The following is a 57,671-nucleotide window of genomic DNA, read 5'->3' as shown; positions in this document are numbered from 1 at the left end:
TTTTTTTTGGAGGGAATTACTACCTCTATTCCTCTGTTGGTTAAAGGCTCAATTACCCTCTCTTGAGCATCATAAGCGTAATTCAGCCCAAACTGCTTCCGCTTCTACTATCGGTAATAAAACATCTGCTCCATCATTCGTCAGAAGCCTGACCTGGAGTTAAAAAAAGTGTGTGGGATTACCCAAGGCATCTACTACACTATGTATTTTCGTACTCAATCCCCCAATGCTTAGGCCAATGTCTTCCTGTTCTGCACTACTGTCTTTCGCTCCGGCACTATGTTGATGAGCACGAACAATAGTGGCATCAATTCCGGGCATACTCATTATCTGCATCTTCAGCCTTAGCTTGAAATACTCTTTCCCATACCCCTGAGTGCCTCCAACGACTAAAACGGGTATGGACAACGCGGAAGTCCCCGAATCTTTCTGGTAAGTCTCTGGTTCGGAATTCCGGCTCTATATCTGTATAAAACAGCTTCCACAAAGAGGCGGTTGTCCAATGCTTTCCTTCCGACAGTTCCTTCACGCCCTGGTAATAAATTTTGAATCCTTTCCCATTGATCCTATGCGCAAGGCATAACGTCTAGTCATTTAGAGCAGTCCTATGGATGTTATTTTTCATAAGCATACTATACATTTAGTGTCAACCTATTTAATTGATGACACGCCCTAGTATTTTGGGATGATTATGGCAGAAAAATCTTGGGACAATTTTTACGACTACCTCCTCTATAATTTCCATTTCTCCTGTCTCCTACCCCTAGCAAAAGACTTTTGAGCGCAAACCCTAATTAAATAATTACATAATTCAGGTTTAAAGCCTCCCCTTTAAAGGGGAAAAAATAAATTTTTTCCTTTTATTCAATCCTCTTACTTTTAGGGAGAGATAATTATCAATTATCAATTATTGAATTCTCCCCTACTCCCCACTCCCCTACTCTCCCGCTCAAGAAAATGTAGCAAACATTTATCTATCAAATTGGTATTAGAGGTCTCAAAAACTGATTAAGTTTGTCGCTTACTCTTCAATACCATTTTTAGTCCACCACTAGGAGAAGTACTAGAAGCTCGTCTATCGAATTTGACCCATTGATTTCGTCCCTGGACTTTGACCTGTTGATTATTAACTAGAGCGAGTTGATAATTCTCGAGGACGGTTGCCAGTATCAACTTCATCTCCAAGAGCGCTAAATTATCCCCAATACAACGACGGGAACCACCCCCAAAAGGTATAAACTCATAGGGGGTATATTGCCTTTCTAAAAATCTTTCGGGTTTAAATTTCCTCGAGTCTGGGTATAAATCTTCACGGTGATGAGTTAAATATATAGAAGCATACACCCCTGTACCCGGTTCTAATTGATAACCCATGAGTTCTACTGGCTCTTTTACTTCCCGTGTGACGTTAATAAATGCAACTGGACAAATCCGCAAACTTTCATTGCACGCAGCAGTGAGATATGGTAGCTTAAAAATAGTCATTGCCTCTGGACACCCATCCAGGGTATCCAATTCATGGAGCAACTTTTCGCGGACTTCAGGATGCAGGTGAATCCAGTATAAAGCCCAACATACAGCATTTCTTGTTGAGTCATATCCAGCAAAAATTAGGGTAAGTAACTCATCACGTAATTGTCGATCACTCATGCCTTGACCTTCTTCATCTTTTGCTGACAGGAGTAAGCCCAATATATCAGTACGGCCTGGATTGTCTTGTTCACGGAGATTGCGGATTTCAGTGTAGAGCAATTCGTCAATTTGATCTATTAAGCGACGAATGTATCCCCAGGGACTCCAAGCACCCAAATCCTTTCTCAAGGAAGGGAACAAAATCACACTGGAAATTAACGGAGAGGTGAAGGAATTAAATAAATCAGTAATCAGTTGTTTAAGTTTCTGAAAAGATTTTCCCTCGTTGAGACCAAAGACAATATTTAAGTTTATATCTAGAGTAATTTCCCCGACAACACTACAGGCAGAAAAAGTTGTACCAGGGGTTAACTGACTAAATACTTGCTCTGTCAGATCGCAGATAATTTGTCCATAAGCTCCTATCCTCTTTTCCTGAAAACAAGGCATTAATAATTTCCGTTCTCGTCTGTGAGCATCACCTTCCAGACATACTACCGATCGATCTCCTAATAGAAATTGCAGTTGTACAAAAGGCTTACCCTCAAATCCTTTGCCCTCTCCAGTAAATAGTTGTTTTAATGCCTCTGGATGGCTAACTAACAATAGCCGCTTGAAATCATCGGAGATTGGTGTATAAAAAATATCACCATAGAGTTCGCGATTACTTTCCAGATAGCCGATGGGGTCAGTAAAATACTGAAATTTCTGTAACCAATGGGGAGCCTTGGGAATATCAGGTAGTTTCATCATGTTGAATGGAGGTTACTTGAGTTTTGTCTATTTTATTTTAATACTAATACTAAAGGTCTCAAAAATTCGTTAAGTTTGTCGCATGGCCTTCAATACCATTTTTACCGAAGAATTAAATAATTCAGGTTTAAAGCCTCCTCTTTTAAGGGGAAAAATAAATTTTTTCCTTTTATTCAATCCTCTTCCTTTTAGGGAGAAGTAATTATCAATTATCCATTATCCATTATTGAACCCACCGCTAGGAGAGAGGAGACCAAAACTTCGGATATGGGGTTTGACCGATTGATTATCAACTAGAACTAGTTCATAATTGGCAAGGAAATAGCAGCAGCAATGAGAGGATTAGATTTATCGAAGCATTTCATCGTCTTTTCCCCAATGCTGAGATTGCCTTACTCCTTACAGTTTTTGTCCTGTACTTAGGTTGAAGAGAGGTTATGGAAAATTGGGAAGATACTCCAGGGGAGAAACGCTTAGTTACTTACGTGGTCAATAAGTGCTCATCTTTGTCCAAACCAATGGGGTGAAAAGTTTTCTGAACACAGCTTTTCTACCCCATCAATAATTGATTATCGGTTTAATCAATACTTAGCCAATCCTGAAAGACACCTTGGTAATTTGGATGTTCTTCTGCTAGGAGTTTGTTTTTCAAGTCAGAGATACGGTATTTTGCCGCCGTGCAATAAATGTCCGCCATATCTTGTGGATTAGGTTGAAGAGTTGCTTCAAGGGATGCTGCCTTAGACAGGACAAGAGATATTGTCATTAATTCACTGGCCATCTGTGTTGTGAGGATCATCTTCTCTTCTTTTGGATATAAATCTCCCGGATTAGGATATTTTTTGACCAAATTTTGACAAATATTTGCCAAGGAAACACTTTCTTCAACTAGAAAATGCCAGTGTGCTTTATTTCTATCTGATAAGCTATCAAGAATGGCATCTTGACTCTCACTTACTGGATTGACATTCAAATCATTATTTTTTTGGTAAAAAATCGGAAAAATAATCATTTGTGCAAACAAACAATCTAACAAAAGTCAGATCCACACTGAGTCCGCAAAGCCCTTGCGTCTCTCAAACAACACTCAACAGGAATGGCTGTAACTCCACGCGCTTTCTTACTTTGAGCAGTCTCATATCCTTCTGTTGCCATCAGAGACATGGTTCGATCTAGAATACGCCAACAGGTATTAGCACATATATTTCTGGCAACAACTTGCTCTAACTTAGGTTCCAAATCATTCCTTTGATCCTCTGTTAGCACTGACCACTCGGCAACAGTTTGCATGGCAAAAACTTCTGCTAAAGACAATGCCACTATATTTTGGAGTGCCTCATATTTCTCTAGAGGTAAGTCAATACTCGAACGTCTCTTGAGATAATCACGCATCCATTTAGTACAAAGCTCACCAATAGCTACACTGGGAGCGACTTGCATATATATACGCCCCAACATTAGGGTTAGGTGACTAGAGAGTGTTAAACCTTCCAATGGCGGTTCAACTAATACTTGCTCTTTGGGCACGCGGACATTATTAAGTTGAATCTCTACAGAGGGAAATCCTTTTAAACCCATGTACTCGTGCTTTGCTGTCACTTGAAAACCTGGGGATGAAGTTTCGATAAAAAACAGACGAGTAATTTCTTGTTCCTGTTCGCAAACCCTTGCAGAAACAATAAGAATATCAGCTATAGACGCATTAGAAATATACAGTTTCTTTCCGTTGAGTATATAGGCTGTACTATCTTCAGTCAGAGTGGCTGTTGTAAAACGTTTTGGATGGGACGCCCCTACTGGTTCAGCATCGGCATTACCGGAAATCGATCGCTTCTTAGTGTGTTTGAGTACAAAATCACGAAGAGACCCCTCGGGTATATATTTCAGATAACCTCCAATACCAATTGAGGTTTGAACTGCCATAGCGAGGGCAACCGTAGTTGAGTATTCTGCTGCTTGTTTAATCAGACGGAAAGTATTGAAACTAGATAATCCGAGTCCACTATAATCAACTGGGTCTCGCAGGTTCATAAACCCTCCATCCCGGAGTTCGTCGAATAAACCATCCGGCAAGCTTTGGGTTGTATCTACTTGAGTACGATCGACTTTATCTTTGAGTAAAGCTTCGAGTTTAGCCGTGATTTCGGTGCCAATAATTTCATCTTCTTTTTCTTGAGCTGGGAAAGGGAAAACCAAGTCTCCTCGTACTGTACCTGTTAATAAGTTTCCTAAGAAACTTGTTTTATTAGCTGAATTGAGTAATAAACTTGTAAGTGATTTCATCAAATTCTCCTTGAGTGAATATTGAGTAAAAACTTTTAGTAGTTTATCAAGAAAGTGTGGGAATGATAATATGAATATTGTCTCTAACATAGTTGAAACGACTATGGAACCTCTCTGTGATTGTGTGCATTGCCCATAAGCAAGGAAAAAACAGTTAATGTTGCCAACGATATTATACCAGTAGATAGTGTGGCCAGTGATTTTACACCTAAATCTACAATCTACACCAACTACATCTATATGACTTCTCAGTAATTTGAGATTCTCTTTCTACTTTAAAGCTCAAAACCAACGGCTTGCTTTTCGACTAATAGTTACAGACGACAGATTGACATTATCTGGCAAGATTTCATAAGTTTTAACCCATCCAATTTGAATCCAAGTAGCATAGAATAGATGATTGGAGATTATACCAGATTATGAGCAACAGTTACTAGCCCTCTCTATACCTCGAAAGCCAATAACATTAGATTGGCACTCTGGACATTTCATGCTTTTCTCTTTCATTTTCTCTCTCTCAACCTATCATTCATCCTACAAATATGCAACGCCTTCTATACCTATGTCTTTTGCGTAAGTCCTGCTTACAGCGCTTTTGCTGATTGATGAACCACATCGTCATAACGAAAACCCTGTAGGGGCACCATTCGTCAGCTATGCGTCAGCAAACGGCCGCTAACGCCCCTACTGTGGTCTACCCACATGAAAACTGCTGTAAGCTTTTGAGGTTAGGGATTATTTTTTTGTGAGAAGTTCGGGTACAATTTTTATATCTGGAGTTTAGATTAAATAGTTGAAAATAAAATCAAGCAAAGGAGGGAAAAAAACTTAGACTATACAACAGATATGAAAAACAAATATTGAGATTAATTAAGCTGATTACGCCTTTTTTGTGTTTTTTTTTTGCTTTCAAATTTACCTTTTCCTTTTTTCGCTATTGGGTATCCTTTTCTTTTGCTACGAACTTGACCTTTTTTACAGCCAGAAGATTTTCCACATTGCCTGTTGCCTCTTTTCTGGAGATGTCTATTGCTTGACTTGAATCAGAGACTGCTGTTCATGGCCCATTAGTAACTATAGCTATCAATATAAAATCAAAGATGTTAAGAAAAACTGATTCCGATTTTTCGGCAACTCAATTAGAAAATAGCATTGCAATTATTGGTATTGCTTGTCGTTTTCCAGAAGCTAATAACTACAACCAATTCTGGGAAAACCTTGAACAAGGAGTCAATAGTATCACCGAAATTCCTCAACAGAGGTGGGAAGTAGAAAAGTATTATTCTCCCAATTCAGAAGTCCCCCTGACAACTATTAGTAAATGGGGAGGACTGATGGAATCAGTAGATCAATTTGATGCTCAGTTCTTCGGCATCTCCCCAAGAGAGGCACAAAGGATGGACCCTCAACAAAGAATTATGCTAGAGTTGAGTTGGTCTTGTCTAGAGGATGCTGGCTATTCACCATTGGAACTGTCTGGAAGCCAAGTTGGAGTATTTATAGGTTCTTGTAACTATGACTACACTCAACTACAACACCAGGATGAAAACCTGATTGAAGGACATACGGCAACAGGAACCTACACCTGTATAATTCCCAATCGAATATCTTACTTCTTCAATTTTCATGGTCCAAGTGTTCCCATAGATACAGCTTGTTCTAGTTCGTTGGTAGCACTTCATCAAGCAGTTAATGCCATCCAAGGAAAAGAATGTGAGATGGCATTAGTCGGTGGAGTTAGTGTATTGTGTTCCCCCACCAGTTATATCTCCTTCAGTCAACTAGGAATGTTATCTCCTAATGGTCAATGTAAAACATTTGACAGTGAAGCAGATGGTTATGTCAGGGGAGAAGGAGCAGGGCTGATCTTACTAAAACCTCTAGCGCAAGCAATAAAGGATAAGAATTATATTTATGGTGTAATCAAAGGTAGTGCGGTTAATCATGGCGGGAAGGCACGAACTCTAACTTCTCCCAATATTTATGCCCAAGCTAAAGCAATTGGAGCCGCCTATACAAAAGCGGGTGTTCCCCCAAATACTGTATCTTATATCGAAACCCATGGTACAGGTACACCATTGGGAGACCCAATTGAAATTAATGGTCTCAAACGAAGCTTTAGACAACTGCATCAACAGTATGAGTTACCTTTACCAGAAAAACCCTATTGTGGTCTAGGAGCAGTTAAGACCAATATTGGACATTTAGAAGCTGCGGCTGGAATTGCTGGGGTTATCAAAGTTCTTTTGGCAATGAGGCATCGGAAATTGCCCAAAATGGTTAACTTTGAACAATTAAATCCCCGCATTAAGCTAGAGAATAGTCCATTTTACATCGTTCGTGAAACCCAAGATTGGCAACAATTAAAGACAGAATTAGGAGAGACAATTCCCAGACGTGCTGGAGTGAGTGCTTTTGGTTTTGGTGGGGTTAATGCTCATGTTGTTTTGGAAGAGGCTCCAGTAAAATTCAAAATTCAAAAGTCAAAAGTCAAAAGTCAAGATGTTCTAGAATGTCCAGTTCATCTGCTAACACTGTCAGCGAAAACAGAAAGGGTTCTTGGTGAGTTAGTCAGGAGTTATCAAGATTATCTAACTACTCATCCAGCATTAGGGTTAGCTGATATCTGCTATACAGCTAATACCGGAAGAACTCACTTCAACCACAGACTAGCAGTTGTCGCCTCTAACCAGCAAGAATTAGTTGAAAAACTCCAACAGCACCAACAGAGAGAAGAAGTAGCTGGAATTTACTCAGGAAAACACGACCATAACACTACAGCAGCTAAAATTGCCTTCCTATTTACAGGCCAAGGTTCCCAATATGTGAACATGGGAAGGGAGTTGTATCAACAAGCACCAATTTTCCGTGAAGCGATTAACCAATGTGAGGAGCTTCTCAAGACTGTAGAAACCTTCCAGAAAAGCTCATTAGGAGAAGTACTCTATCCAGCAGACGGCTCATCAGGTTCCTCCCTACTAAGCCAAACAGCCTATACCCAACCCTGCCTATTTGCCATCGAATATGCCTTATGCCAACTCTGGCAATCCTGGGGCATTAAACCAGATGTAGTTATGGGTCATAGTGTGGGCGAATATGTAGCTGCTACTGTAGCAGGAGTATTCAGTTTAGAAGATGGCTTGAAACTCATTGCTGCCAGAGGAAGGTTAATGCAAGGATTACCTGCTGGTGGTGAGATGGTTTCCGTCATGGCCTCAGAGTTAAAAGTCCAAGAAACATTGAAGGAGATGTCCCTGGAAGAAAAAGTAGCCATAGCAGCCATCAATGGTCCCCAAAGTATAGTAATTTCTGGTGAGTCTAAAGCAGTAAGAGCGATCGCAACACACCTCGAATCTACGGGAATCAAAACTAAACAACTACAAGTATCTCATGGGTTCCATTCCCATTTGATGGAACCGATGTTGGCAGAGTTTGAAACTGTAGCACAAGAAATCAACTACCATAAGCCTAAGATACCACTGATATCCAATGTCACTGGCCAACTGGTAGATGCTGAGATTACCTCGGCCACATATTGGGTCAATCATGTGCGCCAACCCGTGCGGTTTGCCCAGAGTATGATCGCTCTGCATCAGGAAGGATGTGAGTTATTCCTGGAACTTGGACCCAAGCCAATATTACTCGGCATGGGGTCTCAATGTTTACCAGAAGAGGTAGGAATTTGGTTGCCATCATTGCGTCCTGGAGTAGAAGAATGGCAGCAGATGCTCTCAAGTTTAGGACAGTTATATGTACAGGGGGCTAAAATTAATTGGCTTGGATTTGACCGAGATTATACTCGTCAGAAAGTAGCCTTGCCGACATATCCCTTCCAACGAGAACGGTATTGGCTAGAAACCAAAGAAAACGGACACTCCCAGCAGAGTCCTCAGATATCAGAACATAGTAATACGGCGATCGTTAATCTGCTCAGTCAAGGAGAAACGCGAACCCTAGCACAACAACTGGAAAAATCTGCTAGCTTTTCACCAGAACAGCTTAAACTTTTACCCGAAATATTGGAAGTACTAGCTAAACAACATCAACAACAATTAGCAACCGCAACAATTAAAGATTGGTTCTATCAACTACAGTGGCAATCTTTACCTCAAACTCAGGCTCAAACCAGCATCAAACTGAGTCATTGGTTGATTTTTGCAGATAATACCGGATTGGCAGAAAAATTAGCCCCAAAATTGCAAGAGCAAGGACATGAATGCAGCCTAGTTTATCGATCAGATAGCTATCAAAAACGAGCAGTAGGAACATATCAACTCAATCCTTCTGCTTCTGAAGAATTTGAAGAACTCCATAAGGCTATTGAGGAAGCCAATCAATTGCCGTTGTCAACAGTAATTCATTTGTGGAGTTTAGATGCTCCAACTACAGAATGTTTAAGCCTTCAGAGTCTAGAAGAAACTCAAGAATGGGGATGTGGCAGCATTTTGTATCTACTACAGACTTTGCTCAAAACTACCAATATTCCCCAACTATGGCTAGTCACCAGAGGCACTCAGGCAGTCATATCTCACTCAGAGAAACTAACAGTAGCTACCTCACCCTTATGGGGATTCGGTCGAGTAATATCTTTAGAACATCCACAACTGTGGGGAGGACTGGTAGATTTAGATCCACAAACACCAGAAAATGAAGTAGAAGCGCTACTGCAGCTACTAGTAACCAAGCCAGAAGAAGACCATCTAGCCTTACGGGGAGAACAAACCTATGTAGCTCGTTTAGTTCTAGTTCGGCAATCTCCCCAAGCATCTTTTGAACCCCTATCATTAGCATCTGATGCCACTTACTTGATTACTGGAGGGATGGGAGCTTTAGGGTTACATACAGCTCAATGGCTAGTAGAAAAAGGAGCTAGAAATCTGGTCTTAACTGGGCGACGTGCTCCAACAGAAGCAGCTCAAGAAAGCATACAGAAATTAGAACAAGCAGGAGTTCAAGTCAAAGTTTTATTAGGAGATATTGCTGTTGAACAAGCTGTAACCAAAATTATCGAACAAATCCAGACATCTTTACCTCCACTCAAAGGCATTATTCATGCAGCCGGAGTGCTTGATGACGCTACTCTGGAACAGATGAGTTGGTCGCATTTTACTGAGGTGATGGCATCAAAGGTAAGAGGAACTTGGAATTTACATCAGCTTACTCAAAATATACCCTTAGATTTCTTTGTTTGTTTCTCTTCAATGGCTGCCTTAATTGGTTTATCAGGTCAAGGAAACTATGCCGCAGCCAATGCCTTTATGGATGCCTTAGTTCGCTATCGTCAAAGCCTGGGATTATCAGGATTAAGTATCAACTGGGGAGCTTGGAAATCTGGAGGCATGGCAACTCGTTTAGCAGTTGAGCATCAGAATCGAATTCGTACCAGTGGAATAAGTAATATTACTCCAAAACAAGGAATGTATGCCTTAGAGCAACTATTAAGAAATCAAGCTCTAACTGGACAAGTGGGTTTTGTATCTGTAGACTGGTCGCTATTGGCCAAAAAGTGGAGTAATTTCAATAAAAGTTCATTACTGCGGGAACTATTGCCACAGGAAAAAAAACAGCAACAAAATGTGCTCCAACAGAAGCTAAACCAAGAAATTTTAGAACAATTAGAGAAGGCATTACCAGGTGAACGTCAGGAAATTTTAACGGAATACATTCGGGATCAAGTCGCTCGGGTCTTAGGTTTAAGTTCATCTCAATTACCGGAAGTGAATTTTGGCTTGATGGAAATGGGAATGGACTCTCTGACGACCGTAGAATTAAAGAATCGACTGCAAGCTCAACTAGAGATTACCTTGCCGACGACAGTAGCTATTGAATATCCCACCATTGCAAAACTATCTCAATATATATTTGAGGAAGTAATGGAATGGCAATCAATAGAGAATTCCTCTCGGAATCTATCTGATGTAGAAGATGTTTTAGAAGAGGAATCTGAAGCCTTGGCAGAAGCTAAGTTGGAGATGATGGATCTTGCCAGAAACGAAGCTATTGCCATTATTGGCATCGGCTGTAGATTTCCTGGAAATGTCAATACACCAGAAAAATTTTGGCAACTGTTAGCTAATGGCGAAGATGCTGTTATAGAAATCCCACCCCAACGCTGGGATATAGATTATTTCTATCATCCTGACCCTGATACTCCAGGGAAAATGTATATCCGCCATGCTTCATTAGTTGAGGAAGTAGACCAGTTTGATACGGAGTTTTTTGGCATTTCTCCCAGAGAAGCAAATAGCCTCGATCCACAGCAACGTTTTCTTTTGGAAGTGACTTGGGAAGCTCTCGAACGAGCTGGAATTAACCCCCAAAAACTAGAAAACACTCAGACAGGAGTATTTCTGGGCATGGGTCAAAACGATTATGCTAATTTGAGCCTCAATCATCTCGAAAATATCAGCTCTTATGATGGTACAGGAAATCCCTTTTGCTTTGCCCCTGGTCGGCTATCTTACTTTTTAGGATTACAAGGTCCCTCTCTAGTCATAGATACAGCTTGTTCAGCCTCTCTGGTAGCTGTACATCAGGCTTGTCAGAGTCTGCGTCAGCATGAGTCCAATCTGGCTTTAGCTGGAGGGGTACAGCTTATTCTCTCTCCTCAAATTACTACCGCACTATCAAAATTGAAAGCTCTATCACCGGATGGCAAGTGTAAGACTTTTGATGCTGCGGCTGATGGTTATGGCAGAGGAGAAGGATGTGGTATGGTGGTACTCAAACGTCTGTCTGATGCGGTTAAAGATGGTGACCGAATCTGGGCAGTAATTCGTGGTTCAGCGGTTAATCATGATGGACCGAGTAGCGGATTGACAGTACCTAATAAACTGGCTCAAGAAAAGCTGATTCAGCAAGCGCTCAAAGCAGCGAAAGTAGAACCATCCCAGGTGAGTTATGTGGAGGCTCATGGTACAGGAACTTCTTTAGGCGATCCGATGGAAGTGCGAGCTTTAGCCAGTGTGTTTGAACAGGGACGTAACCAGGAAAATCCCTTGAGGATTGGTTCAGTGAAGACTAATATAGGACATCTAGAAGCAGCAGCGGGAATTGCTGGTTTGATTAAGGTAGTTTTGCAACTGCAACATCAAAAATTTGCACCTCATCTAAACTTTGTCAATCCTAACCCTTATATTGATTGGGAAAATCTCTCTCTAGAAGTTCCTACTCAACTGATACCTTGGTCTTCATCTGATAGTAAACGAGTCGGAGGAGTGAGTTCCTTTGCTATTAGTGGCACGAATGCTCATGTGGTGCTTGAAGAAGCGCCAGTAAAATTCAAAAGTCAAAATTCAAAAGTCAAAATTAAAGATGTTCCAGAACGTCCGGTTCATCTCTTAACTCTCTCAGCAAAAACAGAAATAGCGCTGGCGGAGTTAGTAAGTAGTTATCTCCATTATTTGGAAAATTATCCAGAATTGAAGCTAGAAGATGTTTGTTACACTGCTAATACAGGAAGAGCTGATTTCAAACACCGACTAGCGGTTATTGCTTCTGAGAGCCAGGAATTAGCAGAAAAACTACTTTCTGTGAAAACTGGGGAGGAAGTCATTGGACTCTTATCTGGACAGACTAGCCAAAATCCACCGAAAATAGCATTCCTGTTTACCGGCCAAGGTTCCCAGTATGTGAATATGGGAAGGGAACTGTATGAAACCCAGCCGACTTTTCGTAAAACTTTAGAGCAATGCGACCAAATCTTACAGTCTTATCTGGAATACCCACTCTTAAAAGTTCTATATCCTCAAGATGAACAACTATCAAGCTCTTCTCTATTCGATCAAACAGCTTATACCCAACCCGCTCTGTTTGCCATAAAATATGCTTTGTTCAAGTTATGGGAATCTTGGGGGATTAAACCCAATGTGGTGATGGGTCACAGTGTAGGAGAATATGTGGCAGCAACCGTAGCCGGAGTATTCTCTTTAGAAGATGGTCTGAAACTAATTGCATCTAGGGGCAAATTAATGCAACAATTGCCCTCTGGTGGCGAGATGGTTTCACTAATGGCATCAGAGTCTAAAGTCCGCGAGCTGATTGCACCCTATGCAGAAAAAGTAGCAATCGCTGCAGTTAATGGACCATCAAGTGTGGTAATTTCTGGTGAAGGTGAAGCGATCGCTGCTATTGTCAGTGCTGTAGAGTCAGATGGAGTCAAAACTAAACAACTACAAGTCTCCCACGCCTTCCATTCACCCTTGATGGAACCGATGTTGGCAGAATTTGAAGTACTAGCCAAGCAAATTACCTACTATCAACCAAAAATACAACTGATTTCCAATGTTACCGGCACAAAAGCAGACAATAGTATCGCCACAGCCAACTATTGGGTCAATCATATACGGCAACCTGTAAAGTTTGCTGCGAGTATGGAAACTCTCCACCAACAAGGTTCGGAAGTATTCCTGGAAATAGGGCCAAAACCAATATTATTAGGGATGGGTCGTCAATGTCTACCAGAAGATATCGGTGTATGGTTACCATCGTTACGTCCCGGTAAAATCCTCCTCCCGTCCCCCTTTCCAAGGGGGAAGCCAGAGGATGCTTCGCTTTTTAAGGATGGGAAGCCAAAGGATGCTTCGCTTTTGAGGGGTGAATGGCAACAAATGCTCTCTAGTTTAGGACAGTTGTATGTACAGGGAGCGCAAGTAGATTGGTCAGGATTTTACCAAGATTATAGCCATGAGAAAGTTATCTTACCAACTTATCCCTTCCAACGACAGCGGTATTGGGTAGAAACAGCTAGAGATTGGCATAGAAAAGCAACCTCTACAACTAAACTTCATCCTCTGATCGATCAAAAGTTTCAATCCCCCTTAGCCAAAGAAATCTTTTTTGAGTCTCACTTTAGCACCCAAAATCTTCCATTTTTATCAGATCACTGTATATATGAGCAAGTTGTAGTTCCTGGTGCAAGTCACATCTCCTTATTGTTAGCAGCAGCATCTTTCACCCTACCTACAAACGAATATCAACTAGAGAATATTCTTTTCCCCCAAGCTCTAGCAATTCCAGAGCAAGGAACAAAAACAGTGCAGGTAGCTTTGACTCCACAGGATAATTCCTATGCATTTCAAGTGATTAGCTGTGAAAACTCTTTAGATTTACCGACTCATGAACTGTCAAATAATGGTAATCAAGGCAGTTCTTGCTCTGTTCATGCTACCGGGAAATTAGTGACTGTCAAGGCTGAACCATCACTAATACCTCTAGAAGAGATTCAAGCTCGATGTCCTAAACAAATAGAGAATACAGAAGTTTATGAGCATCTCTGGAATAGACAAATTCAATTAGGAGAGAGTTTCCGCTGGATTGATAAAATTTGGTTGGGAGAGGGAGAAGTTCTCTGTCAAATGAGAGTACCTAAAACCATTCTGGATGTAACCAAGTATCAACTACATCCGGCTTTAATTGATTCATGTTTTCAATCAATAATTGCACTTGATTTAAGTCAATTTGATGACAATAATGAAACGTTTGTGCCGTTCAGTGTAGAGAAATTTATTTTCTATAATCGTCCTCAGTCTGGGTTACTTTGGTGTTCTACCCGTGTCTTGCAAGATAAACAAGCAGAAGAACAATTAAAAGCTGATATACAATTATTTGACCAAGATGGACAGCTAGTTGCTCAAGTCACTGGTTTTGAATGTAGAAAAGCTAATCCAGAAACCTTGCTAATGACTCTGGGTTCTGATTTAAGTCATTGGTTTTATCAAATCAACTGGCAAGCCCTACCCCTACCCTCAACCGCCCGATCTAATCAAAATGAAACAGGGAATTGGTTAATATTTGCCCTCACTAATGAATGGGTAGAGCTGATGAGTCAGCAGTTAAGCAAAAAGGGATATAACTGTATTTGGGTATCTCCAGGTTCAGAATACCAAAAATTAGGTGATCGACATTATCAAATCAATCCTACTATTGTCCAACAGTTCCGACAACTGCTGCAAGACAATACTGACATCAAAGGTATTTTGCATTTATGGGGGGTTAATGAAACTTCCGTTCCTATTGGTATCCAAGAGTTACAAACAGCCCAAGAACTAGGTTGTGCAGCGGTACTCCATTTAGTACAAGCCCTAACTCAAGCTGGATTAACTCATGTCGTGCCGATGTGGTTAGTTACCCAAGGAACTCAGAGTGTATTCGATGAAGCAGACGTGGTGCAACCACAGCAAGGCTCTATTTGGGGACTAGGACGAGTTATTCGTCTGGAACAACCAGAAATCAGTTGTTTCCGAGTTGATTTAGATCCCAACTCCCCGATTACTGAAGCCATTCCCAGCTTAGTAGATGAACTGTTGTCTAATAATGATGAAGACCAGATTGCCATTCGTCAGGGAATCCGTTATGTCGCCCGATTAGTCCGACAACCAAAGCAGAAAGTCACCTCACAACAACTCTCGATTCAATCAGAAGCCTGTTATCTGATTACTGGTGGTTTGGGAGCATTAGGGTTAGAGGTAGCCCAATGGTTAGTTGCTCAAGGTGCTAAACATCTGATTTTAATAGGACGTAGTTCTCCTAATCAAATGGCGAGGGAAACCATTGAGAAATTAGAACAAGCTGGCAGCCAAGTCTCTGTTTTGTCAGGAGATATATCCGAACAACCAGATGCCGTGAGGATTATCAACCACATTCAGGACTCATTGCCACCACTCAAAGGGGTAATTCATGCAGCCGGGGTGTTGGATGATGGCTTAGTGCAAAATCTAAGTTGGCAGAAGTTTACGAAAGTTATGGCACCAAAAGTAGCAGGAACTTGGCATTTGCATCAACGCACTAAAGATTTACCTCTAGATTTCTTTGTCTGTTTCTCCTCTATGGCTTCGATATTGGGGAATTCTGGTCAAGGGAACTATGCTGCTGCCAATGCTTTTATGGATGCATTAGCTTATTATCGTCAAGGTCAAGGATTACCTGGATTAAGCATCAATTGGGGACCATGGGCATCAGTAGGTATGGCTGCTCGGTTAGGAGATGAACACCTAACTCGCTGGCATAATTTAGGGTTACAACCCATTGATGTTCGGGAAGGGATACAAGCATTGGAAGAGGTTCTAAAACTTGGGGTTGCCCAAGTGGGCGTGATGCCTATTAATTGGTCGCAGTGGTTCCAAGTACAGACAGGAATAACCGTGCCAATGCTTGGGAACTTGGCTCAAAAGCAGTCAAAACAATCTCAGGATGGATGGTTGATTCAGCAGTTAGAAGCTGTCTCCCCCGAACAACGTCGCCAACTTCTGGTTCAGGAAGTTCGGAGGTTGGTGGCTCAAGTGCTTGAGGTTGCAGATCCAGAGCGGATAGATTTTCAGGGTGGCTTGTTCGATCTGGGCATAGATTCATTGATGTTGGCAGAACTCAGGAATCGCTTACAATTGAGTTTAGGGTGTTCCTTGTCAGTAACCGCTCTGTTCAATTACTCCAATATTTATGATTTAGTTGATTATCTGGCTTGTGAGGTTTTGGACACTATTAGCTTTGAGGAAGAGGAATTGGAAGATGCTTCCACTGTAGAACTAAATTCTACTGAGGATCTAACAGAACTTTCTACAGATGAACTAGCGGCATTACTAGCAGATGAATTATATGAGGGTTAACACAAATTATGACTAAAAAAATTAGATCAATCCCAACTACTTAGAGATGCTTTGCTCGAGCTACGGGATAAGAAAGCTAAACTAAAAGCTTTGGAACAAGCTAATACAGAACCTATTGCCATTATTGGCGTAGGGTGTCGCTTCCCAAAATCCCCCAATCCGGAAGCTTTTTGGCAGCTCCTCGAGCAAGGGATGGACGCAGCCACTGAGGTGCCGAAAGAGCGTTGGGATATTGAGCAATATTACGATCCAAATCCTGATGCTACGGGCAAAATGTATACTCGCTTTGCCAATTTCATCGCGGATGTGGATAAATTCGATCCCGAGTTTTTCAAGATTTCTCCTCGTGAAGCTAAAAAAACTCGACCCTCAGCACCGATTACTCTTGGAAGTCTGTTGGGAAAGCCTGGAATATGCAGGTTTATCACCCCTGACTCTTAGAGGCAGCCAAACAGGAGTCTTCATCGGCATGATGACTCATGACTACGGGCAGTTGGCAGCCAATCCAGCAGACTTGCATACAGCTTCTGGTAATCGCTCTTTTTTTGGAGCTGGCAGGATTGCCTATACCTTGGGGTTGCAAGGGCCAGCTTTAAGTGTGGAAACCGCTTGCTCTTCTTCTCTGGTAGCGTGTCATCTGGCTTGCCAGAGTCTGCGGAATCAAGAGTGCAAAATTGCTATAGTGGGTGGGGTAACTCTGATGCTCACTCCAGAGGTGAGCGTAATTGAATCTCGCTCCAAGATGAATTCACCCGATGGCCGTTGTAAAACATTTGACGAGAGCGCCGATGGCTATGGACGAGGCGAGGGATGTGGAGTTGTTGTTCTGAAGCGATTATCGGATGCACAAGCAGATGGAGACCAAATTATTGCTCTGATACGAGGTTCTGCGGTAAATCACGATGGCCCAAGTAGTGGGTTGACGGTTCCCAATGGGTTAGCTCAGGAAGCTTTGATCAAACAAGCTTTGGCTAATGGCAAGGTTGAGGCTTCTCAGGTGGACTATGTAGAATGTCATGGAACTGGTACTCCCCTCGGAGATCCAATTGAGGTGGAAGCTTTGGTGAATGTATATGGTAAAAATCGTCCTCAGAATTTACCTATTATTATTAGTTCTGTCAAAACCAATATTGGTCATACGGAGGGGGCAGCAGGAATTGCTGGATTAATCAAGACTATTTTGTGTTTACAAAATGAGAAGATTCCTCCGCATCTTCATCTCAAACAGCCCAATAGACGAATTCCCTGGGAAGAGATCCCCGTAGTTGTTCCGACAGAGGCAATGTCATGGTTGCAGGGGGGTAAGACGAGACTAGCTGGAGTTAGTTCCTTTGGTCTCAGTGGAACTAATGCTCATGTTATTGTGGAGGAAGCACCAAGAGAAGGCAACAGGCAACAGGCAATAGGCAACAGTGAAGATGACTTAGAACGTTCACTCCAGATATTAACTCTTTCGGGTAAAACTGAAACAGCTCTTGGTGAGTTGGTGAGTAGTTATGAAAATTATCTCAAAGCTCACCCAGAATTAGGGGTGGCCGATATCTGTTACACTGCTAATATAGGACGTGCCCACTTCAACCATAGACTAGCAGTTGTCGCCTCTAACGAACAAGACTTAGTTGACAAACTCCGAGAGTACCAACAGGGAGAAGATGTAGCCGGAATCTACTCAGGAGAACTGCCAAATAACACCGCAGTACCAAAAATTGCGTTATTGTTCACAGGACAAGGTTCCCAATACATCAATATGGGCAGGCAGTTGTATCAGCAAGCACCCATTTTCCGGGAAGCGATCGATCGATGTGAGGAAATTATCAGGAGTTTAGAAACTTTCCAAATTGAGTCCTTACGAGAAATTCTCTATCAAGCAGACGACTCATCAGATTCATCCAGACTAGACCAAACAGCTTACACTCAACCAGCTCTATTTACCATAGAATATGCTCTATTCAAACTCTGGCAGTCTTGGGGGATTAAACCGGATGCAGTCATGGGTCACAGTGTAGGTGAATATGTAGCTGCTAATGTAGCTGGAGTATTCAGTTTAGAAGATGGCTTGAAACTTATTGCTGCTAGGGGAAGTTTGATGCAACAATTGCCCTCTGGTGGTGAGATGGTTTCGGTAATGGCTTCCGAGTCAAAAATAAGAGAGACGTTGCAGGAGATGGCGCTGGACGAAAACATAGCTATTGCTGCGATTAATGGACCTGAAAGTATGGTAATATCTGGTAAAGAAGAAGCAGTAAGAGCGATCGCTACTAACCTCGAATCAACCGGGATAAAAACCAAACAACTCCAAGTCTCCCATGCTTTCCATTCCCCATTGATGGAACCAATGTTGGCAGATTTTGAAGCCGTAGCAAATCAAATTACCTACCATCAACCCAAGATACCACTGATATCAAATGTCACAGGCAAACAGGTAAATCACCAAATTACTACAGCTAAATATTGGGTAAACCATATCCGGCAACCAGTGCGGTTTGCTGAGAGTACGATCGCTCTGCATCAGCAAGGATATGAATTATTTCTAGAAATTGGGGCAAAACCAGTATTATTGGGAATGGGAAGGCAATGTCTACCACCTGGAATTGGTGTTTGGTTGCCATCCTTGCGTCCGGGAGTGGATGAATGGCAACAAATGCTCTCTAGTTTGGGACAGTTATATGTGCAGGGAGTCAACGTAGATTGGTTAGGTTTTGAGAGAGATTATCGCCATCAGAAAGTTGTTTTGCCAACCTATCCGTTCCAACGAGAAAGATATTGGGTGGAAACTCAAAATGGCTACCCACAAATTAGACCCAAAGAAAACTATTTGCACCCACTACTAGGAGAACAAATCAATCTAGCGGGAATAGAGAATCAATATCGTTTTCAATCCTATATAAGTGCCGAAACTCCAGCCTACTTGAATCACCACCAAGTATTTGAAAAGGTTCTATTTCCAGCCACAGGCTACTTAGAAATGTCTCTGGCAGTTGCTAAAATTCGCCTCAAACTCCCCGTAGTAGAAATAACGGATATAGTGATAGCACGAGGTTTAATCCTACCAGAAGCAGAACTTAAAACGGTACAAACAGTAATCAGCTCTTTAGAAAGGAGTAGCTACAAATTCGAGATATTTAGTACATTAGAAGGAGGCAATCAAGAGACAGCACAATGGATGTTGCACGCCGAAGGGAAAATAGCCCCTGGTTCGACGACCAGCGAAAGAGCCAAAATAGACCTAGAGCAATACAAGCAAGAGTGTAGTCAAGCTATTGAAATTAAACACCATTATCAAAAAATTAAATCACGAGGTATAGACTACGGAAGCAGTTTTCAGGGAATCAAACAGTTGTGGAAAGGTCAGGGAAAAGTCATCGCTGAAATTGTCTTACCGGAGGAATTAACACCACAATTAACTGACTATCAACTCCATCCAGCTCTCTTAGATGCAGCGCTACAAATTATGGCTCATGCCATAGAAGGAGCAGAGGACAAAACCTATCTGCCAGTTGGGGTAGAAAAATTGAAACTGTATCGTCAAACAATAAGTCAAGTATGGGCGATCGCAGAAATACCAGAAACTAGCTTAACCGGAAACATCACTCTGGTAGAACGTCAAGGAATTGTCCTAGCAGAGCTGGAAGGATTAAGGTTAAAAGCAACCACAACATCGACTCTTTTCAGAAGTCTGCAACCCGATATTAGTCATTGGTTTTATCAAATTAACTGGCAACCCCAACCCCTGCCCTCAACAACTTCATCACTAGCAGCAACCAGCAAATGGTTAGTCTTCGCACAAGATACTCAACTCGTAGAAGCACTAAAAAATCAAGGTCACGAGTGCATCACCGTATCAGTAGGAGACACCTATGAGCAACTAAGTCCACAACACTATCAAATCAACCCCACCAGTAGTGAACAATTTCAACAACTGCTAGAAGAAAACCCAGGAATTAAAGGTATTGTGCATCTGTGGAGCTTCCTAGAAACGGAAACCAAAGAAAAGCTAGAATTAGAAACAATTCAAGAGCAAAGTTGTGCGACAGTACTGCATTTGGTGCAAGTAATTTTCAACAGCAAACCCGAGAAATTCCCTCAACTGTGGTTAGTAACCCAAGGGACTCAAAGTGTCAACTCAGAATCGGAAGTAACCAACCCAGAGTATGGAAGCTTATGGGGACTAGGACAAGTCATAACCCAAGAACACCCTGAATTGAGATGTAAACGCTTAGATCTAGATTCAGAATCCAAGATAACTCAAAATCTGGATGCTCTAGTCGCCGAACTCTTATCAGAAGATGTAGAAGACCAAATAGCCCTGCGTCTGGGAAGCCGTTATGTAGCCAGACTAATACAACAACCACAGCAAAACCACACTATCTCGGCAGACCAACCAGTGCAGTTAAAACTCACAGAATACGGAGTGATAGACAACCTCCACTGGCAACCAATGCAGCGCCAAACACCCAAGGATTACGAAGTAGAAATCGAAGTCAGAGCAGTAGGACTAAACTTCCGAGATGTTCTCAACGCCCTAGGATTACTCAAAGAATACTATGCCGAACACCTAGGTATTACCAGCGCAGACCAACTCACCTTTGGGTTTGAATGTGCAGGTAAAATCTCCGCAGTAGGAGAGCAAGTTTCACAGTGGAAAATAGGAGATGAAGTAATAGGAATACTGCTGCACGATGGCTTCAGCAGTTTCATAACTGCTCCGGTAGAGTATGTGGTAGCCAAGCCCAAAGAAATGAGTTTCAGCGAAGCGGCGACCCTACCCCTGGCATTCCTTACTGCCTACCACGGGTTGCAAAACTTAGCTAAAATTCTACCGGGAGAGCGAGTATTAATTCACGCAGCAGCAGGGGGAGTAGGACAAGCAGCAGTACAAATCGCCCAACTTGTAGGGGCAGAAATCTTTGCCACTGCAAGTCCTAGTAAATGGGACTTTCTCAAATCCCTGGGCATTAAACACATCATGAACTCCCGCACCCTAGATTTTACCTCCGAAATCAGAGAGCTAACCGCAGGAGTAGGAGTGGATGTAGTTCTCAATAGCCTCAATGGAGACTACATTCCCCAGAGCTTGGAAATATTAGCCCCAACAGGAAGATTTGTAGAAATCGGTAAAATCGGGATTTGGGACAAAGAGCAAGTGAAAGAAAAACGACCAGATGTCAGCTATTTTCCCTTTGACTTGAGAGAAGTAGCCCAACAAAAACCAGGTGTCATAGCTCAAATGTCAGAGGAATTGACCCAGCAATGGAATCAACGAAAACTTAAAGCCTTACACGATCGAGTATTTCCCAGTAAAGAAATCACAGCAGCCTTTCGGTATATGCAGCAAGCCAAGCATATAGGCAAGGTAGTGGTAGAAATGTCCCAATTTAAAGATGGGCTAAAGTCCATCCAACCAGAAGCCTGTTATTTGATTACAGGAGGATTAGGAGCATTAGGTTTGGAGGTAGCCCAATGGATGGTCAAACAGGGAGCCGAGCATTTAATTTTAATGGGGCGTAGTACTCCCACTCAAACAGCACAAAAAACCATACAGGAGTTAGAAACAGCCGGAGCAAATGTAAGCGTTCTATTAGGCGACATTTCTCATCAAGAGGATGTAGCTAAAATCTTTCAACAGATAAAGGCATCATTGCCCCCACTGAAAGGAGTTATCCATGCTGCGGGAGTGTTGGATGATGGATTACTACAAAATCTAAGTTGGCAGCAGTTTAGCAAAGTCATGGCTCCAAAAGTGCAAGGAACTTGGTATTTGCATCAATTTACCAAAGATTTACCCTTAGACTTCTTTGTCTGTTTTTCTTCTATAGCCTCCATGCTAGGCTCCCGAGGTCAAGGAAATTATGCTGCAGCGAATGGATTTATGGATACACTCGTTCGCTATCGTCGAGGTGTGGGGTTGCCAGGGTTAAGTATTAATTGGGGAGCTTGGGCATCAGCAGGTATGGCAGCTAGTTTAGATACTCATCATCAGCAGCGGTTCGATGCTCTTGGCGTGAGTGCCATAGAACCAGAAATGGGAATGCAGGCATTAGAGTCATTGTTATCCAACTCTCCCAGCCAGATTGGAGTTTTGCCCATTAATTGGTCAAAGTTTGCCAAGCAACTACCAGGTAAGCAAAAGACCCCATTTTTGTCTAATTTGATTTCAACTGAGCCATTATTAACCCAAAAATCGGCATTTAGAGAACAACTAGAAGTAGCAGCAGTTTCCGAACGCCAGGAGTTATTAACAACTCACCTGCGATCGATAATTGCCAAGACATTAGGCTGGACAGATAAACAAAAGATAGGGATGCGCCAACGTTTGTTTGACTTAGGATTGGATTCTCTGATGGCAGTGGAATTAAAAAATCGCTTGGAGTCCAGCTTAGGGACAAGCTTAAGTTCAACATTGTTATTTGATTATCCGACACTAGAAGTACTCGTAGAGTATCTAGCGACTGATATCATAGAGGTAGAATTTTCTTCTGAACTAGATAAAACTGAAAATGTAGAACAAGAAGAAATAGAGAACACATTGCGTTTTGAAGAAATGTCCGAAGATGAAATGGCCGACCTACTGGCTCAACAACTAGAATCTCTGGGAGGAAATAACAGCTAATGAAAGAAAGTAATCTCACGGGGTGACAATGGCCTCAAAAGCATTGCTAACTGTAACGGCTCGCAAACAAAAACGCTTCAGCTCGCAAACAAGGCAATTTTCAGCTCACATTAACTGCAAATAAAAACACCTTTCAGCTCACATTATCTGCAAACAGGCTCAAATTATTTGCAAATAGCTCGCAAACAAGATTTTCAGCTCACATTAACTGCAAATAGGCTGTAAGCTTCTTGATGGCGTAGATCGAAGGTTCGTGCAACCAGGGGCCATCTGGGGATAGAAGCTTTGGTCTGTGGGCATCTCAGACATCGCTATTTACGCTATCACCGTAACAAAACTTTACCAAAGTGTCCTAAATTATACATATCTTGTCTACGGCTAAAATGTCCTAGAGGTAAGGGATTCAGTGATTCAGTAGTAATGGTACGAAAATGTACGCTAAGGTTGTAAGCTATGCCCCACAAGCTTTGTAGCTATATTTAGGTAAATAGAAGGTTCGTGTCATCAAGTGCAGCGTTGTAAAGTTCTGTAAAGATAACAAGTCGGTGGATGAGCTAAAACTAGAGAAGCTGCAAAAAGCGTGCCAACTCGCCTGTGATACACAGAGCGTAGCTAACTTGAGTCGAAATACGGGAGACTGTGCCAAAACGGGTTCTTTGTACGCTAAGATATTGACACGACCTCCAAAAACTTTGTGACATAAAGATTTCAGAGCTTCATTTGAAGCACATTTTTAGACCCACTTCGTTACACAGAGCGGAGCTTGCGGAGTTCTGTGTCGAAGTGGGTGCGGAGCGAACTGAAAATGTGCCTGGGTGGTGGGCGGGTATTGGCAGGAAAGAAAAGCCGACTTCGGCACGATTGGATCGTTGATTTCGACTCAAACTTTTTCAAAATATCATTCGCCGACTACTATAGCTACCAAAAGCCGAAAGACTACGGAATCTTACCAAAACGGTTGGTTCCGACGACAGGAGGAAACGAAGCCTTAGCGACACTTGCAATCGGCGGCTATTCCTAGACGCAAGCTTACTGTAGACTTGATTTCTAGAAGATGAACTTGCGAACTTCTAGGAATTTAGTCAAAGTTTGCTTAGATTGCTTAGTGGAGGTTAGTTAGTTTTGGTTAGATGGAGTTCTTGAGGTGTTGGTTGCGGTGTTTCGGTTTAAACAAAGAATCAAAAAATAATCTAGGTACACCAACTAGGGGTAAATATAGCGAAGCTGTCACTATACGGCAATAAGCGAAATGAAACCCTATCTATACAAAGGTTTCAGAGCTTGAAAAATCTAAGATTTTGGCTTGTTGGATAAGGTTTTCTTATTCTTTAGATGTAGTCTGATAAGGCTGACCGCAATAAGGACAGAAGCGAAATGTGAGAGACATAACAGGTAGATTGCAATTTCCACAGCGATCGCTACTCTCCAGAACCCTCACACCCAAAACCATCACCATTATTTCAGATAAATTGATCACATTAAAAAGTTTTCCATTTACTCAATTAGAACAACAAAAATTAAACTTGGACTTTGGACAAAAAAAAGTAGTTAGCGTAATAGTTACACTAACTACCAAAATTAAGGTTTAAAGACCGAATTCATACTGGAATTATCTTTGTTTTTGACATTATTTATCATCCCGAAGATCATAGGATGGGTCTGGTTCAATTTCTCCACCAAAACAAATATCTAAATAACTTTCTTGAAGGGAATGAACAACTCTCTCCAACTCATCAATAAGATTCCTTCGACTCATTTTTTCAACTGCATCAATATGAGCTTCACTACCCGCTTTGCCTAAATATTTATATTTAGTTTTTTCTGACTATCAGTAGCCATAGGAAAAATCGGTGAAGCAGATTGTAATTTATAATAATAGTAAAGTTTCTGATTTCTATTGACTTGATAACGGATGATATGAACTTCACGAGGAATCACCTCTCCTTCTCGTTCAATTTTCTTAATTTTCTGCTTCATCTGACGGATTAAACCCTGAATTTGTTTCCCTCTAATGGCTGCAGGTTGAGTGGTTTGCTTGGATTTCGGTGTAGACATGAGACTGAATAGTTAAGAAAGGATTTATGTTGGCGTAAAATATACACTAACATTCAGAGGTGTATTATTCACAACCATGGAAAATCAAGAAAACAGTCAATCAATCAAGGAGTTCTTATCCTGGAGGCAAAACCTTTATCATGGAGTTAATGCAAGAATTGAAACTATTATAGAATTAGTAGATGCCCTTTCATCAAACTCCATCGCAAGTTCGGTAGTAGAATTGTCTGAACATCCTTTATTTCGACGAAATTATAACAGTTTATATAAAGGAATTCAAGAATTTTTACCTGATAAAAATGATGATAATTACTCACAACAAGTTAATTACTTATTAGAGGCTGCGTCTCAAACAATTCCTACTCCAGTTTCCCGACATTTTCATTTATTTGGAATTGATACAACTCCTTGTCCACGTCCTTTTTCAGCTACATTGGCCGACAAAACTTTTATCAATTATCCCAATCCAATTAAAGGAAATAAACCCATTAGTATTGGCCATTATTATTCAGTTATATGCGCTTTACCAGAGAGAATAGCAACAGGTAATGTACCTTGGGCTGTTCCCTTATTAGGAGAAAGGGTTCCCTCGTCAGAAAAGGCTACTAACATTGGTAATAAACAACTGGAAAAAATCTTTAAAACTGCTTCTTTCTCTGGAGAGAAGTTATCAGTTTTAGTTGCTGACAGTTTCTACAGCCAAAGAAATTTTATTGGAGAACAAGTCAAGCATAAAAACTTAATTACCGTGACACGAGTGAGAAGCAATCGAGTCTTTTACCGTCAATTTATCAGGAAAGAACACCAAGCAATTACTTCAGGACATCCCCGTTGGTATGGAGATAAATTTGACCTGAAAGATGAGAATACTTGGCATGAACCTACGGAGGTTAGTCAATCCATTTTTACTACTAGAAAAGGTCGTCAATTGACAGTAACAATTTCGGGTTGGAACCAGATGTTAATGAAAGGAACTCAGAACTATAAAATGAATCGTTATCCTTTTACTTTACTACAAATTAATATTACTGATGAAGTAGGTAATCAGATTGGGAAACCGATGTGGTTAATTGTTATTGGTTCTCGACGTCAAGAGTTAAGTTTGATTGATTGCTATGAATCTTATCGGCAACGTTATGACATAGAACATCTGTTCCGATTTGGTAAACAAAGATTATTAATGACAGCTTATTCAACCCCTGATGTTGAACATGAAGAAAATTGGTTCAAATTAACATTAATTGCTTATGTTAATTTATGGGCTGCTAGGAATTTAGCCATTGTTTTACCCCGTCCTTGGGAACATTATTTGAAGACTAATAAATCAGTTAAAATCACTCCCAGTTTAGTTCAAAGAGATTTTTATCGAATAATTTCGACTTTGGGTACAATGACGACATCTCCTAAACGTCGAGGTTATTCTACCGGACGGATTAAAGGATATAAAACAACACCACGAACTCGTCATCAAGTTATCATCAAAGGCAAAAAAAAATCCAAAAAACAACGAAAAGTTTCTTAGTAGTGGGCGACAACTCTTAATTATTGCCATTTTTCAGTGATTAAATTCACTGGAGACAGAGAAATATTTCTCTAATATAGTTAGCGTAAATATTACGCTAACTGTTTTCTTTTTGTCCAAAGTCCAATTAAACATTTAACACATTTTATCAAGGCCACAAAATGGCTTTTAATGACTAATTTAGATATACTCACATCTTGCACCTGACAAGACAAAGTTCCAAACCGTGTTTATAAAACCAAGGATTTAGTAACTTTAATTTTTTGATAAGGGAAAGGAGTAAAATCTGAGGTAAGAGCAAAACTAAGGCTTTTTCGGCTGAATCATACCAATCTAAATCATCAAAATAACCATTATGTAAATAAATCCAATAAGCTAATAAATAAGAGACGAGAGAAAGAATTAACCAACGATAAACCCCTAATAAAGTTTTTTGTCCAAAACGATGGAGACTAAATTGATGTTTGGCCGTTTTAAAGAAACCTTCAATCTGCCATCTACGTTTTCCCCAACGGACGATAGTTTTTCCCTTCATAGGTTTAGTTGAAATAACAAATCGCTTAACTCTTTTTCCATCTCGTTTTAGCCAAACCCATGATAAGAAGACAGGAAAATTTAAGCCGTTTAGATAAACTTGTTGTCCACGAGTTTTTAGTTCAGACACTTTACGTCCATCAGTTAATTTTCTGGTATTAGGGATGCCAAGAATTCCATGATGATTAAAAGAACTGTCACGGAGTTTTTCAATGAATTTAATTGTCCCAAAGGCTGTATCTCCTAAAACATAAATTGGGAAAGATTTTGTCAAAATAGAAGGCAATGTATTCAGTAATTTTAAAGCCAGTTGAGAAGGTGATGAGGTTCCTTTGCCTCTATATACACGAAAACTCCAAGGAAATCGCCAATTACCTATAACTAAGTAAAGAACAACGATGTGTAAACCTTTTTTATGATTATAAACTCTAACTAATTCTTTTAGATGAACAAACTTCCCTACTTTTTCAAGAGTTGTTAAATCTAGAATAACTTGTAAAATGAGTTTTCGTCCTTTTATTCTTTCAGATAAAACTAAGTTGAGAATGAAAGAACGAACAGTGCGTATCAGAGAACGAGTTGACCAATTATAATGATTTAAGAAGCGACTAATAGCACTTTCTGATTTGGTTTGACAATGATGAGGAACAGCATTTCCTTGACTATGTAGAAACAAGCCTAAAACAGATTCTAGAGTTTCTTTTGATAAATTGTGGGCATTAATTCTTTTAAAGAGCAGAGTAATTCGTCAACTTGGGATAAAATGGGGTGAGGCAACATAGTTCTCTGTTTAAAATAGAGAACTATAATAACATATTCCATAATCAAAAAGCTCAAAAAATGGCTAAAATCAACAGTAATCTAGAAATAGCAGAGCGAGCAGACCGTATTAGAGAAGCTATAGCTGCTTTAAAACGTGAAAAATCAGAAATTGAAGCTTCAGGATGGGTTGCTCCTGCTGATTGTTATGTAGCACGGTATCAAGCCAAAGGGCAAAAATATCATTATTGGTATTATCAACTCAAAGGGTCTAGATCTGTTTTCCCAAAAAGTAATAAAAAAGGGGAATTTTCGCGTTTTAAACATTTAGGAAAAGCAGGAAGTCAAGCACATATAGATGGAGTGAATGCTGTGATTAGAAGAGGTAAAATTGAGCAATTAACTTCAGCTATCGAAGCACTTTATGAAAGTTGGTTAGATTTATATCCCGATGAAGAAAAAGCAGGTCATCGGGTAGAGTAAGATTAATTTACCCTCTGGTTTTTATTACTTCTTCATTATAGTTCTCTATTGAGAAGAGATAACTAACTCCCACCTCCGATCAGATAAGTATTTCAGTTATTGTTCTTCATATCAACTTTTGTTGGTGCAAGATGTGAGTATATATTCAAAAAAATGTTATAATAAAAAGTTTTATCGTAACAGGTTATCCAGCATATAGCTAGGTACTATGTATGTGTCCTCTACAGAGTTTTGCTAGAATTAAAAAAGCATTATTTTTTGAAAAACAATTATGATTTCGGTAACGCCCATTATCTATTTATTCCACACTTATTTAACCCACTACCATGAAAATTAAGTCTGTACTAACTACGTTAATATTTGGTTTTATTAGCGTATTGGTTAATTTTGCTGTAACACAAAAAGTATTTGCTCGAACATCTGATGAAATTAGTCAATTAAGAGAGGCGGGAGTTCCTGTCATCATGCCCTCATATACTCCCCAAAGTTTTCAGCTAACCAATTTTACTATTCACAAATCTGGTGGAGGCGAGCCCTATTATAAAGCTACTTACCAAGGAGCAAATCGCTGTCTTTTTAGTATTAATGGCTCTAAAGCTGGTTGGGGAGATAACCTAACTATTATTCGTACCTGGGTATTTAATTGTAGCGACCAGCAATAAGAAAGCCCCGGACCAGCAATAACGAACTTTTTGAGCCAGGATTAATTGCAACTAGATTAACGTTTGAGCCAGAATTAACTGCAACTGAGCCAGAATTAACTGCAACTGAGCCAGAATTAAATGCAACCAGACAGCAATAACTTTTTTGAGCCAGAATTAACTGCAACTAGACGTGTAAAGAAAACGAACGTTTTTTTACTCCTGGTTCATATACCTGAGTCAACGAGAAAATCGGCTTTTTCAAGTTAAGAAAGCCGTAAATCTTTCAAAGTAAAAGTATTGTGATTAATGACGAGTTAATTTACCACACCAACAATTCCTTTGTTGGGAAATGTAGATGCTACAAAAGTTTTAGACTATTTGCAATTAACTCTGGCCTAAAAAAGTTATTGCTGGCTAGTTGCAGTTAATTCTGGCTCAAACACAAATATAGTTGCAGTTAATCTTGGCTCAAAAAGTTCGTTATTGCTGGTCGAGGGCAATAAGATTGCTGGTCGCTACAATTACCAAAGAAAATTGGGACGATAAAGAGTTTGAAATTGCCGAACGACTACTCAGTGAACTTTTCTATTGCTCTCCTGCTTGGAACAAACTGAATGATGTGAAAAATCAACAATTTCTGAAACCAAGTGAAGAGAAGTTTGTTGATAGCAATACACTTGTAGCAAATGAACCTACAGTTGAGGAAGAAGACGACTTTAACTTCTTCAGTGAAGCAGATGACGACGATCCTACCTGGATGGATGTCATCAAAGCTCAAGTCGAAAAACTTGAAGGCTTCAAAGTGACACATGATGATGTAGACCTCACCGTAACTCACTACGGTACAGTCGTAGGAAGTATTCACCACGGTGAAGAATACGAACTAGAAATAGAACAAAAATTAATTGGTGAACTGGCAAAATACGACTTTTACTTAGAAGCATTTTTAGTCAGCGCTGAAATCCCTTATAAGTTCTATCACCTCAGACCAAAATCATCCGGTGATCGTACTCAATCTTCTAGCTCAGAGCAAGGAGAGTTGGAGGTAAAAAAGCCCCAGGCTGGTTTAGAGACTGGAAAAAAACCAGACTCTCCCAAATCAAACGACAACGAAGAAAACGTATTTTGAGTTAGATCTCAACTCAAACTTCTCAATTCAGCTAATAAATTACATCCTTTTCTAAATCATGAAACTACAACAGAGAGCTATACCCCGAACTGCCCACACCACACCACATCAATGTGCAACTGGTAACAGTAGTGGTAACTTACCACCAAACAAACGTCATCAAAGAAACAACAATACTCAAATCCCAGGAGACCTGCCCAAAAAAGAGTCTAGGCTTCCGATAGCAAATGCTACCGGAAAAATTCAGTATAAGCCAGTGGGGGGCAGTGGATGGCTTAATAAATATACAAGCTGGAAATCCACCCAAAATGGTTATGTAGAGTATCCCCGAATTAAAGAAGAAACGCGGGGGACGAACGAACTCAAGCATTGGTATTGGAAATATTGCTGGCGCTCTAAAGGCTCTAAGAAGATTGAGTCTATTGGATGTCCGATCAAGAAAGTCCGTGCAGTAGAAAGAGCGATCGCTGCAAAGAGCCCATACAAAGAGATTTACAAGTACATAGTAGAAGATAAATCTGCACCTCCTCCTACATAAGTTTTTCAATTAACAATTAATAATTAATAATTAATAATTATGGAAAAACACAACGTCATTAAGGACAAATTTTTTGCTTTTGCACTGCGGATTATTAAGTTATCACGCATATCTGAGTCAAGACAAACAAGAGTATGTTTTATCAAAGCAATTGCTTCGGAGTGGCACTGCAATTGGTGCATTAATTCGTGAATCTGAATATGCAGAAAGCCGTGCTGAATTTGTGCATAAACTACGGATTGCTCTCAAAGAAGCCAATGAAACTCAATAGGGGTTAGAGCTATTACATCATGCTAATTACATTGATAAAAAAGGATTTGAATCAATTAATCAAGACTGTATTGAACTCATAAAAATTTGGACTGCAATCATCAATTCAACAAACAATTATTAATTATTAATTATTAATTATTAATTATTAACAGGAGTGCTAAATGAACCAGAAAAATACTACCACAAACAACTTTTCCCTTGACTCTACAGACACAGAATTACAGCAATGTATGAGTGATAGCGTTATAGAAACATCTTGCCTTGAGCTTGGTGATGAATATTTACCAAAAGGCCAAATAACAGCTCATCCATTTAGCCTGAGTCTAGAGGAATTATCTGGCCTCATCAACTATGGCCAAGAAAAACACCAAAATATTCAAGCGATGCAAGCTTTTTCTAGTAAGGATTCTAGCTTTCCTACTGACTACTCAGTGGGAAAAAATTCAATTCAGTTAGCAGAAGATAGTAAACCTGGTGGCCAAACCAAACTTGGAACGCCCAAAAATACACCACTAAAGAATTCTAGCTTTCCTACTGACTACTCAGTGGGAAAAAATTCAATTCAGTTAGCAGAAGATAGTAAACCTGGTGGCCAAACCAAACTTGGAACGCCCAAAAATACACCACTAAAGAATTCTAGCTTTCCTACTGACTACTCAGTGGGAAAAAATTCAATTCAGTTAGCAGGAGAAAGTAAATCCGGAGGCCAACCAGGATTTGAAACGCCAATAAGTATACCACTAAAGAATTCTAGCTTTCCTACTGAGTACTCAGTAGGAAAATCACCTGCAAAACCAGTAGGGGGCAGCGGATGGCTACACAAATACACAAGTTTAAAAGAAACCAAGACTGGGCTAGTTGAATACCCCCGCGTCAAAGAAGGTCAACGTTCTCAATACAATCCTAAACACTGGTATTGGGACTACTGCTGGCATAAGAAAGGGAAAAACGGTAAACCTTTGTACAAAAAAGGCAAAGCAGTAGTCTCCTCAGTCGGATGTCCGATCAAAAAGGTAAGAGCAGCTAGTAGTGCGATCGCTGCCAAACTACCACATCGCCAAATTTTAGAAATAATCAAAGGCGACAACTCCCCACCCACATAGACTTTCACCATTATACATCTTAATACAACAACCCATCACTTCTGAAAATTTTTTAATCACTGAAAACTTATGAATTTACCATCAGTAGCATCTCAAACAAAACTGCTGCAACCCTCATTGTTACAGCAGCATACTCAAAAAAACCTGGAAGAAGATCAACAATTATCTCTAAACCTCATTATAGCATCATCACAAATTCCCCAACTCAGAGATTACCAGCTCCAAGTTATTGACGATCTATACAAGTTCATCAAGCACAACCACCGCCGAATATTAATTGTCGCCCCTACTGGAGCAGGGAAAACTATAATTGCTGCTTCCTTCATACATCAAGAATATTCCAGTGGTAAAACTATATTGTTCATCGTTCATCGTGATGTGCTTATCAAGCAAACACTAAATAAATTTGCTAACTTCGGCATTGAATGTGGAGTCATTGCTGGAGGCTACAAAGAAACTCGCTCTGCCAAAGTTCAGATAGCCAGCGCACAAACTCTCAGTCGAAGGAAAATCAATTGGTTTGCTCCTGACATTGTATTAATAGATGAAGCACATCAAACCGCCTGGAACAAAGTAGTAAAGAGACAATTAGAAAATTACCAAGGTGAATTTGGCAATACCACCTTTATAGGTCTCACCGCTACTCCCTGGAGACTTTCAAAACGAGAAGCAATGTCAGACCTATTCGATACCCTCATTGCAGCTCCAACTCCAGGCGAACTTATCCTCAAAGGATACTTGACACCCCCAATTTACTACAGTGTTGATGGTGCTGACCTCAAAGGAGTGCGGACTGTAGCAGGTGATTATGATAACTCTGAGTTAGTAGTACGTTGCAATGTGCCAAAGGTCGTCGAAACTCTAGTCTCCGAATGGAAGCGATTAGCCAACGGTAGATTAACCATTGGCTTTGCTGTAAATGTAGCACACGCAAAAGCGATCGCCACTGCCTTCAATCAAGCTGGCATCCCCGCAGCAAGTGTAGACGGCACCATGCCCACAAAAATGCGAGAAGTAATTTATTCACAATTACAATCAGGACTCATCAAAGTCTTAGCAAGTTGTGAGGCATTGGGAGAAGGTTTTGATGTCCCTGCCATTTCTTGCGTTTTATTATGTCGTCCCACTAAATCTAAGGCTAAGGCATGGCAACAGATAGGCCGTGCAGCAAGACGCTTTAAGGGTAAACATGACTTCTTAATTCTAGACCAAGCAGGGATAATCGCACGATTTGGTTTCATTGAGGATACCACAATATTTACCCTGGGGAAATCCGACAACACCCCCACTGGTGTAGCTCCCACAAAAATTTGTCCGAGTTGTAACGCCATAAATCGCAATTTCGACAAGGTGTGTAGCTGTTGTGGCTATCAATATCCAGCAGCACCATTACCTAAACTTTTACCTACTCAAGAGTTCAAACTATTACGCTGCACGGCAGATAAGGTCAAGCAATATCGCCATTACCATGAACTGCTCACAGAAGCTTACCATCGAGGACTAAAATCTAATTGGGCAGATAAACAATACCAAATTCATTATGGATACTGGCCTCCCTACAAATGGATGCACGGTGCCATATTTGGTTCGCAACCTACTGTGGCTGACAAAGTTGCGTATCAAAAATATTTACTCCGCCTGATGAAAGCCGACGGTCAGTGCATAGGTTGGGTTGAACACCACATGAAGATGATTTTTGGCGATCAAACATCCGTTCCGCTCCGCGATAACTATGTTTAGCTACGCTATCGCGTGTGAAGATAAGGCTTGAAAAGAAAAAAAACTACGGGACTAACACCCCCGTAGAGAAAACAAACAAAAATGAAAAAACTTATGAACAAATTATTGCACAAACATCAAAATTCTGCAACTACTACCCTAATCTCCGCTGTCAAAACTTCTTTACAGGAGGAAGTGTAAAATGGATTGGAAAATATTTAATCGCCACCCCAGAGCCTCAGAAATAGCAGAAGGTTTAGGAATTATCCCTCCTAACTTGGCATTAACACCAGTAAGAGAAAAACGCCCCTATAGAAGTAACTGGCAACATGAAGAGCCAGTTAGTAGGGAAGCGATCACTACTGCCATAACCCAAGGGCAAGATTTAGTCAGTAAAAAAGGTAAACCATATACAGCTTTTGATTCTGGATATGGGGTAAGACTAGGTGAGATATCCGATGGACTGCTGGCCATAGATGTAGATGGCGCTAGTGCCGAACCTATTCTCAAGGCTATTTGTCCAGATTTACCTAAATCTGTAAGTTGGACATCAGGAAAACCAGGACGGTATCAAATAGCATTTCAAATCCCGCCGGAGTATAGGGAAAAATTAGCCAACTTTACCCGAGCTGTAGTCCGAGAGTGGAAGGGCTTAAAAACTGACACAGACGAACTTTTAGAATTTCGTTATAATTATTGCCAGTCCGTTCTGCCGCCCTCCTACCATCCAACAACTGGTAGATATAGCTGGGTAAATTCCCCAGCAGATACAGAAGTAGCGATTGCCCCACAACCTATCCTAGATGTACTCCTAGAACTAGCCGACAAGGAAGCTAAGGCCACCACTGAAGCTGAGGTGAAAAAGGCAGAACGCGCGCGGTACTTAGAGCAACGTAAACTAGAAAGACAAGCCTTACCTACTCTCAGCACTGCTGACTCCTTAGCCGATATCCTAGAGCTGGACATCCTCCCCAGGCTAAATACAGAAGATATATATAATTGGAGCGAGCATCAATTTAAAAAGCATGGGCCCAATAAATTAGTTGGTTACTGCCCACAACACAACGGGTCTAGCGGTACGGCATTTCAAGTAAATACAAAAGATAATTCCTGGTATTGTCATGGTTGTCAAGAAGGCGGTCATCCTGTTCAATATCGTTGGTTTTTGAAAGGTGAGCATGGCACACCTACAGGCAAGGATTTTGTGGAGATAGTTGAAGAGTTAGCTAGTGATGCTGGTGTAGAACTACCTGAGTGGAAACCACAACATAAATCAAAGCCAATAACAAAAAAGCAATGGTGGGATAAAATCGGAGAAACTAAAGCGGGCAAAAGTTTTGCTGACTGGGTTGCAGGTAAAACCAGGAAGTTATTTGGTCCACTCAAACAGTCTAAACTAAAATCGGTAACGGTAAGCACTGACAAAAAAGGCAATCTGGAGAAGAACACAATAAAATATGAACCAGGAAATTTACCAGAATTTCAGAAATGGGTAGAGATGGGTTGTCCTCAAATAATTATCAGCAGTAGTGCAGATTTACCACTTCTCACTGCTGAAGCTTATTTGAACGGGTTCAGAAATATTCTGTGGAATATCTACGCTGGAGGTGGTAAGTCTTGGAGTGTAGATAAATTAGACTTATCCTTGTTTGGCATTGAACCCGATATCGAATTTGATGAAATGGGTAATGTCATTGATGAAAAATACCCAAGAATTATTTACTTAGATGCTAATTATCGAAACCCCTCTGTCGCTGGTATTGAACGTAAATTCATACCTCTTCCTGGTAAACATTTAGGATTGAAAAAAGATGGGAATAGACTCACAGCATTAGGAAATCCTCATTTAATCCGAGTCAAAAAAGATGAAATACCTGACATACCACCAAATTGCCCTGAAACATATACTTTTCTGGAAACCAAGAAAAAAGGTATACAAGTCTTTTCAGGCAAAGATTCACCTATTTGTAAAACTTGCCCTTTGCTGTATGATAAGAATGGTGATATTGGCTGTCCTCTAATTTTAGAAAGGCAACGCATTCAAGAAGAGGAAAATTATATCAGTTCATCTGTGCCTGGTTTTGGTAAATCTCGGCGTTCAGATATTTTGGTGATTGAAGAAGCTGAGGCTAATATTGTTCCGTTTGAGACTCTGAAGGTAAGTTTGACTGAAATTCAGAAGTTTGTCGCAGATAAAGTTGATGGTGCTAGTTTGCCTGATGAGTTGAAATTGGCATTAAAGGCCATATTAGTTCCTTTCCAGAAGGCTATTTCTTCTATTAATGCAGAGAATAAAAAATATGGTGATTCTCATATTGATGTGATGGCCAAATTACCTACTCGCTCCGAATTAGACCGGGCAATATTTGAAGCTTATTCTCAAATGTGGTTGACACTCTCTCTCCCATTGAAAAATTCAGACAGAGACAAACTAGACAAAAAAATTCTCAAAAAATATTCTAAGGACTGTTTAGCTACATCTCCAATCATAGATGGTCAATTTTCTTTACACAAACAATTTCTACTACAAAAACCAAATAACTTACTACTAGAATCATTCGATTTAATCACAGGTTCAGTTTCCCATTATTCTTATTGGGATACAACAAGCCAGGTGAATTATCAGAAAATTCTTTCCCAGAAAATAGAAAAAATCTCACGGCCTAAAAATACAAATACAACTACAAATGCCAAGCGCTCTGGAAGTGATATTTGGGGGAAAAATGAATGGCTTTATACTAATGAGTTTGATGAAGATGGAGACCCCATAGTTGTTGGATGTAAAAATCAATGGGTTATCCCTAGCTTAGAGAATATCAGAGATGAAGTCTATTCATGGTTAGAAAAAAGTTTATCCATGCTCTCTGCAACTCAAACTCCAGCAGAGAAACAAATGCTGATTCAACAAAAAGTCCATCTCAATTGGCTTTCCCCTCTGCTTGATGTATTTTGTGGTAACAAAAAAATTAGTTTGGGAATTACACCACATAAGGAGTTGACATTTACTCGTCCAAGTCGTCATCCACAACAGTTAGTTAAGAATTCAGCTTTTAATATCTTTATTGATGCTACTGCTGATGAGAAGGACTTACAGCGACTTACTGGTTTGGGTAAACCATCACCTGAAAAAGTTTCATTACTAACTGAAGAGTTGGCTATTGCTGAGGGTTTACTTATTCATTGGCCAGGAACTGTTGAGGATGAAGGGTATCAAGATTTATCCAAAAATGTTGAGGTAATTCGTGAAGAGTTGGAACAGGCTAAGTTTGAGGAAGCGGGTAAGTATATTTTGGTGGTGGAGATGGAATTGCCTGACTATAGTAATCTTACTATTAACTTAATTACGGATATGGGTGCTTGTGGTACTCAGCGTCGTTATGATTCTCGGTATGCTAATGGTAATCGAATTAAGTTTTTGGTGCAGGCGATCGCTGATCAAGAGAATAAACCTAATTCGTCTACTTTGTTTGATTTCCAGGGACATATTGAGCAATATCAGGATATAGAAAATATTGGACGCTTGGGGTATCATTTCCGGGATAATCGTGCTAGTAATCAATCTCAAAAGGATGATTTATTAATTTGCGTGGGTAAGCAGACTCGGAATTTGTCTGCTATGGCGGCTCAATGGCAAGCTACTACTGGTCAAGCTGTTGTGCCTAATAGGTTGACAGGTAGGTATGGGGAGTGGGTGGTTCGCCAGAATATGAATGAGACTATTCAGACTTATGCTCGTCTAAGGGCGAACCGTCGTCAGAATGAGGGATTAACTATTTATCATGTTGCTCCTTTTAATGAGATGGAAATTGCTGAAATTCAGAGGAATTATCCGGGGGCAACGGTTAATGTTGTGAGTAGTTTTGATGTTTGTCCACAGGCGGCTCCTAAAGGTGAGCAGGTTAAGCGTAGGTTGGTGGAGGCTGTTTTTAGTCTAGTCAAAGATGGTGAAAAGGTAACTCAAGCTAAGGTGGGGGAAATAATTGGTATTGAAAGAACTGGTGTGGGGCGAAAGGGTAAAATGCTTACTCCTGGAGGGTTTAAGCGGATTGAGAAAATGTGCAAAACAGTTATATATTCTCTAATAGATAATAACAAAATGCACATCTGTGAAACTGTTGTGGATACTGAGTTTGAGGAATCTTTTACTTTTTTGGAAATTTGGATACCTGCTCTGTTGCAGGATTTGAGAGATCAAGCCATGACAGCGGAGGAATTAGCTCATGAAGTGGCTGAGGTAGTTAAGATTTTTGGCCGAAAAATCCTGGATTTTGTGTCTGTTGATACGCTTGTTGGTTTGTTGAGTGGGTTGTTGGGGGTGATGCCTTTGGAGTTTTTTGAGAGGCTGCAGTTGGCTTTGGGGCCACCTGAATAGTTGGTGTTGGGTTTGATTGAGATTTTATAAAAAAATTAACCTACTCCCCAAGTAGGCAGGGTGGAGCTATGGCGTTTCAAAAATATTTTTGATTAAATTTGTTGATTTGACAGATAGATAATCTCGAAAATCAGCATCAACAAATTCTCCTATCTTAATCATTTCAACTTTACTCAGTCTTTTTTTGAAAACAATATAGCCAAAAGTTTGAGCATTTTTATCGTCGGCGTAATATCCACCATTACAAGTCAAATTTATTTCAGCATTACTTTGCGTCTGTGGATAAACAAAGAATTCCGAATCAATACTTTTTACTATCTCAAACAAGAATTCATAGAAAATTTCTAATTCATTATTATCTATGGTTGAAGCTAATATCTCTACTATAAATACGGGAGTTATCCAGACTGAACCACTATGACCACAAGGTGTGATACTCACTCCATTACTTAGTAATACATCAATTTTAAATCCGACATTATTTATTTCGTTTTCTGTTTTGTTAAGAGAAAATAGTGGTAAGGTATACCCAATATTCCCTCTTAATTGTTTAGCTTCAAAAAAAACTTGAAGATACTTTTCAAGACTAGCAAAAATTTTGTTATAGCCAAAAGTAGTTTTCTTTTTATGATTTCTTTTTCTTCCCATAATATTTTTAATAATTAATTTTTCACTGTTAAAAATCAACATAAATTATGCTAATAAACTAATATAATAGTATTTTAGAGTTACCGAATAATTAATAATTAATAGTTAATAATTAATAATTAAGAGTTGATAGTAAATTAATTATTAATTCAACAATTCAGGTTCAAAGCCTCCCCTTTTAAGGGGATAAATCAAAAATTTTCCTTTTATTCAATCCCCTTCTTTTAATAAGGGGTAATTATTAATTATTAATTATTCATTGTTAATTGCTGAAAATTTGTCGATTTTGAAAAATATCTTGAAAATCAGAAAACTCCCAGAGTAATATTGCTAAATTTTAATCTCATAGCCACCTTTGCAAATAGCATCTTTAGGTATACCAGCGGGGGAAAATATGACTACACCTGCTAAATCTTCAGGTGTATCTTTATTTGCAGTATACTTAAAATCTTTCTCCTGACATATATTTTTAGCAGCAGCAACTAAATTATCAAAAACTGGTTGATCACATCCTAACATCCATTGTTTTGCTTGATTATTATTGTTAATAATTACTTCTAATTGTGTCTGTATATATTCAATGCTGCCTCCCATAACAAGAGCGGTCACAAAATCTTTATTGTTGTCTATATCCTTCGACATAAACACACTATCAGTAATTTGCTCATACCCTGTATTTCTTTGTTTCGGTATTATACCAAAATTAGGATCTAACTGTTTTCTACGTTTTGCTTCACCCATACAAAATTCCTCCTAAATGTATTGCGAACGCTCTCCACAAAACCTGATATTTTTAATAGGAATTGTTATAATTATACTATATAAAAAGTATAACAAAAAAATCTAAGAACTAATCAAGGTGGAGTCAAAGCTGGCCATAAATTATTTGATGATTGTATTAAAGAGCAGCAAATTACTTTAGATATATTTCAGAAATATCGAAAATACTTTTTTGCCTTTTGATGGAAATCAATTAGCGGTAGTTTATCCTAGCTTTTGTTCGAGTTTGATAATGCGAGGAAAAATCAAAAAAGGAGAGCTTGAGTATGGTGTCTATTCCAGACCTAGAAAAAAATTTAGAAAAAATGCAGCAGCTCCTTAATGCTGCACAAAATGAAGTACAAAAGAAAACTTTCCAAGATATTATTGATAATTTAACTAAGCAATTAGAGTCAGAAAAATCTAAATTAAATCCGACTAAAGCTGAGGATTTTAAAGTAGATAAACCTTCAGATAAAGACACAACATTTCAATCAATTCAGCAGTCAAAAACTGAAACTAAAAAACAGACAGAATCAAAGCCTAAATCTGAATCTCAAAAAGTAGCTACTTCAGAAGTTAAAGAAGAAGAAAAATTAGAAAATAAAGAAGAAGAAAGTCTACCACCAAAACAAGATTATGCTTTCCAAGGTATAGGAACTTTATATGGCAGAATAGTCAGGCGATATGAGGATAATGATGCTTACTACAATCTAATTTCAGAAGGTAAAACTTATGAATTAATTTATAATAGCCCAAAGGTAAAAGAGTTTCTCAGGCTAGACTACAATCCTGACAAAGATAGGTATTTGACTGTTTATCCTCATCTCACACATTTCCCTAACAAAAATACTCCCCCCAAACTAGCTTTTACAATAATTGCAGCCAATGATAATCCTCATTTAGATTTAAAAGTTAACGAGTTTAAACTATCAGGTTTGTGGCAATTTATAGCGGTCTGTAAATGTCCTGTAATTTCTATTCATAGGAATAGAAAAGGAAAAGGTGATCGCGTCTCACGATTAAAGAAAAAATTTGATAACGAGAAATTAAATAAACAAATTACCAGAGCCAATCATGTCCCTGTATTGTGGAGGGATGCTCCTGTAAAACCGTTCAGATTTAATCCTAAGTTGGAGAAAGATCAACAAGGCTCACGCTACTTTGTAGAAATTAAAGCTAAATTTTTACCAGGTAGAGAGCAATGGGGATTTATGGAAATACTTGGAGAGCCAACTTTAGATGTCCCTAAGTTTTACAAACCTGAGAAAATTTCTAATCCCCAAGTAGCTTGACATCCTTTTCCCGACCGCAAAATGGGAAAACTCATCTCTACGAATGTAAAGTTTTCTCCCGTAAAATCGCCTGATTATAAACGGGAGACCCCTTTTTGAAGTCTGATTGCGTATTAATTGCCTACGTTCCCAAACAGTTGCTTAGGTTCCTTGTACTTCCGTTTTTTAGTGTCTATATTTCAATTATAGACATCAAATAGACAAGGAGAGACAAACTGATGTACACATCTAAAATCCCTATTAGCTATGGATTACAGGGAAATGAAGAAAATTATGGAGACAATGTAATAGACTTCCATATAGACGACGAAGTAGAAGGACAGACAGACATTCCTGCTACTGAAACAGTTCGTTACACTCTTGAACAATTAGCTCAGGAACTAAGTATTTCTACCAAAACTATCTACCGTGCTGGCACTGGCTACTATCCCCGGATTTGCGAATGTTGGTATTGGTTAACAGAAGGATTCAAGGTAGGTGAAAGGTATACCCCTCTGGCCTTGGAGAAAATGCAAGAACTACAAGAGGCGATCGCTCTCAAGCTCCCAGATGGTACTAAAAATCCAGGCAAAATGCAGTATGAGGATTTCAAGCAGCAAGTATGGGCTTCCTATTCTCAATCTGAGCCAGTAGCTAATATTGTTCCCGCACCTAAATACGATTCTTCTAGAGCCACAGCTAATATGGCTCAAATATTCAGAATTAAAAACGAAGCAAGCAATGTCGGGAATGCGCTCGACCAACTTACCAGTTCTCTAGAGTCTTTTTATGGGCAAGTAGGGACAGAAATGTCGGCGCGTTGTGGAGCAGCGCTGGTGGGTAATTTCAATGATGGGATGGCACAAATACTAGAGCAGCTAGGTCACACTTCATAATGATTGCAGAAGTTACAAAGATATGCGTGTCTATTTTTGTGGGTTTTGTTGGTGCGATAGCTTACTATGAATATTCGGAAACCGCTTATTTTTCTGAATTTCAGAAATTACAACAACAGCATTCAGAATGTTTAAATAAGCGCACGCAGCAATTGAAATTAGTTGAAAAATTTTACAAGGAGTACAAAAAAAAATGACCTATACTTTAGGTTCCTCTGTGAAACCCAAGTTTTCCTCTACTCGTCAGAGGCTTTCTACTGTTAGTTTTGAGGGCGTTGAGTCAATCACACAGCATGATTACGATCTTCAGAAGCAGCACAAAGAAGGTCAAATGCGCTCTCTTGATTTGCAGATTATGGATAATAACCTGCTGGCTAAATCTTGGGATGTAGCTGCTTCTGGTGAGAAAGTTAAGCAAAGGCAAATTAACTACAACATTGAAAGCACTAACACTGATATTGCTGATGTTAAACAGTTAATAGCAGATGTAAATTATGAGCAAGAGCAGACTCGCCTTTCTTTGTCTCAGGAAAAGCATTCTCAGCTTCAGGACAGATTGATGTTTGAGCAAGCGTCTTCTGTGCAAGAAAGAGAGATGATGACAATCCAGGGTAACACTCGGCATTTGCAAATAGAGGAGTCAAAATTAAATCTTACTCAGCTACAGGTAGGTCTTAAATCTCGCTATGCTGCTGATTTTGAAGTGTTGGATGGAATATTTATTGAAGATTCAGCGGGTTTAACTTAGGAGATTAAAAATATGAAGTTTAACTTCATTCCGCTGGTTATTATCGTTAATTTCTTGGTTTTTTTGCTGTTTTTTGCTGCTTGTGCATTGACTATCAAGCTTGTTTTTAACTAGCTATCAGCTTTCAGCTATCAGCTCTCAGCTAAAAATCCAAGGGTATAAGTCCCCCACTATATTTAGAAAAAATTAGTGGTGTGTGTTAATGGGGGTTTGAATCCCCCATTATACAAAGTGAAAAGCTGATTGCTGATTGCTGACTGCTGACTGCTACTTTAACCTTTAGTGGAATCTTTCGTTCTTTAGTTTTATAGGGGTTGCTCCCTATTTTTTCTATTATGAAGTTCAAAATTGCAGTGGCAGGGATTATTGTTTCTACAGGAATATTCGTTTTTTCATCAATGAATGTGTACCTGGAGAAAAAGATTAAATTAGTATTGTTAGGTAGCTCTTTTCTGGGAATTATAGTCAGTACCTCGACTCTGGCAAATACTATTAATTCCTCTCAAGAAAAAATCGATAAAATTTCAAAGGATGCTGATTTAGAATTAGCAACTTTACAGCAGCAAAATGAAGAATTAATAAACTCTCTACAAAATAAAATTGTTGAAGTTACGCAAAAAAAGGATATTAAAATATCTGAGTTGGCTCAAGATCTAGATAAGTTAACTCGTAAGTTAAAAACCTGTGATGTTCGTGTAAAAGAAGCTTCGATAGAAATTGCTAATAGGTATGAAGCTGAAATAGTAGTTATCAAACAACAATTAAATGATGAGTTTACCACTGAATTAAATCAGGCGCTCGCTGTATCAGATGAACTTAGGAATCAGTTAGACTTATCTCAGCATAAACTAGAGCAGTTTTATAGTAGAGAAAATAATATAATTGCTGAAGAAAGAAGGTTAGACGATATAAAGAAACAGTTGAACTTGTACAAAGAACAACTGAAAATAAATCAAGAGAAATCAGCCTTGGAAGTAGAAAAAGCTTTATTGGCAGAAAAAGAAAAGTTTGATGAGTTAGTAAGGACTAATGAGCTTTACAAGCATCAGCTTTTAAAATATCAAGATGCACTAAACTCTCTACAATCTGAGAATACTAATTTAAAGAATAGTAGTAAGCTAAGAATTGCTCATGGTGCAAGTTACGAAGCTTATCTCTCTCAAATAATTCAGAATACTTATTTAGAGAACGAAATTAACGTTTCCTTTGCTGAATTTAATCGCTATGGAGATACTTTAGCTTTTAAGTTTTACCTAGTAGATTCTACCAAAGCTTCTAAAGCTTTAAAAATTAATCATTCCTTGGAATTATCAACAGGCAAATTTTGTAATACTGAGATAAAAGGAGGATACTTATTAGTCAAAACAGAGAATGAAAAATCTAGAGATGTTAGCCCAATTGTTGTCACTTCTGGTACTACTAAAAAGCGTGATACTTGTTGGTTAGATGATACCTTTGTTAAATCTCACCACGACTTAATTCTTGGCGCAACTGGTAGGGGAAAATCTACTTTAGTAGATAATATTGCAGCTTTAGCTAATATTCATTTTGGAGGGAACGCAGAAATCTTTGTAATTGACCCCAAATATCCTTATACAGAGTGGAAGTTTGCAGGTAAAAAATTTAAACCACAATACAAGGGTTTAAATGCCATTAATGAGGATTTTCGTACCAGTTTTGATGGTCTTAAAGATATGGTAAACTCTCTACAAAATAGATTAGATGCTGCGACTATTGCTGCGGAGAATGGAGATGAATTACCAGAAATAAAACCTCAAATCTGGGTAGTAGATGAATCTTTAATGCTGAGAGAGTATGATAAAGAATTACATAGCAAAGCTATTAAATTATTATCTACAGTTGGTCGGGCTTTAAAAATAAGAATTATTTTATTGACTCAAGAATCAAATGTTAATACAAACGGCTTAACTGTTAGTGGTAGCTTCAACTTCACCAGGTATTATTTAGGCGACTCTGCCAAGGTTCCTAGTGTGATAAATCGGGAGATAAAATCAGCTACAGAGTAAAATGAAATAGTAGCTAAAACTTCAGATTTAATCGAACGGGGTGAGAAGTATTTTGGGTTGATTTGTCCCGGTGAAGAGAAGGCGTTTGTGGAGGTTTTGCTTCCTCCCGGATTCTACGCCGAACAGCAAAATCCTCCACAGAAGGATGAGTCTGAAATCCAGTTAGGACAATCAACAGAGCATCTTAATCCTCCCGAACCGCCAAAGGTCGAAATGGAGGATAACCGCCGAAATAGTGCTAATAATAGCTGCCCTAAATGTGGAGGAAAAAACCTCCTTAAAAATGGTGTGCGCTCCTTAAAAAGTGGTAAAGTACAGCGGTATAAATGTGGGGATTGTGGTAAACAATTCTCTGTAAAGTTATCGGATGCAGTAGAGGTTTTAAGATAAAAAAAGTCATTTTGGAATTTAAATAATTAAATTGTAATTTGATAAATTGGAAAGATTTGATACTGTTTCCATGCGATGAAGAATACTGGGATTTGTGGCACTACTATAAATTTTTATGGGACAATTTACCTGCTGATACTTCGGGACATGATGAGTGGTTTAAGAGAGTAATGGCCGATGAAAAAGGAAAGAAGGTTTATGATAAAAGTAATTTTCTATAAACCAATAAAAATATTATTCAGAATCATCAGATTATTATTAATGACAACAGCAAAAATAATAATCTATTTCCTGGATAGGCCAGTAGAAATCCAGGGAAAACCAAAGGTAAATTATCATACTTATATCCAATCTCCAGAGTGGAAAGCCAAAGGAAAAATATTCAAGAAAAAAGTAGGCGATCGCTGCCAAGTATTTCCTTGGATAAAATTAAAAACTACGCTATTTATCACTGTTTTTACAGTAATTTAGGCAATGAAAAGTGGAATATTGATTGTGTAGTTTTGTCAAAATCTGCTCATGCCATTGTGCATAGTTGGTTGGCTGGTTCTATCTATCCCATAGGAGTAAGTGAGCAAGAAAAAAAAGGTAGTAAATATCCTAATTTCTTTCAAAGAGTTTTTCATTTGTATGCTCGTTTAATCGGCTTACTTCTGTATCTCTTGAGGTAGGATTTGTTTCCGTCCCCAAATGCTTTAAATTGTTGTTCAAACAGTACATACAAAAAATGAAACTCAATCAAATTATCAATAATCAAATGTTAGGTGACGATGACAGTATCATACTAGAGATGATATCTGTTCCGGGTGGCAAATTTAAAATGGGTGCGCCGACAGAGGAAGAAATGTCTCAAGAAGATGAACGACCTCAACATATAGTTACCATTAAACCTTTTTTGATCGGTAGATACCCGATTACTCAGGAGCAGTGGAGGACTGTTGCCAACCTTCCACAAATTAAACGTCATCTTGAACCTAGTCCATCTTTTTTCAAAGGAGATAAATTACCAGTAGAGCGAGTTAATTGGTATCAAGCACAGGAATTCTGCGATCGCTTATCACAAAGGACTGGTAGAAAATATCGCTTACCCACTGAGGCTGAGTGGGAATATGCTTGTCGCGCCGGGACGACTACTCCCTTTCACTTTGGAGAAACTATAACGTCGGAGTTAGTTAACTATGGACGGGAAATAGGACAAACAACAGATGTAGGAAGTTTTCCTCCCAATGCTTTTGGGATATACGATATGCACGGCAATGTCCGGGAGTGGTGTGAGGACTATGAACACGGAAATTATTATAATGCACCATCTGATGGTAGTGCATGGTTAAATGATGGAAATGAGGAATATCGAGTTTTGCGCGGTGGTTCTTGGGATTCTTTCCATGTTTTCTGTCGTTCAGCATATCGTTTTGCAGGCAACCCTAGTGTTCGTAAAAAGGAAAATGGATTACGACTGGCGCTGGACATCTCTAAACAATAAAAAAACTTATAGAATATCAAAAACAGGGAGAAAGTTATATGAAAAGATATACTCACACTAAAAGAAAAACAATAGTCCCAACATTGATCGAACTATGGATAGGAAGAATTAAAAAAGTTTTAGGGGACTGGAGAGTAAAAGAGCATACTAATTATGGGGTCATACTAACTAAGTCAATCAATTCATCTAAAACTATCAAGATCATACTAAATGAAAAAGAAGAAAAAGCAACCATAGTTGTTGATGAAGAAGCTTATATGTATCCAAGACAAAATTTGGATGATTTTGAGGAAAAGCTTTGGGAACACCATCCAGAACGTACATTAAACTAAGTTACTTTCAAAAGTTTTATTATGTCCTCGCAATATATTAGCAATATGACGTGCTTCTAGGCGATCGACATTTAGAAAATCAGCAAAGCGACCTTCAGTAATTATACCTTGGCCGAGAGCTTCAATGGCCAGATGTTGATAATGAACGGGTGTTATATCAATGCGTTGAGGAATTGCTTTAAAACCAAGTTCTTCTTGTACCTTTCTAACTTTTAAACCACGGTCGCGCAATCTCTCCCAAGTTCCAGAAGGCAAAAGTTCCATTTCCTCCAACCGATAAGTGAGAGCTTCCACAGACACACCGTAATAATGAGCTAGAGTAAATAAATTAGTCGGTGTAAACTTTTGATTTTTATTTTCACGGCACATATCATTAAACCGCTTTAGTAAACCACTCGTTGGCATCAAGAAATATTTTGGGAAAGCTTCAGCAAGTCGCTCACTTTCTGGCATCCTTTTGTATTGCCCCTCAATTAAGCCAACTACAGACTTACGTCGATGAGCTAGAAAATGTAGGTATCCATGTGCTAGAGACCAAAGTCTTCGTTCTTCAGGATGATTAGCATTAATTGCCATACACCCACCAAGTTTTTCATCGTAAGTATAGACCTCCGAATATTTTGATGGCATTTTCAAGTAAAAGATACGAAGTCCAACACTCTGCTCCAAGGTATCCCTGAGTAAAGGTATTGGTCCGTCCCCAAGTCCTAGTCGCTGACGTTCTTCAACTGCAATAGCTTCGGCAGTACGCTCTATTGGCATCCCACTCACCTCATATTCACGAGGATAGTTTTGTGGAAGTGGTGCATTTATAATCTCTTCAAGTTCTAGGTAATTTTGACAAAACTTCTCCCATTCCTGAACCACAGATTCAATCTCAGATTTGCGTACTTCATTTTGCCGATAAGCTTTCCTAAACTTAACTTTAAAAGGTTGAACTACTGGACGTTCGCGGACAAAATCACTGACGGATATTCCGTAAGCACGAGCAAGTTTAATTAGTTCGGTTGCTTTCAGACGGCGCTCTCCTTTTTCAATAGCAACCATCGTAGTCCTTGCAGCATTAATAACTTTTGCAGCCGACTCTTGAGTCATATTGCGTTTATTACGAGCTTGTTGGAGCTGCTCTCCCAAATGTCGTAGATCGATGTTGTCAAGGACATTGTTAGTTAGGGTATTATTCATCAAAATTTTTCGCGTAGTAATGTTAAGATATTGGATACAGAGCAATAGAGTTCAGTTTGTTGCTCCAGGTAGATATGTGGTCTTGCTTACGAAAAACCGTTTCATTCATCAGAAAGAGGAGGCAGTAAAACCTCTAACTGCTCTAATAAAAGGGGAATATCTGAGATGATAACTCCCCACAAAATTTCCGGTCTCACCTGGTCGTAACGATGAGCGATAATGTTTCTTAAACCAATCAAACTACGCCAGTTTATTTGAGAGTGTAACTGTTGAAATTCTAAAGATATCCGACGTGCAGCTTCACCCAAAATTTCAAATTGACGCTCTACTGCACTTTGTATTAAAACGCTCTGTAGATATTCATTGTAAGTTAAACCAGTAGTAAACTCTTGAATTCGACGAATTGCCTGTACCATATCCCAAACTGAAGGGATGTCTCTATCATTGTTTTGCATAAATTACTTGGTGAGTCTTTAAAATATTAGCTAACCGATAGGGGTTTTTAATCATAGCCTTTTCCACTACATCAACTGCACGTCCAAACTTTACCTCTAACTCTTCTTGCATATCTAATAACTTTGACAATGTTAACTGACTTGAAGTATCGTAAACTACCAAAATATCAACATCACTATCAGAGTTAAAATCATCTCGCAATACAGAGCCAAATAAAGCCAATTCAACAATATTCCAGCGTTGGCAAAACTCAGCAATTTCCTCCTCGGAAATTTTCAGACGTTTAGTGAGAATAACTGCTAAATCAATCTTTTGTTTTTCTGTAAGCATCATATTGTAATTCCTCAAATTTTCGTTCAAAAAGGTAATTAATAGTGATATTAGTCACGAAAGTTACTTATCTACTTCACTTTTGCATAGTTGAATAACTCACTCTTCACAATACTAAAAAATCACTCTTTACTCCAACTGCTCCTCACAACCACAACGAAAAAAAACAGAGATGATAAAAGTGTAGAGTTCAAGGTAAGTCTCATGCCTCAAGTTAAATTACTCCCCGGTGCAATAAACGAAATTATGGTAGCTGTAGCCGACAAATGTCCTTTAACTCAATCAGACCGTTATGGCCTCATGGCTGCTATATTGGATGAGTCCCTTAGTGAAGAAGACCGCCGCAGTGTTGATAGATTGTTACGTTCTGTTGTGAGAGGACGGGTGGAACTAGCATAGAGTTGTCTATCTTGACCAGTGTCCAAATTGTTCTGGCACTTCAGCAATTAACAATTAATAATTACCTCTAATTTTCAGATCGACATTATTACAACCTGCTAAATTGGAAGTAGAAAATTGGCAGTTACCCACAATTAAGAAACCTATTGATTTTGGAATTCCACGCATAGTTAGGTTGACTTTTAAACATCTATACGTTAAGTTTATTCAATAACCAATAAATATTTAGTAATAGATAATTGACAGTCAATTAATTTTGCATAAAAATACCTATTAGATGCAACCCAATGGAATTACACCATTGAGCTATTGCTGCATTTATGTGATCGCTACTACTTAGTAAAGACTAAGCATATCTACTTCTTCGTCTCCTCTTAAATCTCCATGAAATGCTGTGTACCCTTCACAGATAATCAGATACTCTTCTGGACTACGTTTTTTAACCGTATCAGACCAACAGCCTCCATAATCCAAGCTTGTGATATCTTCAATACTTAAGTTATCGCATTCATATCCATCATCTTCAAGCCATATTTCAAACAATCTATAAAGGTTTACCCTACTCTTGCTGTACCAGCAGCAAAGGTAAGTTTTCTTAGTCCACTCTTTCATTTTTTTAGTTCCTATTTAGTACAATATGGATTGGGAGGCAAGGAACCAAGCATACATATAGGTGAAGTTTTCATGCTTTTGTCTTCCAAAACAACCCGATCCAGCAATCTTGTATTTTGTATTCCAAAGTTATTTTCATTTTGCATAAAACCTTTAAAGAGGTAATTCGAGTTGCTGCACCTGATTCCAATACTTATTCCAATATTGCCAATCCGGCTCCCACCAAATTAAAACAGATCTGGGATGTGGAAGTGGAGGTACTTCATGTGTCTTTTTGGTTTCAAACCTATAAATAGTACCAGCTTTGCAAGAATGCGGTGTACCATCATGCTTGAACATAAAATCGGTGGTACTCAAGGAATAACCAATTTTCCCGTATCCTGTTGCGTCCCGATGTGGTTTAATCCCGCCACCCTTCTCGTAATAACAAAGCAAGGATATTTTCCAGTTGGGACAATATTTACTTGCCAGTCTGTTCATTCGCTTATCTTTGTGCGCGGGTAGATAGAGAGGAGGTTTATCCAGGGTCACGCTCCAACCTAAAGTTAAAAATATCCTCTTAAAATCTAGTCTATACCTACCCCGACGCATTAGATGGTGCTTGCTTTCACACCAGTCCTGAAATGAGGAAATATTACTAATTCTGCCAATAGCTTCAACCATTTTATTTTCTAGTAATTATTAAGAAAACAAGGAAAGTTTAAGGGGTTTGTGAAACCCCCGAACAAAACTAGAAGTCAGTCCCGGCTAATAATTTATCTTGCTGTCGGACGCTGATAATGTGCTGGAGATCAGGGGCAGACAGGCCATCCAAGCACTGCATCTTGCCAGTACTTTGAGGATCGACAAATTTGCCAGAATCGTTCAATGTTGCACAAAGCTGTTCTATGGAATTGTCTTCCTTTGTCCGTTTTCGCCAGGTCCACTCTATTGAGTAATAGTTGATAGGCTTAACAACTCCGGTATCATCGGGTTTTTGCCCGGAGTGTTTTTTGAAAGAGGCGATAAATACTCCCTCAGCAGCTTCGACCCCTTGACATTGTAATTTGGTTACTAAATTTAAGAAGCTACGAGGGCGATCGTGTTTTTTGATATGTAACCATAAGGCACTCCCGGAATATATCAGGGCTAGTTCCGGAGTTCTCTGCAATCATAAATATCTGTCCCCAAAGTGTATCTTTTGTTTGGCCAAGAGTGCCAAACCACTTGGAGAATTTAAGGATGCTACATTCTAATTTATTACCTAGAGCCTCTTCTCCGAGCTTCCACTGACCCTCTTGACAGTTACAGCGAAGGTTGGGAATGTCGTCTGCAACTAGAATTGCATTTTCTGGCTTAGTTCCGAATACATTAAGTGTTGTTGTCATTGTTATATAATTTCCTTAACTATTGATTTTTAATGGATAGGGGCGTTTTTGTTGACATTTTTGCTATCATCCTTAAAGCTGCTCCCACTGCTTCAGTCAAACTGCTAGTTTTCTCAGAAGGGTGTAGCGCCCAATTGATAGAAAAGCTGGTGTAATATTCATTGTCACGCAAACGCTTTATGTAGCAATACTTTTCCTTACTTCGAGATACTTTGCACTGACCATCATCATCAGTTTTATAGGCTTTAAAACCATCCGGTAAGTAATTTGCTACCTTTGAGCCTATCCTGATTTCCTTGGGATGACGTATATATTCAGTATCCAAGAGCTCCTGCCAAATCTTATCAAAATACGGCTTTATATGGTCTGGAGTAGTACAAGAGAAGGACATATAAATCTGGTGACGATATACTAATTGGATATATTTACCGTGGTAATCATTCCGGTGGTATCCAAAATAATGCCCGTTGATGTACCCGTAATTGGGGTGTAAATCTTTTGACCACTGGATACTAAGATGCAGGTCTGGTCTGATTTTTGGATGTAAGATGTGTTTTGGTTTGATGAGCTGGTAGTAAATATCCTCATCACACATAAACCTTTCTAGCTCTAAATCATACTTTGCCAGTTCGTTTATCAGTGTGGGTGTGATGTTTAGATAGCTACCGAGATGATGACAAGCCCCTACCTCAGTCCCATAATGCCAAACCTTTAGAATCAATTCGTTATGTTCGACTCGAAACCCTTCTAATTGTTCAATCTCAACTTTTATTTTGTCTAACCAGCTTGGATCATCATCATCGTACAAAAAGCTAAAGTCAAAATCATCTGGAATGTAGTCATCCAAGGTATCCGCCCCGTCTAGGGAGGAGGCGGAATTATTACACGCCTCGGATGACTTTATATTTTTTTTAGGTTCAGTCCTTTGGAAAATATCGTGTATCCGCTTGCTGGAATATATACATTTTTACCATCCCAGACAACGTGTACTGTCCCATCTTCTTTGACGAAATTAACCTCAACAGTTTTACCGTTAGCGATGCTGTCTTTGGTATGTACTTCAATGATGTCGCCTGCTTCTACGCTTGGTTTGGATGCTGGCTCCTCTGCCAGTTTTCCAGTGGGTGAGCCACTTTGAGCATTTTTGGCGGGACCTAGTCCTGTGAAGTTATTATTGGCTATTTCCTGGGCTGTAGGTTGCTCTGGTTCTGGTTGTGCTTCTAATGCAGCTTCTAACTTAATCACAAGGTCAGTCGGGCAAGGTTTTTGAGACTTTGCATCTACTCCTTTAAGCGATCGCTTATCTACTATCTTGAATGTGTCATGCTTTACTAAGTAGATAACCCGCTTGGAATCCTCTACTTGCTTGCCATATAAGTAAAAACCTACATACCGGGCAATTTCTAGCTTTCCTAGAGCGTTGTGCCAACCAACTAAGTCAAAGGGTAAGGCAGCTCGCTTGGAATCCGCGACGACGTTGATGCACTTTATGAGATTCCGCTCGGCATGGGTGCAGCTTTCCCAAATCTCAAGAGCCATAGGTGCACCTATAGATGCTTTAAATTCCTCTAATTCTGATTTGTTCTTTTTGCTCAACAATTGTTGCTTCAGTTGCGAGAGCGTGGGTTCAGGTTTTTGAACCATTGACTCATCTTCTACTTGCTCAACATCAGCAGCTTTTAAAGTTTCGACAGTAGCCTTAGCTGTAGGCTTGTTTTGCTGCTGAACTTTGCCTACTTCTGATTTTTTAGATAAGCAATAATTATCAAGAGTGATAGATTTACCTTCGTTCACATCCTTTAGGAGTAAAGGCAAATCTAATGCGTAAGTCCTAATCAAGTTTTCTTCAAGCTCGATAGTGCTTAACAGATTACCTTTGTCGGTAAAAATCATCCCTAAAGATTTGCCTTTAATTTCTATGTACATAGCTATCTTGGGAATGCCTCGGGTCTTTGAAAATTCAAAAGTATCCAGTTCTGACAATACTTTTTCAACCAGAGCAATTTTTTCTTCTTCGTCGTCGGATTGAATCGGCAATACTACGGATTGTACCTGCTCATGTTCAGAATCCCATGATGAGTATGAAGTTTCGCTAGGGTCGGGAGTATTTTCTATTTTTTTGTCGGAATCAGTAACAATTTTTTCTTCTTGTTCCTCTACGCCTATATCGGTAGGGTTTAAAATTTTATCTTCTTCTGTTCGTGGAGTTAGAGGAATTTCTACAGGAGCATAAACAGGAGTGTAAGGAGTAGGGGCGGGGGTTTCTGGATCTGGAAAAATGCCTGCTTTTGCCTGTTTTGCTGCTTTCTCCAACTCATCCACAGATTCAATAGACTCAATCTCAATTCTTACTGGTGCTAGTGTCGGTTCTGGAGTAGGCTGGAGTTGTGCGAGGCGATCGCTTACCAGCAGTTTGTAATCTGGATGCTCAGTCAGTAATGATTCTAGTTCTGCAACAACTGACTTAATCTTGGTATCAGCTTTTGTTAACTCAGTCAGTCTGGATTTTGCTTTCTTGAGTTGAGCTTCTAAGATAGAGACCAACTCTTCTTGCTTGATAATTGTTTGGGATTTCAGTAACATATTAGTCTCCTATTTACTTAGGTCAGTTTCCTATTTACTTAGGGGTGGGACATCACCTAGAGCTTTGTCACGGCGTAACTAGGTGGTGTCCTTTGTTTTTTAGATGGTTTTTATTACCTTCTATACTTACTATTATAAACGCGGTTGAGCGGTTTTGTCAAGGACCTAGAGCAAATATTTTTGTGGCCAAAAAATAGACTAAGACCACGGTTGAGCGGTATACTAAAAATGTAGATAATGCAGGAGGAAGGTATGGCCACAAAGACTAAAAATATAGGATATGAGACAGTAGCTAAGACCAGAAATAAGGGTAAATTTGCCAGTCCTAATCACACACCTTTAGCTGGTACTTTGGGTGTTAGATTACCTGTAGATTTGGATGAATGGGTGGTCGTAGAAGCAAAGCGTAGAGGTTGCACAAAAAATGAGTTAATCAGAGAAGCGGTGCGGTTTTTTTCACAACATCAGGCTAGTTAGTTTTAAAGCGTACGCTCTTGTCTTTTTTTTGCATCTGTTTTTCCGGTAGCATTTGCTATCGGAAAGCTTGTTTATAGCTAAAGGGCGAACGCTGAAATATTTGGGTTGCCTCAAACCCAACTCCACAACCACCCTCCGTTTCAAACGGCAGTTGTGGAAAGCAAGATACAGCAAGCATTCCAGATGTTTGCATGGCCAACGGTGGTATTTTGTGGTTGGTTTTAGGGGAGAAAAAAGGTGAGATAGAATGGCCTAAATGGTTGCTTCATAACTATCGAGAATTGTGTGGAAAAACTGAAAATAATAATGAAGAAATAGACGAAGATATTATTTTTTAAATGGCTGAAATGTTCTGAATAATACCTAAACATTTCAGGCAAACTTTTTAGTGCAACGGCTGACCGACACCGCACTCTACTAATCTTAAAATAAATACAATTAATTCTCTTGCGGTCGTGTTGGGTAAAAAGTTTAGCTAGCGGCCTGAAATGTGTTCGCCGACTATACTATTTATAAGTAATAATGAAGGATATGGAAGGGTAAATATAGTTTTATTGCTTAACCTTTAATGTTAAAATCGAATATGTACATAATGGTACAAATAATCGAACTCAATATAGTAATTGCAGGTAGTAACTTAAAGGCGTATGGAAATATTATATTAAGAAAAATTTTCTCAATTTTAGAAAAAGGTTGTGTCATTATTTGTTTTGAACTAACAAATGCCAGATAATACAATATAAGTAATGTTATTGAAGAAATAGATATAGCCAAAAATGTTTATAAGAAATAATTAGTTCCAGCTCCTCATTTTGGGACTCAAAAATGTGTTTCCCGCCAAGAAAAATAAAATGTTTTGCGTTGATTAAGATCATATTGTTGATTATTAAAACTCCAAATTTTGTACCGCCCGTCGTTTAGTCTCTTCACCCCGCCGATCATACTTCGCTGTAGTAACGGGTGAAGCATGACCTGCTAATTTCTGAACAGTTACAATATCTACATTTGCGTCAAGGAGGTCAGAACAAAACGTTCTCCGAAAATCATGGGGACTAAACTCCTCAACACCAGCTTGTAGAGCGCGCTTCTTCAAAATCTTCAACACAGCATCAGGACACATCCTGCGCATCTGTAAGTTGCCACCCTTATTAATCGGACATAATAATGGTCCAGGCATCTCTCCTCTTACCTTTAACCAATTTTCCACAAGTGCGATCGCACTCTCTGGCAAATAAACCATTCTATCTTTACCTCCCTTCCCCAGACGAACCTGCACCTTTCCGGTTGTAGGGTCAAAATCTTCTAAGTCTAAATTAACCACTTCAGCTCGACGCAGACCCGTACCCCGTAGGATAGCAATTATGGCAGTATCTCTCACATCTATTGGTGCATCTGACTGACAGACCTCCATGATGCGTGTAATTTCAGAACGAGTAAGAGCGCGACCTCTAGGTTTTCCTTGAACTCTCATATTAGATAAATCAATTGCATTTGAATAGTCTTTTGGGTCGATTAAATCCAAACGCACAGCCTCTTTTAATACCCGCCTCAAAGCACAAAGCATTTTATTGACAGTGGATGGGGAATATTTTTGTCTAAGGACAACTTTGAGTGCAGCGGTGTGTTGGTAGCGGAGTTTAGACCAATCCAGAGTAAAAGCATCACACTCACCCCTCGTCAAGAGAGAGGCCATAGTGTTGAGAGACTGTCTCATTGTGACCACAGAACCAGGACTCAAAGAGGCCAAATAGACCCCCACAGGATGTTGGTTAAGAGGGACAGGGGCAGTAAGTTTAAGGTGGCCCTGGTCAGGTCGAGAGAGAATTTCCATGATTACTGTAATAGCTCTTTAAAAGTACGCTTCTCAAGAGTTATTTTGTCACAGTTTTTATCCTCTTTTTATTACCTTTTAATTTTCTCGGCTTTGAGAGATTTTTAATACTTTTTTGTGTCTATGTATTTCTTTTACTGCTTTATATCTTTTATCATAGCACGATTACTTTAATTTTAGCAATTTGTATAAAAAATAAATTAGTTAGTAATAGCTTAATTATATTTACTGAAATTTTAGCCAGAAAAGTCTGAATGAAATAAAAGGCCACGAAAATCATTGAGCTGGTTGAATTTATTGTCAGGTTCAATGAGGAAATAAATTTAGGGGACACGTTTTGGCCTAGTAGGCGTGTTATAGCTTTCGTCAAAAGTTGATGGCCTATTATAGAATCGCACCAAATAATGGTGGGAGTAAAATATTATGATGTTGAGAGTGGGCAGAAAAGGATAAACTATGGTTTGCATGATGCCGTATAGGTCTTGATATGATGTAATGCGATCGCTATAGTTTGATGGGACTCCTTGCATATAAAATGTGTGGAGCGTTGGAAATATTTAATAATAATTGCGGTATTTTTTCCGAGCCATCCGTTTCGCTTTTTTTGTATTCCATCTAGGCACATCTTTTAATCTAGGCACATCTTTTAATTCTCCAGGTAAAGTTTGACCAGTTAATTTGCTTACAACTGATGCAATAAATTTACAACAACTTTTAGGGGATTCTACAATTTGTTCTTCAGCAAAACGAATCACAACCCAATTTTTATCCAAAAAGAAATCATCTCTATTTGTATCTTTCGGAACATCAATACAGTGAGTAGGTTTCCTTTTCTTTGCATCATAAGGCTCATCTATTTCAATATCTACATATAAGTTCCACGCTGGCAAATGTAAAATAAAGTCTGGAGTATATGGATATTCTACATATTTTACCATCTTGTAATCTATTAATATTTGCCCAGGAAAATAACGATTTAATTTATCATAAAAACTAAATTCAGTGCGACCTTTTGGTGCAGAGCTTCCCGGAGTAGGAGACAATACTTCGAGCTGGTTGAACCGATGTTTATAGTGTTCAATGACCTTATTCCTTTGAATAAAATCAATCTGATTTGTTAAAATTTGACTGTGGCTATTAGTAGTTGCCAATTCCTGATTTTGCCATTGCTTTAATGCCTGTTCATATTGTCTTAAAGCCGAGTCATGTTCAGTTTTTTTTGTTGTATAATTGAACTCATTATAAAAATAAAAACACCCCTAATATAAATCCTAATGCTAGCACAATTGCTCCATAAGGCATAGGTATAAAAAAAGACATAAAAAACACACCCAAACTAATTAATATAAATTTGAGTTTTTAGGTTTTATTAGTTTAGGCATCAAAGGTTTGACAGGTTTTTTGGTACGCAAAGGGACTGTGGGTTCAGGTATTTTTATATCAGGTATTTGTACATCAATATCAAGTATTTTTTTGGGGATTTTTAAGACGGGGTAACATTCGCTCATAATATATTATTAAGTAGGCTGAAAAAATGGTCGTTATGAGAAGGAAATAGGCAATATCTACTCCCTATTGCACAATTTTACTTTTCGTTAAGAGAGTATCTTTATCTGCTAAGTTGTTCTCTGCCTCTATCTGAGTTCATCTTCTCCCGAGCTTCTTTTTCCAAGCGGTCTTGCCGTCTCAAAAACTCGTGCAACATATCCGCAGAAGCATTTGAACCACTATCAATCCATCCGTCACCATCACGAACACTATTAACAGTTTGGCCAGTCCTGCGGTCTATGATAGACATAGTAGCGTGGTCTGGTTCGTAAACTATTTGATGTGTAGGTGAATCAAATGTATTTGTCCCATGA

General features: G+C 39.2%; 46 protein-coding genes and 1 pseudogene (1 of these 47 running past the window's edge). 26 read left to right on the top strand and 21 right to left on the bottom strand.

What is annotated here, in order from left to right; translation table 11 throughout:
- The 4 genes and pseudogenes from SAGCYANO_RS01660 to SAGCYANO_RS01645 form a co-directional block, all read right to left on the bottom strand.
- A pseudogene (locus tag SAGCYANO_RS01660) lies at window positions 1–594 on the bottom strand (IS5 family transposase); its annotated part reaches 165 nt to the left of the window's first position; the annotation flags it as partial.
- Window positions 595–1,008: 414 nt separating this feature from the next.
- Window positions 1,009–2,385, bottom strand: coding sequence for a cytochrome P450 (locus SAGCYANO_RS01655; RefSeq protein WP_202218502.1), 1,377 nt, complete (start codon window positions 2,383–2,385; stop codon window positions 1,009–1,011).
- A 577-nt stretch (window positions 2,386–2,962) separates the two neighbouring features.
- A complete protein-coding gene (locus SAGCYANO_RS01650; protein ID WP_237395542.1) occupies window positions 2,963–3,421 on the bottom strand; it encodes a hypothetical protein in 459 nt (152 codons plus the stop codon).
- Window positions 3,415–4,668: an acyl-CoA dehydrogenase family protein gene (locus SAGCYANO_RS01645; protein ID WP_202218500.1), complete on the bottom strand. Its 1,254-nt coding sequence runs from the start codon at window positions 4,666–4,668 to the stop codon at window positions 3,415–3,417. The genes SAGCYANO_RS01650 and SAGCYANO_RS01645 overlap by 7 nt, the downstream gene beginning before the upstream one ends.
- Window positions 4,669–4,797: 129 nt before the next feature.
- Here SAGCYANO_RS01645 and SAGCYANO_RS47240 point away from each other — a divergent pair, with 129 nt between their 5' ends.
- From SAGCYANO_RS47240 to SAGCYANO_RS01630, 5 genes are all read left to right on the top strand, one after another.
- Complete coding sequence (locus SAGCYANO_RS47240; RefSeq protein WP_255502438.1) at window positions 4,798–4,923, top strand: hypothetical protein; 126 nt, start codon at window positions 4,798–4,800, stop codon at window positions 4,921–4,923.
- A gap of 845 nt (window positions 4,924–5,768) precedes the next feature.
- Window positions 5,769–16,271 (top strand): type I polyketide synthase, encoded by a 10,503-nt coding sequence (locus tag SAGCYANO_RS01640; protein ID WP_202218499.1) that lies wholly within the window; start codon window positions 5,769–5,771, stop codon window positions 16,269–16,271.
- Between the two features lie 51 nt (window positions 16,272–16,322).
- Entirely contained in the window at window positions 16,323–16,712 is a 390-nt protein-coding gene (locus SAGCYANO_RS43810; RefSeq protein WP_237395541.1) for a beta-ketoacyl synthase N-terminal-like domain-containing protein, read from the top strand.
- A complete protein-coding gene (locus SAGCYANO_RS01635) occupies window positions 16,618–22,881 on the top strand; it encodes a type I polyketide synthase (protein WP_237395539.1) in 6,264 nt (2,087 codons plus the stop codon). The genes SAGCYANO_RS43810 and SAGCYANO_RS01635 overlap by 95 nt, the downstream gene beginning before the upstream one ends.
- A gap of 1,376 nt (window positions 22,882–24,257) precedes the next feature.
- Complete coding sequence (locus tag SAGCYANO_RS01630) at window positions 24,258–24,470, top strand: hypothetical protein (protein ID WP_202218498.1); 213 nt, start codon at window positions 24,258–24,260, stop codon at window positions 24,468–24,470.
- A 38-nt stretch (window positions 24,471–24,508) separates the two neighbouring features.
- Here SAGCYANO_RS01630 and SAGCYANO_RS47235 read toward each other — a convergent pair whose 3' ends face one another.
- Both SAGCYANO_RS47235 and SAGCYANO_RS01625 read right to left on the bottom strand, forming a co-directional pair.
- A complete protein-coding gene (locus SAGCYANO_RS47235) occupies window positions 24,509–24,637 on the bottom strand; it encodes a hypothetical protein (protein WP_255502437.1) in 129 nt (42 codons plus the stop codon).
- Between the two features lie 41 nt (window positions 24,638–24,678).
- On the bottom strand, window positions 24,679–24,936 hold the full coding sequence (locus tag SAGCYANO_RS01625) for a hypothetical protein (RefSeq protein WP_202218497.1): 258 nt from the start codon (window positions 24,934–24,936) through the stop codon (window positions 24,679–24,681).
- A 76-nt stretch (window positions 24,937–25,012) separates the two neighbouring features.
- On the opposite strand from SAGCYANO_RS01625, the gene SAGCYANO_RS01620 reads away from it, so the two are divergent.
- Complete coding sequence (locus tag SAGCYANO_RS01620; RefSeq protein ID WP_202218496.1) at window positions 25,013–26,458, top strand: NF041680 family putative transposase; 1,446 nt, start codon at window positions 25,013–25,015, stop codon at window positions 26,456–26,458.
- 190 nt (window positions 26,459–26,648) lie between these two features.
- Here SAGCYANO_RS01620 and SAGCYANO_RS01615 read toward each other — a convergent pair whose 3' ends face one another.
- Window positions 26,649–27,668 (bottom strand): transposase, encoded by a 1,020-nt coding sequence (locus tag SAGCYANO_RS01615; protein ID WP_202218495.1) that lies wholly within the window; start codon window positions 27,666–27,668, stop codon window positions 26,649–26,651.
- Window positions 27,669–27,832: 164 nt separating this feature from the next.
- Here SAGCYANO_RS01615 and SAGCYANO_RS01610 point away from each other — a divergent pair, with 164 nt between their 5' ends.
- The 8 genes from SAGCYANO_RS01610 (at window position 27,833) to SAGCYANO_RS01575 (ending at window position 38,012) form a co-directional block, all read left to right on the top strand.
- On the top strand, window positions 27,833–28,234 hold the full coding sequence (locus SAGCYANO_RS01610) for a hypothetical protein (RefSeq protein ID WP_202218494.1): 402 nt from the start codon (window positions 27,833–27,835) through the stop codon (window positions 28,232–28,234).
- 326 nt (window positions 28,235–28,560) lie between these two features.
- On the top strand, window positions 28,561–28,896 hold the full coding sequence (locus SAGCYANO_RS01605; RefSeq protein ID WP_202218493.1) for a hypothetical protein: 336 nt from the start codon (window positions 28,561–28,563) through the stop codon (window positions 28,894–28,896).
- 445 nt (window positions 28,897–29,341) lie between these two features.
- Entirely contained in the window at window positions 29,342–30,007 is a 666-nt protein-coding gene (locus SAGCYANO_RS01600; protein ID WP_237395528.1) for a hypothetical protein, read from the top strand.
- 58 nt (window positions 30,008–30,065) lie between these two features.
- Entirely contained in the window at window positions 30,066–30,545 is a 480-nt protein-coding gene (locus SAGCYANO_RS01595) for a hypothetical protein (protein ID WP_202218491.1), read from the top strand.
- Between the two features lie 79 nt (window positions 30,546–30,624).
- Window positions 30,625–30,816, top strand: a complete 192-nt coding sequence (locus SAGCYANO_RS43805) for a four helix bundle protein (protein WP_237395526.1) — start codon at window positions 30,625–30,627, stop codon at window positions 30,814–30,816.
- 163 nt (window positions 30,817–30,979) lie between these two features.
- Window positions 30,980–31,921, top strand: coding sequence for a hypothetical protein (locus tag SAGCYANO_RS01585; protein ID WP_202218490.1), 942 nt, complete (start codon window positions 30,980–30,982; stop codon window positions 31,919–31,921).
- Between the two features lie 69 nt (window positions 31,922–31,990).
- Window positions 31,991–33,661 (top strand): DEAD/DEAH box helicase, encoded by a 1,671-nt coding sequence (locus SAGCYANO_RS01580; protein ID WP_202218489.1) that lies wholly within the window; start codon window positions 31,991–31,993, stop codon window positions 33,659–33,661.
- 181 nt (window positions 33,662–33,842) lie between these two features.
- Window positions 33,843–38,012: a bifunctional DNA primase/polymerase gene (locus tag SAGCYANO_RS01575; RefSeq protein WP_202218488.1), complete on the top strand. Its 4,170-nt coding sequence runs from the start codon at window positions 33,843–33,845 to the stop codon at window positions 38,010–38,012.
- A 66-nt stretch (window positions 38,013–38,078) separates the two neighbouring features.
- Here the strand turns inward: SAGCYANO_RS01575 and SAGCYANO_RS01570 are convergent, their stop codons facing one another.
- Together SAGCYANO_RS01570 and SAGCYANO_RS01565 are read right to left on the bottom strand one after the other, a co-directional pair.
- On the bottom strand, window positions 38,079–38,702 hold the full coding sequence (locus tag SAGCYANO_RS01570; RefSeq protein ID WP_202218487.1) for a hypothetical protein: 624 nt from the start codon (window positions 38,700–38,702) through the stop codon (window positions 38,079–38,081).
- A gap of 288 nt (window positions 38,703–38,990) precedes the next feature.
- A complete protein-coding gene (locus SAGCYANO_RS01565; protein ID WP_202218486.1) occupies window positions 38,991–39,401 on the bottom strand; it encodes a hypothetical protein in 411 nt (136 codons plus the stop codon).
- A 305-nt stretch (window positions 39,402–39,706) separates the two neighbouring features.
- On the opposite strand from SAGCYANO_RS01565, the gene SAGCYANO_RS01560 reads away from it, so the two are divergent.
- The 9 genes from SAGCYANO_RS01560 to SAGCYANO_RS01520 all read left to right on the top strand — a co-directional run bounded on the left by SAGCYANO_RS01560 (window position 39,707) and on the right by SAGCYANO_RS01520 (window position 46,569).
- Entirely contained in the window at window positions 39,707–40,714 is a 1,008-nt protein-coding gene (locus SAGCYANO_RS01560; RefSeq protein WP_202218485.1) for a hypothetical protein, read from the top strand.
- A gap of 218 nt (window positions 40,715–40,932) precedes the next feature.
- Window positions 40,933–41,589: a hypothetical protein gene (locus tag SAGCYANO_RS01555; protein ID WP_202218484.1), complete on the top strand. Its 657-nt coding sequence runs from the start codon at window positions 40,933–40,935 to the stop codon at window positions 41,587–41,589.
- A gap of 193 nt (window positions 41,590–41,782) precedes the next feature.
- Complete coding sequence (locus SAGCYANO_RS01550; protein ID WP_202218483.1) at window positions 41,783–42,337, top strand: hypothetical protein; 555 nt, start codon at window positions 41,783–41,785, stop codon at window positions 42,335–42,337.
- 335 nt (window positions 42,338–42,672) lie between these two features.
- Window positions 42,673–44,364 carry a hypothetical protein gene (locus SAGCYANO_RS01545; protein ID WP_202218482.1) on the top strand — a complete coding sequence of 564 codons (1,692 nt, stop codon included), beginning with the start codon at window positions 42,673–42,675 and terminating at the stop codon, window positions 44,362–44,364.
- Between the two features lie 57 nt (window positions 44,365–44,421).
- On the top strand, window positions 44,422–44,754 hold the full coding sequence (locus SAGCYANO_RS01540; protein WP_202218481.1) for an IS1 family transposase: 333 nt from the start codon (window positions 44,422–44,424) through the stop codon (window positions 44,752–44,754).
- A 56-nt stretch (window positions 44,755–44,810) separates the two neighbouring features.
- Complete coding sequence (locus SAGCYANO_RS01535; RefSeq protein ID WP_202218480.1) at window positions 44,811–44,975, top strand: hypothetical protein; 165 nt, start codon at window positions 44,811–44,813, stop codon at window positions 44,973–44,975.
- A 138-nt stretch (window positions 44,976–45,113) separates the two neighbouring features.
- Window positions 45,114–45,425 (top strand): hypothetical protein, encoded by a 312-nt coding sequence (locus SAGCYANO_RS01530; RefSeq protein WP_202218479.1) that lies wholly within the window; start codon window positions 45,114–45,116, stop codon window positions 45,423–45,425.
- Window positions 45,426–45,481: 56 nt separating this feature from the next.
- A complete protein-coding gene (locus SAGCYANO_RS01525) occupies window positions 45,482–46,237 on the top strand; it encodes a formylglycine-generating enzyme family protein (protein ID WP_202218478.1) in 756 nt (251 codons plus the stop codon).
- Between the two features lie 38 nt (window positions 46,238–46,275).
- Window positions 46,276–46,569: a hypothetical protein gene (locus SAGCYANO_RS01520; RefSeq protein WP_202218477.1), complete on the top strand. Its 294-nt coding sequence runs from the start codon at window positions 46,276–46,278 to the stop codon at window positions 46,567–46,569.
- Here SAGCYANO_RS01520 and SAGCYANO_RS01515 read toward each other — a convergent pair.
- The 3 genes from SAGCYANO_RS01515 to SAGCYANO_RS01505 form a co-directional block, all read right to left on the bottom strand.
- Window positions 46,561–47,754, bottom strand: coding sequence for an XRE family transcriptional regulator (locus tag SAGCYANO_RS01515; RefSeq protein WP_202218476.1), 1,194 nt, complete (start codon window positions 47,752–47,754; stop codon window positions 46,561–46,563). The two genes, SAGCYANO_RS01520 and SAGCYANO_RS01515, sit on opposite strands and share 9 nt — an antisense overlap.
- 101 nt (window positions 47,755–47,855) lie before the next feature.
- Window positions 47,856–48,209, bottom strand: coding sequence for a DUF86 domain-containing protein (locus tag SAGCYANO_RS01510; protein WP_202218475.1), 354 nt, complete (start codon window positions 48,207–48,209; stop codon window positions 47,856–47,858).
- The gene (locus SAGCYANO_RS01505) at window positions 48,196–48,543 is read right to left on the bottom strand and encodes a nucleotidyltransferase family protein (protein ID WP_237395524.1); all 348 of its coding nucleotides are present in this window, start codon (window positions 48,541–48,543) and stop codon (window positions 48,196–48,198) included. Before SAGCYANO_RS01505 ends, SAGCYANO_RS01510 begins: the two co-directional genes overlap by 14 nt.
- Window positions 48,544–48,744: 201 nt before the next feature.
- Between SAGCYANO_RS01505 and SAGCYANO_RS01500 the strand changes: the two genes are divergently transcribed.
- Window positions 48,745–48,939 carry a hypothetical protein gene (locus SAGCYANO_RS01500; protein WP_202218474.1) on the top strand — a complete coding sequence of 65 codons (195 nt, stop codon included), beginning with the start codon at window positions 48,745–48,747 and terminating at the stop codon, window positions 48,937–48,939.
- Between the two features lie 336 nt (window positions 48,940–49,275).
- Here the strand turns inward: SAGCYANO_RS01500 and SAGCYANO_RS01495 are convergent, their stop codons facing one another.
- The 5 genes from SAGCYANO_RS01495 to SAGCYANO_RS01470 form a co-directional block, all read right to left on the bottom strand.
- Window positions 49,276–49,551, bottom strand: coding sequence for a hypothetical protein (locus SAGCYANO_RS01495; protein ID WP_202218473.1), 276 nt, complete (start codon window positions 49,549–49,551; stop codon window positions 49,276–49,278).
- A 153-nt stretch (window positions 49,552–49,704) separates the two neighbouring features.
- On the bottom strand, window positions 49,705–50,214 hold the full coding sequence (locus SAGCYANO_RS01490) for a hypothetical protein (protein WP_202218472.1): 510 nt from the start codon (window positions 50,212–50,214) through the stop codon (window positions 49,705–49,707).
- 67 nt (window positions 50,215–50,281) lie between these two features.
- Window positions 50,282–50,701, bottom strand: coding sequence for a hypothetical protein (locus SAGCYANO_RS01485; protein ID WP_202218471.1), 420 nt, complete (start codon window positions 50,699–50,701; stop codon window positions 50,282–50,284).
- A gap of 236 nt (window positions 50,702–50,937) precedes the next feature.
- Window positions 50,938–51,765, bottom strand: coding sequence for a hypothetical protein (locus tag SAGCYANO_RS01475; protein WP_202218469.1), 828 nt, complete (start codon window positions 51,763–51,765; stop codon window positions 50,938–50,940).
- 53 nt (window positions 51,766–51,818) lie between these two features.
- Window positions 51,819–53,501 carry a hypothetical protein gene (locus SAGCYANO_RS01470; protein ID WP_202218468.1) on the bottom strand — a complete coding sequence of 561 codons (1,683 nt, stop codon included), beginning with the start codon at window positions 53,499–53,501 and terminating at the stop codon, window positions 51,819–51,821.
- Between the two features lie 252 nt (window positions 53,502–53,753).
- On the opposite strand from SAGCYANO_RS01470, the gene SAGCYANO_RS01465 reads away from it, so the two are divergent.
- On the top strand, window positions 53,754–53,978 hold the full coding sequence (locus tag SAGCYANO_RS01465) for a CopG family transcriptional regulator (protein ID WP_202218467.1): 225 nt from the start codon (window positions 53,754–53,756) through the stop codon (window positions 53,976–53,978).
- A 55-nt stretch (window positions 53,979–54,033) separates the two neighbouring features.
- Here the strand turns inward: SAGCYANO_RS01465 and SAGCYANO_RS01460 are convergent, their stop codons facing one another.
- The gene (locus SAGCYANO_RS01460; protein WP_237395522.1) at window positions 54,034–54,171 is read right to left on the bottom strand and encodes a hypothetical protein; all 138 of its coding nucleotides are present in this window, start codon (window positions 54,169–54,171) and stop codon (window positions 54,034–54,036) included.
- Here SAGCYANO_RS01460 and SAGCYANO_RS01455 point away from each other — a divergent pair.
- Complete coding sequence (locus SAGCYANO_RS01455; RefSeq protein ID WP_202218465.1) at window positions 54,170–54,316, top strand: hypothetical protein; 147 nt, start codon at window positions 54,170–54,172, stop codon at window positions 54,314–54,316. The two genes, SAGCYANO_RS01460 and SAGCYANO_RS01455, sit on opposite strands and share 2 nt — an antisense overlap.
- A gap of 548 nt (window positions 54,317–54,864) precedes the next feature.
- Here the strand turns inward: SAGCYANO_RS01455 and SAGCYANO_RS01450 are convergent.
- The 3 genes from SAGCYANO_RS01450 to SAGCYANO_RS01440 all read right to left on the bottom strand — a co-directional run.
- Window positions 54,865–55,725, bottom strand: a complete 861-nt coding sequence (locus SAGCYANO_RS01450) for a tyrosine-type recombinase/integrase (protein WP_307785795.1) — start codon at window positions 55,723–55,725, stop codon at window positions 54,865–54,867.
- Between the two features lie 641 nt (window positions 55,726–56,366).
- Window positions 56,367–56,960, bottom strand: a complete 594-nt coding sequence (locus SAGCYANO_RS01445) for a hypothetical protein (protein WP_202218463.1) — start codon at window positions 56,958–56,960, stop codon at window positions 56,367–56,369.
- 458 nt (window positions 56,961–57,418) lie between these two features.
- A partial coding sequence (locus tag SAGCYANO_RS01440) for a hypothetical protein (RefSeq protein ID WP_202218462.1) occupies window positions 57,419–57,671 on the bottom strand: 253 nt, incomplete at its 5' end.

Origin of the sequence: Okeania sp. KiyG1, assembly GCF_014132355.1 — a bacterium.
Taxonomy (GTDB): Bacteria; Cyanobacteriota; Cyanobacteriia; order Cyanobacteriales; family Microcoleaceae; genus Okeania.
The sequence above is the reverse complement of the archived record's forward strand: the minus strand, read 5'-3'. Positions and strand labels throughout refer to the sequence as shown.

Excerpts from the sequence above, each read along its gene's own strand:
- SAGCYANO_RS01655 (WP_202218502.1), bottom strand. The coding sequence starts at position 2,385 with ATGATGAAACTACCTGATATTCCCAAGGCTCCCCATTGGTTACAGAAA.
- SAGCYANO_RS01645 (WP_202218500.1), bottom strand. The coding sequence starts at position 4,668 with ATGAAATCACTTACAAGTTTATTACTCAATTCAGCTAATAAAACAAGT.
- SAGCYANO_RS01640 (WP_202218499.1), top strand. The coding sequence starts at position 5,769 with ATGTTAAGAAAAACTGATTCCGATTTTTCGGCAACTCAATTAGAAAAT.
- SAGCYANO_RS47235 (WP_255502437.1), bottom strand. The coding sequence starts at position 24,637 with ATGAGTCGAAGGAATCTTATTGATGAGTTGGAGAGAGTTGTTCATTCC.
- SAGCYANO_RS01625 (WP_202218497.1), bottom strand. The coding sequence starts at position 24,936 with ATGTCTACACCGAAATCCAAGCAAACCACTCAACCTGCAGCCATTAGA.
- SAGCYANO_RS01620 (WP_202218496.1), top strand. The coding sequence starts at position 25,013 with ATGGAAAATCAAGAAAACAGTCAATCAATCAAGGAGTTCTTATCCTGG.
- SAGCYANO_RS01610 (WP_202218494.1), top strand. The coding sequence starts at position 27,833 with ATGGCTAAAATCAACAGTAATCTAGAAATAGCAGAGCGAGCAGACCGT.
- SAGCYANO_RS01605 (WP_202218493.1), top strand. The coding sequence starts at position 28,561 with ATGAAAATTAAGTCTGTACTAACTACGTTAATATTTGGTTTTATTAGC.
- SAGCYANO_RS01595 (WP_202218491.1), top strand. The coding sequence starts at position 30,066 with ATGAAACTACAACAGAGAGCTATACCCCGAACTGCCCACACCACACCA.
- SAGCYANO_RS01585 (WP_202218490.1), top strand. The coding sequence starts at position 30,980 with ATGAACCAGAAAAATACTACCACAAACAACTTTTCCCTTGACTCTACA.
- SAGCYANO_RS01580 (WP_202218489.1), top strand. The coding sequence starts at position 31,991 with ATGAATTTACCATCAGTAGCATCTCAAACAAAACTGCTGCAACCCTCA.
- SAGCYANO_RS01575 (WP_202218488.1), top strand. The coding sequence starts at position 33,843 with ATGGATTGGAAAATATTTAATCGCCACCCCAGAGCCTCAGAAATAGCA.
- SAGCYANO_RS01570 (WP_202218487.1), bottom strand. The coding sequence starts at position 38,702 with ATGTTGATTTTTAACAGTGAAAAATTAATTATTAAAAATATTATGGGA.
- SAGCYANO_RS01565 (WP_202218486.1), bottom strand. The coding sequence starts at position 39,401 with ATGGGTGAAGCAAAACGTAGAAAACAGTTAGATCCTAATTTTGGTATA.
- SAGCYANO_RS01560 (WP_202218485.1), top strand. The coding sequence starts at position 39,707 with ATGGTGTCTATTCCAGACCTAGAAAAAAATTTAGAAAAAATGCAGCAG.
- SAGCYANO_RS01555 (WP_202218484.1), top strand. The coding sequence starts at position 40,933 with ATGTACACATCTAAAATCCCTATTAGCTATGGATTACAGGGAAATGAA.
- SAGCYANO_RS01550 (WP_202218483.1), top strand. The coding sequence starts at position 41,783 with ATGACCTATACTTTAGGTTCCTCTGTGAAACCCAAGTTTTCCTCTACT.
- SAGCYANO_RS01545 (WP_202218482.1), top strand. The coding sequence starts at position 42,673 with ATGAAGTTCAAAATTGCAGTGGCAGGGATTATTGTTTCTACAGGAATA.
- SAGCYANO_RS01525 (WP_202218478.1), top strand. The coding sequence starts at position 45,482 with ATGAAACTCAATCAAATTATCAATAATCAAATGTTAGGTGACGATGAC.
- SAGCYANO_RS01520 (WP_202218477.1), top strand. The coding sequence starts at position 46,276 with ATGAAAAGATATACTCACACTAAAAGAAAAACAATAGTCCCAACATTG.
- SAGCYANO_RS01515 (WP_202218476.1), bottom strand. The coding sequence starts at position 47,754 with ATGAATAATACCCTAACTAACAATGTCCTTGACAACATCGATCTACGA.
- SAGCYANO_RS01510 (WP_202218475.1), bottom strand. The coding sequence starts at position 48,209 with ATGCAAAACAATGATAGAGACATCCCTTCAGTTTGGGATATGGTACAG.
- SAGCYANO_RS01505 (WP_237395524.1), bottom strand. The coding sequence starts at position 48,543 with ATGATGCTTACAGAAAAACAAAAGATTGATTTAGCAGTTATTCTCACT.
- SAGCYANO_RS01500 (WP_202218474.1), top strand. The coding sequence starts at position 48,745 with ATGCCTCAAGTTAAATTACTCCCCGGTGCAATAAACGAAATTATGGTA.
- SAGCYANO_RS01495 (WP_202218473.1), bottom strand. The coding sequence starts at position 49,551 with ATGAAAGAGTGGACTAAGAAAACTTACCTTTGCTGCTGGTACAGCAAG.
- SAGCYANO_RS01490 (WP_202218472.1), bottom strand. The coding sequence starts at position 50,214 with ATGGTTGAAGCTATTGGCAGAATTAGTAATATTTCCTCATTTCAGGAC.
- SAGCYANO_RS01470 (WP_202218468.1), bottom strand. The coding sequence starts at position 53,501 with ATGTTACTGAAATCCCAAACAATTATCAAGCAAGAAGAGTTGGTCTCT.
- SAGCYANO_RS01465 (WP_202218467.1), top strand. The coding sequence starts at position 53,754 with ATGGCCACAAAGACTAAAAATATAGGATATGAGACAGTAGCTAAGACC.
- SAGCYANO_RS01455 (WP_202218465.1), top strand. The coding sequence starts at position 54,170 with ATGGCCAACGGTGGTATTTTGTGGTTGGTTTTAGGGGAGAAAAAAGGT.
- SAGCYANO_RS01460 (WP_237395522.1), bottom strand. The coding sequence starts at position 54,171 with ATGCAAACATCTGGAATGCTTGCTGTATCTTGCTTTCCACAACTGCCG.